At 61.0% G+C, this 49591-nt stretch carries 45 protein-coding genes and 1 pseudogene; 28 read left to right on the top strand and 18 right to left on the bottom strand.

What is annotated here, in order from left to right:
• The first annotated feature begins 85 nt into the window (after positions 1-85).
• From CEC48_RS23690 to CEC48_RS23680, 3 genes are read left to right on the top strand one after another with little or no spacing between them, the layout of a single operon-like run.
• Positions 86-874 (top strand): ABC transporter ATP-binding protein, encoded by a 789-nt coding sequence (locus CEC48_RS23690; RefSeq protein WP_088425958.1) that lies wholly within the window; start codon positions 86-88, stop codon positions 872-874.
• Positions 871-1818, top strand: coding sequence for an ABC transporter substrate-binding protein (locus CEC48_RS23685; protein ID WP_088425957.1), 948 nt, complete (start codon positions 871-873; stop codon positions 1816-1818). Before CEC48_RS23690 ends, CEC48_RS23685 begins: the two co-directional genes overlap by 4 nt.
• Positions 1815-2825: an iron ABC transporter permease gene (locus CEC48_RS23680; protein WP_088425956.1), complete on the top strand. Its 1011-nt coding sequence runs from the start codon at positions 1815-1817 to the stop codon at positions 2823-2825. The genes CEC48_RS23685 and CEC48_RS23680 overlap by 4 nt, the downstream gene beginning before the upstream one ends.
• Before the next feature lie 12 nt (positions 2826-2837).
• Here the strand turns inward: CEC48_RS23680 and CEC48_RS23675 are convergent, their stop codons facing one another.
• On the bottom strand, positions 2838-7421 hold the full coding sequence (locus CEC48_RS23675; protein WP_088425955.1) for a DUF4329 domain-containing protein: 4584 nt from the start codon (positions 7419-7421) through the stop codon (positions 2838-2840).
• 270 nt (positions 7422-7691) lie between these two features.
• Here CEC48_RS23675 and urtA point away from each other — a divergent pair, with 270 nt between their 5' ends.
• The 12 genes from urtA to CEC48_RS23615 all read left to right on the top strand — a co-directional run bounded on the left by urtA (position 7692) and on the right by CEC48_RS23615 (position 19207).
• On the top strand, positions 7692-8957 hold the full coding sequence (gene urtA, locus CEC48_RS23670) for an urea ABC transporter substrate-binding protein (protein WP_088425954.1): 1266 nt from the start codon (positions 7692-7694) through the stop codon (positions 8955-8957).
• Positions 8958-9091: 134 nt separating this feature from the next.
• A complete protein-coding gene (urtB, locus tag CEC48_RS23665; RefSeq protein ID WP_088425953.1) occupies positions 9092-10594 on the top strand; it encodes an urea ABC transporter permease subunit UrtB in 1503 nt (500 codons plus the stop codon).
• A complete protein-coding gene (urtC, locus tag CEC48_RS23660) occupies positions 10594-11673 on the top strand; it encodes an urea ABC transporter permease subunit UrtC (RefSeq protein ID WP_088425952.1) in 1080 nt (359 codons plus the stop codon). Before urtB ends, urtC begins: the two co-directional genes overlap by 1 nt.
• Positions 11670-12530 carry an urea ABC transporter ATP-binding protein UrtD gene (gene urtD, locus CEC48_RS23655; protein ID WP_088425951.1) on the top strand — a complete coding sequence of 287 codons (861 nt, stop codon included), beginning with the start codon at positions 11670-11672 and terminating at the stop codon, positions 12528-12530. Before urtC ends, urtD begins: the two co-directional genes overlap by 4 nt.
• 128 nt (positions 12531-12658) lie before the next feature.
• Positions 12659-13357: an urea ABC transporter ATP-binding subunit UrtE gene (gene urtE, locus CEC48_RS23650; protein ID WP_088425950.1), complete on the top strand. Its 699-nt coding sequence runs from the start codon at positions 12659-12661 to the stop codon at positions 13355-13357.
• A gap of 30 nt (positions 13358-13387) precedes the next feature.
• On the top strand, positions 13388-14227 hold the full coding sequence (locus CEC48_RS23645) for an urease accessory protein UreD (protein ID WP_088425949.1): 840 nt from the start codon (positions 13388-13390) through the stop codon (positions 14225-14227).
• 175 nt (positions 14228-14402) lie between these two features.
• The gene (ureA, locus tag CEC48_RS23640) at positions 14403-14705 is read left to right on the top strand and encodes an urease subunit gamma (RefSeq protein WP_003217383.1); all 303 of its coding nucleotides are present in this window, start codon (positions 14403-14405) and stop codon (positions 14703-14705) included.
• Between the two features lie 9 nt (positions 14706-14714).
• Positions 14715-15236: a GNAT family N-acetyltransferase gene (locus CEC48_RS23635; RefSeq protein ID WP_088425948.1), complete on the top strand. Its 522-nt coding sequence runs from the start codon at positions 14715-14717 to the stop codon at positions 15234-15236.
• 5 nt (positions 15237-15241) lie between these two features.
• Positions 15242-15775 carry a GNAT family N-acetyltransferase gene (locus tag CEC48_RS23630; RefSeq protein ID WP_088425947.1) on the top strand — a complete coding sequence of 178 codons (534 nt, stop codon included), beginning with the start codon at positions 15242-15244 and terminating at the stop codon, positions 15773-15775.
• A complete protein-coding gene (locus CEC48_RS23625; RefSeq protein ID WP_088425946.1) occupies positions 15772-16080 on the top strand; it encodes an urease subunit beta in 309 nt (102 codons plus the stop codon). The genes CEC48_RS23630 and CEC48_RS23625 overlap by 4 nt, the downstream gene beginning before the upstream one ends.
• A 163-nt stretch (positions 16081-16243) precedes the next feature.
• Positions 16244-17944, top strand: coding sequence for an urease subunit alpha (gene ureC / locus CEC48_RS23620; RefSeq protein WP_088425945.1), 1701 nt, complete (start codon positions 16244-16246; stop codon positions 17942-17944).
• Between the two features lie 99 nt (positions 17945-18043).
• Entirely contained in the window at positions 18044-19207 is a 1164-nt protein-coding gene (locus CEC48_RS23615) for a sensor histidine kinase (RefSeq protein ID WP_088425944.1), read from the top strand.
• Here CEC48_RS23615 and CEC48_RS23610 read toward each other — a convergent pair.
• Both CEC48_RS23610 and CEC48_RS23605 read right to left on the bottom strand, forming a co-directional pair.
• Complete coding sequence (locus tag CEC48_RS23610; protein ID WP_088425943.1) at positions 19170-19478, bottom strand: chaperone modulator CbpM; 309 nt, start codon at positions 19476-19478, stop codon at positions 19170-19172. The genes CEC48_RS23615 and CEC48_RS23610 overlap by 38 nt on opposite strands.
• 2 nt (positions 19479-19480) lie before the next feature.
• Positions 19481-20428: a DnaJ C-terminal domain-containing protein gene (locus CEC48_RS23605; protein ID WP_088425942.1), complete on the bottom strand. Its 948-nt coding sequence runs from the start codon at positions 20426-20428 to the stop codon at positions 19481-19483.
• Between the two features lie 288 nt (positions 20429-20716).
• Between CEC48_RS23605 and CEC48_RS23600 the strand changes: the two genes are divergently transcribed.
• The gene (locus tag CEC48_RS23600) at positions 20717-21985 is read left to right on the top strand and encodes an Hsp70 family protein (RefSeq protein ID WP_088425941.1); all 1269 of its coding nucleotides are present in this window, start codon (positions 20717-20719) and stop codon (positions 21983-21985) included.
• Positions 21986-22030: 45 nt separating this feature from the next.
• On the opposite strand, the gene CEC48_RS23595 is transcribed toward CEC48_RS23600, so the two are convergent.
• From CEC48_RS23595 to CEC48_RS23580, 4 genes are all read right to left on the bottom strand, one after another.
• On the bottom strand, positions 22031-22366 hold the full coding sequence (locus tag CEC48_RS23595; RefSeq protein WP_088425940.1) for a co-chaperone YbbN: 336 nt from the start codon (positions 22364-22366) through the stop codon (positions 22031-22033).
• 175 nt (positions 22367-22541) lie between these two features.
• Entirely contained in the window at positions 22542-23555 is a 1014-nt protein-coding gene (locus CEC48_RS23590; protein WP_088425939.1) for an AI-2E family transporter, read from the bottom strand.
• A 190-nt stretch (positions 23556-23745) separates the two neighbouring features.
• The gene (locus CEC48_RS23585; RefSeq protein ID WP_088425938.1) at positions 23746-24060 is read right to left on the bottom strand and encodes a PsiF family protein; all 315 of its coding nucleotides are present in this window, start codon (positions 24058-24060) and stop codon (positions 23746-23748) included.
• Between the two features lie 71 nt (positions 24061-24131).
• Entirely contained in the window at positions 24132-24920 is a 789-nt protein-coding gene (locus CEC48_RS23580) for a helix-turn-helix transcriptional regulator (RefSeq protein ID WP_088425937.1), read from the bottom strand.
• Between the two features lie 98 nt (positions 24921-25018).
• On the opposite strand from CEC48_RS23580, the gene CEC48_RS23575 reads away from it, so the two are divergent.
• Positions 25019-25921, top strand: a complete 903-nt coding sequence (locus CEC48_RS23575; RefSeq protein WP_088425936.1) for a DMT family transporter — start codon at positions 25019-25021, stop codon at positions 25919-25921.
• Between the two features lie 99 nt (positions 25922-26020).
• Positions 26021-26551, top strand: a complete 531-nt coding sequence (locus CEC48_RS23570; protein WP_010173935.1) for a bacterioferritin — start codon at positions 26021-26023, stop codon at positions 26549-26551.
• A 138-nt stretch (positions 26552-26689) separates the two neighbouring features.
• On the opposite strand, the gene CEC48_RS23565 is transcribed toward CEC48_RS23570, so the two are convergent.
• Positions 26690-28759: an AsmA family protein gene (locus CEC48_RS23565; protein ID WP_088425935.1), complete on the bottom strand. Its 2070-nt coding sequence runs from the start codon at positions 28757-28759 to the stop codon at positions 26690-26692.
• A gap of 368 nt (positions 28760-29127) precedes the next feature.
• On the opposite strand from CEC48_RS23565, the gene CEC48_RS23560 reads away from it, so the two are divergent.
• Together CEC48_RS23560 and CEC48_RS23555 are read left to right on the top strand one after the other, a co-directional pair.
• Positions 29128-29496, top strand: coding sequence for a hypothetical protein (locus CEC48_RS23560; protein WP_088425934.1), 369 nt, complete (start codon positions 29128-29130; stop codon positions 29494-29496).
• A gap of 151 nt (positions 29497-29647) precedes the next feature.
• On the top strand, positions 29648-30280 hold the full coding sequence (locus tag CEC48_RS23555; protein ID WP_088425933.1) for a TetR family transcriptional regulator: 633 nt from the start codon (positions 29648-29650) through the stop codon (positions 30278-30280).
• A gap of 1 nt (position 30281) precedes the next feature.
• On the opposite strand, the gene CEC48_RS23550 is transcribed toward CEC48_RS23555, so the two are convergent.
• Positions 30282-30770, bottom strand: coding sequence for a C40 family peptidase (locus CEC48_RS23550; RefSeq protein ID WP_088425932.1), 489 nt, complete (start codon positions 30768-30770; stop codon positions 30282-30284).
• Positions 30771-31107: 337 nt separating this feature from the next.
• On the opposite strand from CEC48_RS23550, the gene ureE reads away from it, so the two are divergent.
• The 5 genes and pseudogenes from ureE to CEC48_RS23525 all read left to right on the top strand — a co-directional run bounded on the left by ureE (position 31108) and on the right by CEC48_RS23525 (position 34725).
• Positions 31108-31608 (top strand): urease accessory protein UreE, encoded by a 501-nt coding sequence (gene ureE, locus CEC48_RS23545; RefSeq protein ID WP_088425931.1) that lies wholly within the window; start codon positions 31108-31110, stop codon positions 31606-31608.
• Positions 31605-32279, top strand: coding sequence for an urease accessory protein UreF (locus CEC48_RS23540; protein WP_088425930.1), 675 nt, complete (start codon positions 31605-31607; stop codon positions 32277-32279). Before ureE ends, CEC48_RS23540 begins: the two co-directional genes overlap by 4 nt.
• A gap of 38 nt (positions 32280-32317) precedes the next feature.
• Complete coding sequence (ureG, locus tag CEC48_RS23535) at positions 32318-32932, top strand: urease accessory protein UreG (protein ID WP_088425929.1); 615 nt, start codon at positions 32318-32320, stop codon at positions 32930-32932.
• 24 nt (positions 32933-32956) lie between these two features.
• Positions 32957-33523, top strand: a pseudogene (locus CEC48_RS23530) (HupE/UreJ family protein); the annotation flags it as partial.
• 80 nt (positions 33524-33603) lie between these two features.
• Positions 33604-34725, top strand: coding sequence for an AGE family epimerase/isomerase (locus CEC48_RS23525; RefSeq protein WP_088425928.1), 1122 nt, complete (start codon positions 33604-33606; stop codon positions 34723-34725).
• 110 nt (positions 34726-34835) lie between these two features.
• On the opposite strand, the gene CEC48_RS23520 is transcribed toward CEC48_RS23525, so the two are convergent.
• The 9 genes from CEC48_RS23520 to CEC48_RS23480 all read right to left on the bottom strand — a co-directional run bounded on the left by CEC48_RS23520 (position 34836) and on the right by CEC48_RS23480 (position 45912).
• The gene (locus CEC48_RS23520) at positions 34836-35741 is read right to left on the bottom strand and encodes a cation diffusion facilitator family transporter (protein ID WP_088425927.1); all 906 of its coding nucleotides are present in this window, start codon (positions 35739-35741) and stop codon (positions 34836-34838) included.
• A gap of 224 nt (positions 35742-35965) precedes the next feature.
• Positions 35966-36733, bottom strand: coding sequence for an SDR family oxidoreductase (locus CEC48_RS23515; RefSeq protein ID WP_088425926.1), 768 nt, complete (start codon positions 36731-36733; stop codon positions 35966-35968).
• 789 nt (positions 36734-37522) lie between these two features.
• A complete protein-coding gene (locus CEC48_RS23510) occupies positions 37523-38239 on the bottom strand; it encodes an ABC transporter ATP-binding protein (RefSeq protein WP_003217439.1) in 717 nt (238 codons plus the stop codon).
• On the bottom strand, positions 38236-39111 hold the full coding sequence (locus tag CEC48_RS23505; protein ID WP_003217442.1) for an ABC transporter ATP-binding protein: 876 nt from the start codon (positions 39109-39111) through the stop codon (positions 38236-38238). The genes CEC48_RS23510 and CEC48_RS23505 overlap by 4 nt, the downstream gene beginning before the upstream one ends.
• Positions 39108-40385 carry a high-affinity branched-chain amino acid ABC transporter permease LivM gene (livM, locus tag CEC48_RS23500; RefSeq protein ID WP_088425925.1) on the bottom strand — a complete coding sequence of 426 codons (1278 nt, stop codon included), beginning with the start codon at positions 40383-40385 and terminating at the stop codon, positions 39108-39110. Before livM ends, CEC48_RS23505 begins: the two co-directional genes overlap by 4 nt.
• A gap of 2 nt (positions 40386-40387) precedes the next feature.
• Positions 40388-41302, bottom strand: a complete 915-nt coding sequence (locus tag CEC48_RS23495) for a branched-chain amino acid ABC transporter permease LivH (protein WP_088425924.1) — start codon at positions 41300-41302, stop codon at positions 40388-40390.
• A gap of 154 nt (positions 41303-41456) precedes the next feature.
• On the bottom strand, positions 41457-42593 hold the full coding sequence (locus CEC48_RS23490) for a branched-chain amino acid ABC transporter substrate-binding protein (protein WP_088425923.1): 1137 nt from the start codon (positions 42591-42593) through the stop codon (positions 41457-41459).
• A gap of 376 nt (positions 42594-42969) precedes the next feature.
• On the bottom strand, positions 42970-44253 hold the full coding sequence (locus tag CEC48_RS23485; RefSeq protein ID WP_088425922.1) for an FAD-binding oxidoreductase: 1284 nt from the start codon (positions 44251-44253) through the stop codon (positions 42970-42972).
• A gap of 168 nt (positions 44254-44421) precedes the next feature.
• Complete coding sequence (locus tag CEC48_RS23480) at positions 44422-45912, bottom strand: aldehyde dehydrogenase family protein (protein ID WP_088425921.1); 1491 nt, start codon at positions 45910-45912, stop codon at positions 44422-44424.
• Between the two features lie 154 nt (positions 45913-46066).
• Between CEC48_RS23480 and CEC48_RS23475 the strand changes: the two genes are divergently transcribed.
• The 3 genes from CEC48_RS23475 to nadE all read left to right on the top strand — a co-directional run bounded on the left by CEC48_RS23475 (position 46067) and on the right by nadE (position 49235).
• Positions 46067-46963: a LysR family transcriptional regulator gene (locus CEC48_RS23475; RefSeq protein WP_088425920.1), complete on the top strand. Its 897-nt coding sequence runs from the start codon at positions 46067-46069 to the stop codon at positions 46961-46963.
• A 226-nt stretch (positions 46964-47189) separates the two neighbouring features.
• On the top strand, positions 47190-48404 hold the full coding sequence (pncB, locus tag CEC48_RS23470; protein ID WP_076018037.1) for a nicotinate phosphoribosyltransferase: 1215 nt from the start codon (positions 47190-47192) through the stop codon (positions 48402-48404).
• A gap of 3 nt (positions 48405-48407) precedes the next feature.
• Positions 48408-49235, top strand: a complete 828-nt coding sequence (nadE, locus tag CEC48_RS23465) for an ammonia-dependent NAD(+) synthetase (RefSeq protein ID WP_088425919.1) — start codon at positions 48408-48410, stop codon at positions 49233-49235.
• Positions 49236-49591: the final 356 nt, after the last annotated feature.

Genomic DNA, 49591 nt, shown 5'->3' with positions numbered 1-49591 from the left:
ATCGATTACAGATGTATTAACTGGCACACCGCATTCGCGAGCAAGCCCGCTCCCACTTTGTCCTGTGTTGGACCCGAGAGTATTGATGACCTCACTCAACCTCACCGACCTCGCCTGGAGCCCACCAGGCCACGAGCACTGTCATCACCAGTTCCAACTGCGTGACGCCAGCCTGCGCGTGGACGCCGGTGAGTTTGTCGGGCTGATCGGCCCCAACGGCAGCGGCAAGACCAGCCTGCTGCGGTGCGCCTATCGGTTCAGCAAACCGGCTGAAGGTGAGGTGCTGCTGGAACACCAGAACGTCTGGAAGCAATCCTCAAAGTGGTGCGCGCAACGTATCGCCGTGGTGCTCCAGGAGTTTCCCGACGCCTTCGGCCTGCGGGTGGATGAAGTGGTCGCCATGGGCCGCACACCCCACAAAGGCCTGTTCGACAGCGACACGCTGGAAGACCAGAACCTGATCCAGCAAGCCCTCGAATCAGTCGGCCTGCTGGGCTTTGAAGACCACGCCTTCGCCACCCTCTCGGGCGGTGAAAAGCAGCGCGTGATCCTCGCCCGCGCCCTGGCCCAGCAACCGCAGTTGCTGATCCTCGACGAACCGACCAACCACCTCGACCCGCATTACCAGCTGCAATTGCTGCAACTGGTCAAGCGCCTGAACATCGGCACCCTCGCCAGCATTCACGACCTGAACCTGGCCGCCGCGTTCTGCGATCGCCTGTACGTGATCAACCACGGACGCATCGTCGCAAATGGCACGCCCCATGAAGTGCTGACCGCCGAGCTGCTGCGCGAGGTGTTCGGCGTTGAGGCGTTGATCGACACTCACCCCTTGTCCGGCTACCCCCGAATTACCTGGATAACCCAACCATGATCCTGCGTTCCCTGCTGTCTTTCGCGTTGCTGCTCGGCACTTCCCAAGCGTTCGCCGAAACGACTCATTACCCGCTGAAAATCCAGAGCTGCAACCGCGAAGTGACCTTCGCCGAGGCACCGAAACACGCGGTCAGCCACGACATCAACATGACCCAGATGATGCTCGCCCTGGGCCTCAAGTCGCACATGGCCGGCTACAGCGGTGTGACTGGCTGGAAGTCGGTGACGCCTGAAATGGCGAAGATCCTCGATGGCCTGCCGGAACTGGCGAGCAAATACCCGTCGGTGGAAACCCTGCTCAACGCCAACGTCGACTTCTTCTTCGCCGGCTGGGACTACGGCATGCGCGTGGGTGGCGACCTCACGCCGCAAACCCTGCAACCCTTGGGCATCAACGTCTACGAGCTGACCGAGTCCTGCGCCTTCGTGATGAAGCGCCCGGCCGCGACCCTGGAAGACACCTATAACGACCTGCGCAACCTGGGCAAGATCTTCGACGTGCAGGACCGCGCCAACGCGCTGATTGCGCAGATGCAGGCCCAGGTCGCCGAAGTGCAGAAAACCCTGCCGGCCGAAAAGCCTCGGGTATTCCTCTACGACAGCGGTGAAGACCGCGCCATGACCTCCGGCCGCCTGGGCATGCCGCAAGCGCTGATCGATGCCGCCGGTGGGCGCAACATCCTCGATGACGTGGACGCCAGCTGGACCCGGGTCAACTGGGAAACCGTGGTGGAGCGCAACCCGCAAGTCATCGTGATTGTCGACTACAGCGAGATCACCGCCGATCAAAAAGAGCAGTTTCTGCTCAACAACCCGGCGCTGCAATCGGTGGACGCGATCAAGAACCAGCGTTTTATCGTGATTCCCTACGTGCAAGCCACGCCGGGTATCGACAACGTGCTGGCGGTTGAAACCCTGGCCAAGGGGTTCCACGGCGAATGATCACCCGTCGCTACGCCCTGCTGCTGAGTGCCCTTGGCGCGTTGTTGCTGATCTCGTGCGTGGTCTCGCTGGGGTTCGGCTCGGCGCGGGTGCCGGTGGATGTGGTGTGGCGAATTTTGCTGCACAAAGCGTTCGGCATCGGCGAGGTGGACTGGAGCGCAGGCCAGGAACATATCGTGTGGCTGATCCGCGTACCGCGCATGTTGCTGGGGGCATTGGTGGGTGCCGGGCTGGCATTGATCGGTGCGGTGTTGCAGGCGGTCACACGCAACCCGCTGGCCGACCCGCACCTGCTGGGCGTGACCTCCGGCGCCACCCTCGGCGCGGTGATCGTGGTGCTGCACGTGGGTGAAGTGATCGGCCTGCTGACCTTGCCGATCGCTGCGTTCATCGGTGCATTGTTGAGCATGATCGTGGTACTGGCGGTGGCCAGTCGCAACGGTCGTCTTGAGAGTGATCGGCTGTTGTTATGCGGTGTGGCGGTGTCGTTTGTGATGATGGCCGTGGCCAATTTGCTGCTGTTCATGGGCGATCACCGCGCGGCCTCGGCGGTGATGTTCTGGATGCTCGGCGGTCTTGGATTGGCGCGCTGGGAGTTGTTGGCGATTCCCACGGCCACGGTGTTGCTGGGGCTGATCTTGCTGCTGGGCATGGCCCGCCCGCTGAACGCCCTGATGGCCGGCGAACAGACCGCCGTGACCCTGGGTTTGAACGCACGCAATGTGCGGCTCAAGGTGTTCCTGATCGCCTCGTTGATGACCGGCGTGCTGGTGTCCATCAGCGGCTCCATCGGCTTTGTGGGGCTGATGGTGCCGCACATTGCGCGGCGTCTTGTCGGCGCCGAACACCGGCGTTTGCTGCCGGTGTGCGTGCTGTTGGGCAGTGTGTTCCTGGTGTGGGTCGATGTGGCGGCACGTACCCTGATCGCCCCCGAGGACTTGCCCATCGGCGTGGCCACGGCGGCGATTGGCGGGCTGTTTTTTATCGGGCTGATGCGCAAGCGTTAGCCCGGTCCCGGGTCAGAGTTCGTCCTTGTCTCGGCCAAAGCGCACCGCATCTTCATCCGGCTCCGCCATTACTTCGCTGATTTGCCACTCCTCGCCCAGCGCTCCGCGATAGGTCCAGAACGTGTCGGTGTCGAGCACGGATAACTGGCCGAACCGTCTCAATTGGCTCACCAGCAGGCTGGGAGTCATCGGCAAGCTAGGTTGGAGCACCGCCGTTTCCTGGGTGGTGAAACTGGGAGCGTACTTGAGCAGCGCGCCGCCCCGGCAAGACAGATAGCAACTTTGCCCCGCCGGTAAATTGCTTTGCAGTACCCCCACGTAACGTTGCAGATCCTGAGCCATGACAAAGTTCTTAAGCAGATTCTTGTCCATTGCCACCTGGCTTGAGGTCGACGGAATCACCTTGTAGAACGCTTGCACCGCAACGATGGTGTAGCTGTAGAGCGAATGTGCACGAGGAAGATCGAACCCTTTGTGACCGAGCCAGAACAACAACGCCAGGCTGCTCTGGCTGCCAATCCCCCAGTCCGCGTCCTCCACCGGGTCTATCGCGACATAGCCGGGAGTTCCAGGTGGCATCAGTACCGCGCCCAGATACTCTTTGTCCGTAAAGGGCGCCACCTGCTTTTGCCCGGACCGCGCCGCATCATCGGCATGGCCGAACAACGGGCTGCAAAACGAATGAAGGTAGGGATCGTTGTCAAAACTGTGGGGCCTTGCCTGAGATTGCCATTGCAGGTTGATGCGTCCGGTCCTGCTCCAGACTCGGCTCGCGACCCGCACATCCAGCCCTCCCTTGGCCGCCAGGGTGCGCACATAGTCGGCGACCCTCATGGTGCCTTCAAGCAGTTGCGCCTGCACGCTCCGCACCTCATTCATCAAGGCATACAACCCATTGGTAGCCGTATACCGGTACCTGAGCAACGCGCCGTCGGCACACATCAGGTACAGCGGCAAGACACGCCCGCTGACCGACGTATTGGCGAAACTCAGTGCATTGGCAATGTCCCCCGGCCCGAAGAAGCTGTAGACCATGTCATCACCAGGCTCGGCAATTGCCTGGTCGCTGGCACACAAGTACAGGCCTTCCAGCGTATAGCCCTGAGGCAAATGACCGCCGATAAACACTTGCTCAAGTTTCGCGTAATTCTCCCGCACCAGCGGCATCGTGGTCATGTAGAGCGGTTTGTTGAGTACCTTGAGCACATAACCAAACGCCCGTTGAGCACCCGCCTTGTACGAGCGGTGAACATGCCGTACGGCATCGATGGCCCGCGTAAATATAGGGCTGTAGGGTGGGTCTGCAAGTGTCGCGCGAACCAATAAGGCTTCTACGCGGTAGGCATTGGGGATGAACTCTGCGCCGATCTGTCGGGCTGGCCCCCATAAGTCATTGCCCTCGACCACTCGCAGCACACCCGCCTGCGCGATTTTGGTCACAAAGTCGCCCGGCAACAAAGTCCCTGCGGATATTTGCTGCTCAACCTGATTGTCTGCGTAGTCACCCCTGACCAGATTGCGCGCCGCCAACGTGTTCTTCAGCGCCGCCTCCCTGCCAGTGCCCGACAATTGATAGCTGAGGATCGAGCCATGAGCACCGAAGACATATTCACGCTTGATGTGAGCCTCCCGGTGCAGCAGGTTCGACAGCACCGCACTGGGAATCATGCTTTGGTAGAGGGCTTTTTGTGTGGCCGACAGCAGCACCGCAATCTCCACTGGCACCCGCGTGGAATAACGTGCGACAAGCGTGCTGCCTTCCGGATACAGGCCCAGTGAAACGATCTGGTCCGGGTAGATCCAGTCCAGGGTGAAGCCGCGTGGTGGCACCGCCAACGGTTCTGTCGCCGCGAACAGCCCATTGGCAAACCTGAGAATCACCCCGCCATACTGACGCTGACGCCCCTCTCCCACCAGCGCTGCAGCATGACGCGCAGCATCGTCGGCACTGGCGAAGGCCGGGCTCAATCGGCGTCGCGTGATGTGCTCGTATCCAGACCAGGTGTCACTGACCGCCCCCAATTTGTCCCACCGCTGGCTGGAGCGCACCACCGCAAGCTGCCCACGCCTGATCCACGACCGGACAAAGTCCAGCGGCGCTTGTTTCCCGGTCGCCAATTGCGCCTCTGTCTCTCCCAGCTCGAGTTCCACCGCCCCGCCGTGCCCGATCTCGATGGGGGACGGTACGTACCGCAACAGCGCGCCCTCAAGGTTGGAAAAGTAAACCGGCAGGTTGCTGCCATTGCTGTATTGCCTGCCCCTGCGGGCTGAGTCGTAGAGCACCCGATACATAATGGCTGGCGTCACAAAGTTCGTCGTCAGCCAGGCACTCGCTATGCCGAGCCCCGTGGGCTTCCACTGCTGTGAACGAAACAGCGCGTGCAACACAAAACCGTCGGGGAACCGGTAGCCGCCCCGTTCTGCGGCAAACAGGCTGTTGAGCTTGAAGAGTTCATTACTGCCGTCGACACAGACCACCTCGGACGCGATGTACTGCTCGCTGTGCTGATGCTTGAGCACAAACGCAAAACAGTCCTGCGTCGCCAGGTTGCGGCCGTGTACTCGGGTGTGAAGGTTACGCGCGGCCTTGTCAGCACTGTTGAACACCGCCCCATATGTCGTGTACTCGGGCCGGCCGAGCCCCGGCACCGGCTTGGAATAAGCGGTCCAGCCACTGCGGATGACCGCTCGTGTTCCCCACAGCGGATTGCCGTCTACCACCCGCAGCTCCCCGCTCTCGGCCAACAGCCGGACCCACTGAGTGGGCGTGCCCGTCGCGCTGTCAAAAACCGGCACCGTCGAGGTGGCCGTCGGTGAGTACGCCAGCAGGCAGTCCTGTGCACCCGACAAATACGCGACCTGCTGTGCCTGGATGATCGACTGTATTTGCGGCGGCGAAAACATCTGCAGATTGATCATTGCGTCGTCGCGCGCCCAGCGACGCCTCTCGACCCAGGCAGGGTCGACCATCGACAGGGCCGGGTGGGAGCCGTATCGCCCGTGCACCTCATAGAGCTCCGGAGGAAACAGCGGCCCCTGGTTGCCGGCCAGGAAAAAAAACTGACCGTCAAAAGGATTTGCTGTGCCTTCCAGGGGCAGCGTGATGGCAAAACGGCCGTCTGTGGCCTTGAGTACATAGCCGCCGTAGTAGAGGTCCCGTCGATTGCCGATTTGTTCATGGGCATGCAATGCCGCATCGTTGGCCGAGAGAAATGAATCGCTCAGCTTCGCGTATGACGCCGTCAACAACGCAGAGCGTTTATCCACCCGACCAAGGTCGCGCCACATTTGGCCAGGCTGCACCACCGATACGTCGGTGGCAGCAATCAGCTTGCGCAGATAATCACGCGGCCTCAGGGTGCCCGCCTTTAGAGCCTCTTGCATGCCATTGTCGTCGAGTACACCGTCACGGCTCTGGTTGACCAAGCCGCCAGCAGTACTCACCTGTGGCACCTTGATCTTCAGCAGCGCGCCATCCAGCACCTGCGCATACAGGTGCAGCCCCCGGCGGTTGTCCTGCACTGTTTGAGTGGCCCTCGCCTGGGTGATGGCGGCCAGCACCTCAGCCGGGGTAACGAAATTGGAATACAGCCAGGGTTCATGGGCACTGGCATCGGCTGCCGAGGCAACGCAACGGTAGTAGATCCCCTCGAGATCATAGTTGGGGGGCAAGTCCCACTCGTATTCAGCCCTCTGCGCAAAAATCCCGTTCGGCGAGAACAATGGATGGCCTTCCACCGTTGGGAAAGTCGCCACGTAGCTCTCGTGACCTGCAAGCTTGAGCACAAAACCGAACGTGCGCTGGTGCGGCATAGGCGTGGCCTCGACTTGCGCTGCGTTCACAGCTTCTTCAGCGCGCGTGAAGATCGACGTGCACAGCGGCGGCAGCGTTACCTTCGTTGAGGTGAAGGGTTCGAACACCACCCAGTCAGCCGGTACTTTGCCTCTGTCGCCGCCCCACAATTGAGTGGGCACGATCAGGCTCAGTTCGCCCAGGGTGGAGATTTTTTTTACAAATTCGCTGAACGGCCCGTACACCCCGACACGATTATTCACGGGCTTTCCGGCCTTGATCCACAGGGCAAAACTGCGCTCCGGCGCGGAACCGCTGGGGGCGTAGCGAATCAGCGAGCCGTCGGGACCCGAGAGATAAGCCGCTGGAAAAAAATCCCGATCATCGACATCGTTAGTAAAGTCCGACCCTGAGAAAAACCCCAGGAAGGCTTTCACCATCCTTGCATCGAAGGTGAGGTTCCTCTTCTGAATAAGCGAATGCTGCGCGGGATGCGAATGGTAGCTGGCCACACACGTGTAGCCCTTGGGCTGCTGGTAATAGCCTTCGGCGCTGAGCCCCAGGACCTTGAGCAGATCGAACTGCATGTCATCGCCAGGCAACGGCTCGGTGGCAAAGTACTTGTTCATCGCGCCGCGCAGGATTACCCCGCCGTACTCACGGTCGCGGCGCGCACCGATTTGTTGGTGCGCCCAGTAAGCGGCGTCCTCTTCCTGTAAAAACGCCGGGCTCAATGGTGGCAGTCGCGTGGCGCCCCTGTTTGAACCGGCAGCACGCTGAACGCGCGATAGTCTGATAGCCATGAAAACTCCTTGTAGCGGCAGGTAAGCCTTTTCGATTGGCTTGCATTCTCGCCACGTCCGCTCGGGCTGAAGCGGTAGGTAATTAGCGCTTGGCACCGTTAGGGTGCGCCGCCGTGCACGACCGCCGCCCCAGGCCTCGACTTGGTGCGCCGCCCTACAAAGTGGCGCTGAAAAACCCGCAGGAACAGGCGCTCTCGCCCCCCCGGCACAGCCTTTGCAAAAGCCTGTGAAACGTCCTCATAACAACATCGGGTTCCTGGAGATCGCACCATGAAGCGTCGCAGCTTGATCAAGGCTTTCACACTGTCGGCATCCATCGCCGCCATGGGCATGACCTGGACCGTACAGGCCGCCGAGACCATCAAGGTCGGCATCCTGCACTCGCTGTCCGGGACCATGGCCATCTCTGAGACGTCGCTCAAAGACATGGCGTTGATGACCATCGATGAGATCAACGCCAAAGGTGGTGTGAATGGCAAGATGCTCGAACCGGTAGTGGTCGACCCCGCGTCGAACTGGCCGCTGTTCGCTGAAAAAGGCCGGCAGTTGCTGACCCAGGACAAGGTCGCCGTGGTGTTCGGTTGCTGGACCTCGGTGTCGCGTAAATCGGTGCTGCCGGTGTTCGAAGAACTCAACGGCTTGCTGTTCTACCCGGTGCAATACGAAGGCGAAGAGATGTCGCCGAACGTGTTCTATACCGGTGCGGCGCCGAACCAGCAGGCGATCCCGGCGGTGGAATACCTGATGAGCGAAGAAGGCGGCGGCGCCAAGCGCTTCTTCCTGTTGGGTACCGACTACGTGTACCCGCGCACCACCAACAAGATTTTGCGTTCGTTCCTGCACTCCAAAGGCGTAGCGGATAAAGACATCGAAGAGGTCTACACCCCGTTCGGTCATGCCGATTACCAAACCATCGTGGCCAACATCAAAAAGTTCTCGGCCGGTGGCAAGACCGCGGTGATCTCCACCGTGAATGGCGACTCCAACGTGCCGTTCTATAAAGAGCTGGCCAACCAGGGCCTGAAAGCCACCGACGTTCCGGTAGTCGCGTTCTCCGTGGGTGAAGAAGAACTGCGCGGCATCGACACCAAGCCGCTGGTGGGTAACCTCGCCGCCTGGAACTACTTCCAGTCGGTGGAGAACCCGGTGAACAAGAAATTCGTGGCCGACTGGAAAGCCTATGCCAAGGCCCACAACCTGCCAGGCGCGGATAAAGCCGTGACCAACGACCCGATGGAAGCCACCTACGTGGGCATCCATATGTGGGCGCAGGCGGTAGAGAAAGCCAAGTCCACCGACGTCGACAAAGTACGTGAAGCCATGGCCGGGCAGACCTTTGCCGCGCCGTCCGGTTTCACCCTGACCATGGATAAAACCAACCACCACCTGCACAAGCCGGTGATGATCGGTGAGATCCAGGCCGACGGGCAGTTCTCGGTGGTGTGGCAAACCCAGGAGCCGATCCGTGCGCAGCCGTGGAGCCCGTATATCCCGGGGAATGACAAGAAGCCGGATTACGCCGTCAAGAGCAACTAAGACCGACTCGGTCTAAATGTGGGAGCGGGCTTGCTCGCGAAAGCGGTGTGTCAGTCGACGCATCAGAAGCTGATCCACCGCTTTCGCGAGCAAGCCCGCTCCCACATTGTCCGTGCATGATCAGGACATTTTGTATGCCCACTGCCATATACCGCTTCATCCTCGCCGCCTTGCTGTTGCTGCCCTTCGCCGCACACGCCAGCGACGCCGAAGACTTCCTCGCCGCCAACCCGATGCAACAAGCCAAGCTGCTCCAGGACTGGGCCGCCCAGCCTGACCCGGCCCGCATCGAGCTGGTGGACGCGCTGCAACAAGGCCAGATCAGCGTCAACGGTGAAGCCAAAACCGTACGCCTGAACAACCGCCTGCGCGGCCTGATCGACAACGTGCAAGCCAGCCAGGAACTGCTCGCCGCCGACCCCAAGGTGCGCCTGGCGGCCGCGCAAACCCTGCAAAAAAGCGCACAACCCGCGCAGCTGAAATTCCTCGACCAACAACTCGCCAGCGAAACCAATGACGATGTACACGTCGCCTTAAGCCTCGCCCTGGCCAACCTGCAACTGGTAGACACCGACCCGGCCGTGCGCCTGGCCGCCGTACGTTTGCTCGGTGGCACCGGCGACCCGCTGGCCCGCACACGCCTTGAGGCCTTGCTTGCCCCCGGCGTCGAAGCCGACGCTACGGTGCACACCGCTGCCGAAACCAGCCTGGCCCAGGTCAAGCGCAAGCTGATGGTCGGCGAGATTCTCGGCCAGGCCTTCAGCGGCATGTCCCTGGGCTCGATCTTGCTACTGGCCGCGCTCGGTTTGGCGATCACTTTCGGCTTGCTCGGCGTGATCAACATGGCCCACGGCGAGATGCTGATGCTCGGTGCCTACTCCACGTATGTGGTGCAGTTGATGATGCAGCGCTACGTGCCCCAGGCCATCGAGTTCTACCCGTTGATCGCGCTGCCGGTGGCTTTTTTTGTCACCGCCGCCATCGGCATGGCCCTGGAGCGCACGGTGATTCGTCACCTCTATGGCCGCCCGCTGGAAACCCTGCTCGCCACCTGGGGCATCAGCCTGATGCTGATCCAACTGGTGCGCCTGGTGTTCGGTGCGCAGAACGTTGAAGTGGCCAACCCCGAATGGCTCTCCGGCGGGATTCAGGTGTTGCCCAACCTGGTGCTGCCGTACAACCGCATCGTGATCATCGCCTTCGCGCTGTTCGTAGTGGTGCTGACCTGGCTGCTGCTGAACAAGACGCGCCTGGGCCTCAACGTGCGGGCCGTGACCCAGAACCGCAACATGGCCGCCTGCTGCGGCGTGCCCACCGGGCGCGTGGACATGCTCGCCTTTGGCCTCGGTTCCGGCATCGCGGGCCTCGGCGGCGTTGCCTTGAGCCAGATCGGCAACGTCGGCCCCGACCTCGGCCAGAGCTACATCATCGACTCGTTCCTGGTGGTGGTGCTCGGCGGCGTCGGCCAACTGGCCGGTAGCGTCATGGCCGCCTTCGGCTTAGGCATCGCCAACAAGATTCTCGAACCGCAGATCGGTGCCGTACTCGGCAAGATCCTGATCCTCGCGCTGATCATTCTGTTTATCCAGAAACGCCCGCAAGGACTCTTCGCACTGAAAGGACGGGGGATCGACTGATGAACCAGCCATTGATGCTCACGGCCGCGCAAAAGGCCGGCCCCAAGGTCACCGTCGCGGTGGGTGCAGTGATCCTGATCCTGCTACTGGCGCTGCCATTGTTCTCCCTGCTGTCACCGGAAAACCCGCTGCACGTATCCGCCTACACCCTGACGCTGGTGGGCAAGATCCTGTGCTACGCCATCGTCGCCCTGGCCCTGGATTTGGTGTGGGGCTACGCCGGCATGTTGTCCCTCGGCCACGGCCTGTTCTTTGCGCTGGGCGGTTACGCGATGGGCATGTACTTGATGCGCCAGGCCTCCGGCGATGAGTTGCCGGCGTTCATGACCTTTTTGTCGTGGACCGAATTGCCGTGGTACTGGACCGGCACCAGCCACTTCCTCTGGGCCATGTGCCTGGTGGTATTGGCGCCGGGTTTGTTGGCGCTGGTGTTCGGGTTCTTCGCCTTCCGTTCGCGGATCAAGGGCGTGTATTTCTCGATCATGACCCAAGCCCTGACGTTTGCCGGGATGCTGCTGTTCTTCCGCAACGAGACCGGGTTTGGCGGCAATAACGGCTTTACCAATTTCCGTAGCATCCTCGGGTTTGGCATCACCGAACCGGGCACGCGGGCGGTGCTGTTTGTGGCCACCGTGGTGTTGCTGGTGGCGAGTTTGTACATCGGCTGGCGCTTGGCGCAGAGCAAGTTCGGCCGAGTGCTGACGGCGCTGCGGGACGCGGAAAACCGCCTGATGTTCTGCGGCTATGACCCGCGTGGGTTCAAGCTGTTTGTGTGGGTGTTGAGTGCGGTGTTGTGCGGCCTGGCGGGGGCGTTGTACGTGCCGCAAGTGGGCATCATCAACCCCAGCGAAATGTCGCCGACCAACTCTATCGAGGCCGCTGTGTGGGTGGCCCTCGGCGGGCGCGGCACGTTGATTGGCCCGTTGCTGGGTGCCGGCGTGGTCAACGGTATGAAGAGCTGGTTTACCGTGGCTTTCCCTGAGTATTGGCTGTTCTTCCTGGGTGCCCTGTTCATCATCGTCACGCTGTATTTGCCCAAGGGCGTGATCGGCCTGCTGAAGAAAAGGGGCGACCAATGAGAATCACAGCGACGGCGCAATTCATGCTCGAACCCATTCTAGAACCCAATAAAGACCAGGGCAGCGCCCGCGACGCCATCGGCCTCGGCCAGGCGGCGGGCAAAGGCCTGAACACCCGCCACGGCACCATCCTGACCCTGGAAGACATCAGCGTCAGCTTCGACGGTTTCAAGGCGTTGAACGACCTGAACCTGTACATCGGCGTCGGCGAATTGCGCTGCATCATCGGCCCCAACGGCGCGGGTAAAACCACGCTGATGGACGTGATCACCGGCAAGACCCGGCCCAGCCACGGCAAGGCCTGGTTTGGCGAAACCCTGGACCTGACCAGCATGAGCGAAGTGCAGATCGCCCAGGCCGGCATCGGTCGCAAGTTCCAGAAGCCCACGGTGTTTGAAGCCCTGAGCGTGTTCGAAAATCTCGAGCTGGCGCAGAAGACCGACAAGTCGGTGTGGGCCAGCCTGCGGGCGCGCTTGAGCGGTGAGCAGAAAGACCGCATCAGTGAAGTGCTCGACACCATCCGCCTGACCGCCTCGGTCAACCGCCCCGCCGGCTTGCTGTCCCACGGCCAGAAGCAGTTCCTGGAAATCGGCATGCTGCTGATGCAAGACCCGCAACTGTTGCTGCTGGACGAACCGGTGGCGGGCATGACCGACGCCGAAACCGAATTCACCGCCGAACTGTTCAAGCGCCTGGCAGGCAAGCACTCGCTGATGGTGGTGGAACACGACATGGGCTTTGTCGGCGCGATTGCCGACCACGTGACGGTGTTGCACCAGGGCAGCGTGCTGGCCGAAGGGTCGCTTGCGCAGGTGCAGGAAAATGAGCGGGTGATCGAGGTTTACCTCGGTCGCTGACTCCGATCGTTCCTACGCTCCGCGTGGGAATGCATCCGGTGACGCTCTGCGTCACAGAGCGGACGCGGAGCGTCCATTGCGGCATTCCCACGCAGAGCGTGGGAACGATCATTGAGGGGAATTTGAACATGCTGCAAGTCGACAAGCTGCACCAGTACTACGGCGGTAGCCACATCCTGCGCGGGCTTTCCTTTGAGGTAAAAGTCGGCGAAGTCACTTGCCTGCTGGGCCGCAACGGCGTGGGCAAGACCACGTTGCTCAAGTGCCTGATGGGTTTGCTGCCCGCCAAAGAAGGCGCGGTGAACTGGGAAGGGCGCGCCATTACCGGCTTCAAGCCGCACCAGCGCGTACACGCCGGGATCGCCTACGTGCCCCAGGGCCGGGAGATTTTTGGCCGGCTGACGGTGGAAGAAAACCTGCTGATGGGCCTGTCGCGTTTCCCAGGCGCCGAGGCCAAGGAAGTACCGGCCTTCATCTATGAACTGTTCCCGGTGTTGCTGCAAATGAAGCAACGCCGTGGCGGCGATTTGTCCGGCGGCCAGCAACAGCAGCTGGCTATCGGAAGGGCGCTGGCCAGCCGCCCGCGCCTGTTGATTCTTGATGAACCCACCGAAGGCATCCAGCCGTCGGTGATCAAGGAGATCGGCGCGGTGATCAAGAAGCTCGCGGCACGCGGTGACATGGCAATTCTGCTGGTGGAGCAGTTCTACGATTTTGCCGCCGAACTGGCCGACCAATACCTGGTGATGTCCCGGGGCGAAATCGTCCAGCAGGGGCGTGGAGAAAATATGGAAAGCGAGGGTGTGCGCGGGCTCGTTACGATCTAATCTGTAGCGTCCTATCGATAAGCACTGACCATGACTCTACCTGCCCCCACCGCGCTGTTCACCCCCAGCTGGCACGCCGAGCTGGAGCTCGGCTACGCGCGTTTCGGCGACACCACGCGCCCGGTGATGCGCCGCCACCTCGGCCCGCTGCGGGTGCAAAAGCACCTGTACGCCGAAGGCCCCGAGGTGTGCCAGCACATCATCGTGCACCCGCCGGGCGGGATTGCCGGCGGTGATCGCCTCGACATCACCGCCCACGTCGCCGAAGGTGCCTGGGCGCAATTGACCAGCCCGGGCGCGGCCAAGTGGTACCGCGCCGGCGGCCCGGCCTATCAAAAGCTGGAGCTGACGGTTGAGGCCGGCGCCACCCTGGAATGGCTGCCGCAAGAGACCATCGTGTTCAGCGCCGCGCAAGCCGAACTCACCACCCACATTGACCTGCAAGGCGATGCCCGGCTGTTTTACTGGGACGTGGTCGCCCTCGGACGCCCTGCCAGCGGCGAGCGTTTCGACCGCGGGCACTTCCAGTCGCACCTGGATATCCGCCGCGACGGCCAGTTGATTTGGCATGAACGCCAGCGCATTGTGGGCGACGACGGTTTGCTCGACTCGCCCATCGGGCTGGATGGGCAACCGGTGTTCGCAACCTTGCTGGTGACCGGCGACATCGACAGTGAATTACTCGAACAATGCCGCTCCCTGCCCCACACGGTACGCGGCGACCTGACCCAATTGCCCGGCCTGCTGGTCGCTCGCTGCCTGGCCAGTGAAGCGCTGTTGGCGCGAGCCTGGCTGATCGCCCTGTGGCGCCTGCTGCGCCCGGCCGTGCTGGGCCGCGAGGCTGTATCACCGAGAATCTGGAGCACATGAAGATCAAACGTTGACCCTGTTCCCTGTGGGAGCCGGGCTTGCCCGCGATGGCATCACCTCGGTACATCAGACATACCGAGTCGCCAGCATCGCAGGCAAGCCAGCTCCCACATAAAGCAGCTTTCACATTGGATCTTCAGTGTTTTTATGAATATTGTTTGAAGGACTTTGAACGATGGACCTGACCCCACGGGAAAAAGACAAACTGCTGATCTTCACCGCAGGCCTGGTGGCCGAGCGGCGGTTGGCGCGCGGTGTGAAGCTCAACTACCCGGAAACCATCGCCTACATCTCCGCTGCGCTGATGGAAGGCGCCCGCGATGGCCGCACCGTCGCCGAGCTGATGCACTTCGGCACCACCCTGCTCACCCGCGAACAGGTGATGGAAGGCATTCCGGAAATGATCCCGGACATCCAGGTGGAAGCGACCTTCCCCGACGGCACCAAGCTGGTCACCGTCCACCAACCCATCGCCTGAGGCCCGGCCATGTCCTTTTTGATTCGTGATGCAGTGCACGCCGATTTGCCGGCGATCCGCGATATCTACAACGACGCCGTGCTGAACACCACGGCGATCTGGAACGAGCAACAAGTGGACCTGGGCAACCGCCAGGCCTGGTTCAGCGCCCGTCAGGCACAGTTTTACCCGATTCTGGTGGCCGTCGAAAATGAGCAGGTCATCGGCTACGCCTCGTTCGGTGACTGGCGCCCCTTTGAAGGTTATCGCTACACCATCGAGCACTCGGTGTACGTGCGCAACGACCAGCGCGGCAAAGGCCTCGGCCCACAGCTGATGCAGGTACTGATCGAGCGGGCGAAAAGCTGCAACAAACACGTGATGGTCGCCGCCATTGAGCGCGGCAACCAGGCCTCGATCCGTCTGCATGAACGCCTGGGGTTCGTCACCACCGGGCAGATGCCGCAGGTGGGCACCAAGTTCGGCCGCTGGCTGGACCTGACCTTCATGCAACTGACACTCAACCCTGGCGCCGCGCCGCCCAAGGAGTGACACCAATGAACGCCGCCCAACTGCGTCGAGTCAATGCCGAGAGTTTTGCCCATTACCGCCAGGGTTTGGTTGAGCTGTTGCTGGACGCCGTGAAGCACGGCGCCTCGGTGGGGTTCATGGCCGACTTCGACGAAGCCCAGGCCCGCAGCTACCTGAGCGGCGTGCAAGCGAGTGTCGAAGACGCCAGCCTGCTGCTATGGGTGGTGGTGCGCGATGAACAAGTGGTGGCCAGCGTGCAATTGGCGCTGTGCCAGAAAGCCAACGGCCTGAACCGTGCCGAAGTGCAAAAGCTGCTGGTGCACAGTGAGGCACGGCGCCGGGGTCTCGGCCAGCAACTGATGAACGCCCTGGAACTGAGTGCCCGCCAGTACAAACGCGGGCTGTTGTACCTGGACACCGAAGCCGGCTCCGACGCCGAAGCCTTCTACCAGTCGTTGCGCTATACCAAGATCGGTGAATTGCCCAACTACTGCCAAAGCCCGGACGGGCGTTACACCCCGACCGCCATCTACTTCAAGACCCTGGGACAACCTGCATGATTCCTGGCGAATTTCAGATCCAGCCTGGCGACATCGAACTCAACGTGGGCCGGCGCACCGCCACCCTGAGCGTGGCCAACAGCGGCGATCGGCCGATTCAGGTCGGCTCCCACTACCACTTTTTCGAAACCAACGACGCGTTGACGTTCGACCGTGCGGCCAGCCGCGGCATGCGCCTGAACATCCCGGCGGGCACGGCTGTGCGCTTTGAGCCGGGCCAGAGTCGCGAAGTGGAACTGGTGGAATTGAGCGGCAAGCGCCGGGTGTTCGGCTTTGCCGCACGCATCATGGGCGACCTCGACTGACCTGTGGCGAGGGAGCTTGCTCCCGCTCGGGCACGCAGCGGCCGCAAAAGAGCTGACTCAATCTTTCTGACTCACCCCGGTGCCTGGCTTTTGGGGCTGCTGCGCAGCCCAGCGGGAGCAAGCTCCCTCGCCACATACCGGGAACGATCAAGGAACTAAGCACATGAAGATTTCCAGACAAGCCTACGCCGACATGTACGGCCCCACCGTCGGTGACAAGGTCCGCCTCGCCGACACCGAGCTGTTCGTCGAAGTCGAACAGGACTTCACCGTCTACGGCGAAGAAGTGAAATTCGGCGGCGGCAAGGTGATCCGCGATGGCCAGGGCCAAAGCCAATTGCTGGCCGCCGAGGTAGTCGACACCTTGATCACCAACGCGCTGATCATCGACCACTGGGGCATCGTCAAGGCCGACGTGGGCCTCAAAGACGGTCGCATCTTCGCCATCGGCAAGGCCGGCAACCCGGACATCCAGCCAGGCGTGACCATCTGCGTCGGGGCCAGCACCGAAGTGATCGCCGGTGAAGGCATGATCCTCACCGCCGGCGGCATCGACACCCACATCCACTTCATTTGCCCACAGCAAATCGAAGAAGCGCTGACCAGCGGCGTCACCACCATGATCGGCGGAGGCACCGGCCCGGCCACCGGCACCAACGCCACCACCTGCACCTCCGGCCCGTGGCACCTGGCGCGCATGCTGCAGGCGTCCGACGCGTTCCCGATGAACATCGGCTTTACCGGCAAGGGCAACGCCAGCCTGCCGGAGCCGTTGATCGAACAGGTCAAGGCCGGCGCCATCGGCTTGAAGCTGCACGAAGACTGGGGCACCACACCTGCGAGCATCGACAACTGCCTGAGCGTCGCCGACGAGTACGACGTGCAGGTGGCGATCCACAGCGACACCCTCAACGAATCCGGCTTTGTCGAAACCACCCTCGCCGCCTTCAAGGGCCGCACCATCCACACCTACCACACCGAAGGTGCCGGTGGCGGTCACGCGCCCGACATCATCAAGGCCTGCGGCTTCCCCAACGTGCTGCCCAGCTCCACCAACCCGACCCGGCCGTTCACCCGCAACACCATTGACGAACACCTGGACATGTTGATGGTCTGCCATCACCTGGACCCAAGCATTGCCGAAGACGTGGCCTTCGCCGAAAGCCGCATCCGCCGCGAGACAATTGCCGCCGAAGACATCCTGCACGACCTGGGCGCGTTCTCGATGATCAGCTCCGACAGCCAGGCCATGGGCCGGGTGGGCGAAGTGATCACGCGCACCTGGCAAACCGCCGACAAGATGAAAAAGCAGCGCGGGCAGCTACCGGGTGACGGCGAAGGCAACGACAACTTCCGCGCCAAGCGCTACATCGCCAAGTACACCATCAACCCGGCGATCACCCATGGCATCAGCCATGAAGTGGGCTCCATCGAAGTGGGCAAGTGGGCCGACCTGGTGCTGTGGCGCCCGGCGTTCTTCGGCATCAAACCAACGCTGATCCTCAAGGGCGGCGCGATTGCCTCAAGCCTGATGGGCGACGCCAACGCCTCGATCCCGACCCCGCAGCCGGTGCACTACCGCCCGATGTTCGCCAGCTTCGGCAGCTCGCTGCACGCCACCAGCCTGACCTTTATCAGCCAGGCGGCGTTGGCGGCAGGCTTGCCCGAGCAGTTGGGTTTGAAAAAGAAGATTGCAGTGGTCAAGGGCTGCCGCGAGGTGCAGAAAACCGACCTGATCCACAACGACTACCTGCCGGATATCGAAGTCGACCCTCAGACCTATCAGGTCAAGGCCGACGGCGTGCTGCTGTGGTGTGAGCCGGCGGACGTGTTGCCGATGGCCCAGCGGTATTTCCTGTTCTGACCGTTCATCGGCAGTACTAGGCCGCGCCAGTGAAGCAATGCGGGTGTGGCGCTAAGATGCGCCACGCTCCTTCATTGTCCTTCAAGTGGAACACCGCCCATGCGCCTCTCCGAATTCATCGTGCAGCATGCTGATCAGATCGTCGATGAATGGGAGCAATTCGCCGAAACCCTGACCCCAGCCGCTGACACCCTCAATCGCACTCAACTGCGCGACCATGCCCGCTCGATCCTGCTGGCCGCCGCGCGGGACATGACCACCCACCAGAACGCCAGCGAGCAAGCCGCCAAGGCCAAGGGCGAAGGCCCCGAGAAAACCCCGAGCCTGGACCAGGCCGCCGCCAGTCATGGCGAGCTGCGCCATACCGTGGGGTTTGACCTGGTACAGATGACGTCCGAGTTCCGCCATCTGCGCGCCTGCGTGATTCGCCTATGGGTCAACAGCCTGCAAACACCAGACATGGCTTACTTCCAGGACATGATCCGCTTCAACGAAGCCATCGACGAAGCCCTGGCCGAATCCACGGCGGCGTATGCCGAACAGGTCAATCGTTCGCGGGATATTTTCCTCGCGATCCTCGGCCACGACCTGCGCGCGCCGTTGCAAGCGGTGAACATGTCGACCGAGATGCTGCTGCGTAAAACCACCCTCGACAGCACCGGCTTGAGCCTGGTGGGCAATATCAGGAATGGCGCGCGGCACATGGGCGCGATGGTCAGTGATCTGCTGGAATTTGTGCGCAGCCGCCTGGGCAGCAGCCTGCCTATCGAGCCGGTGGCGATGGACCTGGCCGAAGCGGCGCAAGCCGCCATCGATGAAGCCTGCGCCGGCCAGCCGGATTGCCACCCGAGCCTGCGGGTGCATGGCGATACCGCCGGCCAATGGGACCGTGGGCGTATCAATCAGTTGCTGCAGAACCTGATCGGCAATGCCTTGCAGCATGGCCTCAATAGCCAAGCAGTAACCCTTACCCTGACGGGCTCGAGCAATGAAGTGGTGCTGAGCATGCACAACTTCGGGCCGCCCATCCCCGAAGCGGCGATCGGCACGGTCTTCGACCCACTGGTACGCAGCGCGAACGAAGAACTGGGCAGTGCGTCCACCAGCCTCGGTTTGGGGTTGTTTATCGTCAAGGAAGTGGTAGAGGCCCATCGCGGCACGGTTGCCGTGACCTCCACGCAGGCCGAGGGCACCACGTTTACCGTGGTGCTGCCACGGCGGGTGCCTACGGGTTCTGCACCAACCGACCCAGGCGCTGCTTGAGCATCTGGTTCTCGGCCCGCAGTTGCTGGACTTCTTCGAGCAGGTCCAGCGCCAGGGCGACGCCTTCCCATTCCAGTTCCAGGTCCTTTTGCAGCGCCGATGCACGCTTGGCCAGGGCCAGCTCGTAATCAGTGAAACGCCAGGACTCGGGACTCGTCCCCACCGGTTCAACAATGCCGTGCTCGACGATTTCGATCACGTAGGCCACCGAGAGGTCGGTGGCCTCACAGAATTCTGCCATGTTCACTTGAACCAAACGGGGATTGCTCATCGTTAGCTACTCCATGATTCTCTTGGATCGAAGGCGGCTTTTTGTGCCAGTTCCTGCCACAACGCCTTGACCTCGTCGTCGGTGTTTTTCGGCATCACTGCCTTGAGCTGCACAAACAGGTAACCGCGCTGCCCGGCCTTGTTCAGCAAGCCGTGGCCCTTGGCGCGCATGCGCTGGCCGTTCTGGCTGCCGGCCGGCACCTTGAGGTTGATCTTGCCGGTGAGGGTCGGCACCGCCACTTCAGTACCCAGCGCCAGCTCCCACGGGGCCAGCGGCAGGGTGATGATCAGGTCTTCGCCTTCCACATCGAATTTGGGGTGTGGCGCGAACTTGATGATCAAGTACAGATCACCTGCCGCGCCGCCGCCAACCCCCGGCGCGCCCTGGCCCTTGAGGCGGATACGCTCGCCGTCGGCCACACCGGCCGGGATCTTCACGTTCAGGCTCTTGGTGGTGTTGCTGACGTGCTGGCCGGCGGCGTTGTATTGCGGCACCTGGAAGGTGACGGCTTTGGACTCGTTGGACAGGGTCTCTTCAAGGAAGACCGGCAGCTCCATTTCCACATCTTGCCCTCGACGCCCGGCACTACGGCCCTGGGCACCACCAAAACCATTGCCGCGCGCACCGAAGATCGAGCTGAAGAAGTCGGAGAAGTCGCCAGTGTCCTGGCCACCGCCACCGTAGCCGCCACGGCTCTGCCAGCCTGGCGGGCCCTGGAAGGGTTGGCCGTGCTGGCCGTATTTGCGCAAATCGTCGTATTCGGCGCGCTTGTCGGCGCTTTTCAGCGCTTCATAGGCTTCGGACGCGTCCTTGAATTTCTCTTCGGCGTCCTTTTCCTTGCTCACATCCGGGTGATATTTGCGCGCCAGCTTGCGATAGGCGGCCTTGATCGTCTTGTCGTCGGCAGTCGGCTCGACGCCGAGAATCTTGTAATAGTCTTTGAAGTCCATCGGGAGAATCACCGTCCGTTATCGATATCGCACTGCCAGCGTCACAGCATGCGCCTGTTTGCGGCGTCTGGATTGATCGAACTCAATCTTGTGACCCGGGGGTGCGTCAGAAGTTTATCGGCGCTGCGGGCAGAATCTTGCAGCCACCAACCGTATGGGGAGGATTTGGGGGCAAAGACCGGGCTTTCAAGGTAACAAGTCCGTTGTATTTAGCGGATAGTCGGCCTACGCATCTGCACGTGGGTGGCATACACTGCGCGGCCGTTTTTCAACCGGAACCCGATTGACATGAAAAACCCTTCCCCAGCCCGTGCCTGCGGTATCGACTTCGGCACGTCCAACTCCACCGTCGGCTGGATTCGTCCCGGCATGGAAACGCTTATCGCGCTGGAGGACGACAAGATCACCCTGCCGTCGGTGGTGTTCTTCAACTTCGAAGAGCGTCGCCCGGTGTACGGTCGCCTGGCACTGCACGAGTACCTGGAAAACTACGAAGGCCGGCTGATGCGCTCGCTCAAGAGCCTGCTGGGTTCCAAGCTGATCAAGCACGACACCAGCGTACTGGGCACGGCCATGCCGTTCACCGACCTGCTGGCACTGTTTATCGGCCAACTCAAGAGCCGTGCCGAGGCTACCGCCGGGCGTGAGTTCGAGGAAGTGGTGCTAGGCCGCCCGGTGTTCTTCGTGGATGACGACCCGATGGCCGACCAGGAAGCGGAAAACACCCTGGTGGACGTGGCCCGCAAGATCGGCTTCAAGGACATTTCGTTCCAGTACGAACCGATTGCAGCGGCCTTCGACTACGAGTCCACCATCGAGAAAGAAGAGCTGGTGCTGATCGTCGACATCGGCGGTGGTACCTCCGACTTCTCGCTGGTGCGCCTGTCGCCCGAGCGCCGCCAGATCGACAACCGCCACGATGACATCCTCGCCACCGGCGGCGTGCACATCGGCGGTACCGACTTCGACAAGCAACTCTCGCTGGCCGGCATGATGCCGCTGTTCGGCTACGGCAGCCGCATGAAGAGCGGCGCCTACATGCCCACCAGCCACCACATGAACCTGGCGACCTGGCACACCATCAACTCGGTGTACTCGCAAAAATCCAAGCTGGCGCTGGGCAGCATGCGCTACGACATCGAGGACACCGGCGGCATCGACCGCCTGTTCAACCTGATCGAACAGCGCGCCGGGCACTGGCTGGCCATGGAAGTGGAAGAAACCAAGATCCAGCTGACGCAGCAGGACAGCCGCCATGTGCTGCTGGACCGGGTTGAGCCGGGGCTGAGCGTGGAATTGAGCCGGGCGTTGTTCGAGTCGGCCATCGACGGCTTGCTGGAGCGCGTTCGCAACAGCGTGACCCAGTTGCTCAACGATGCCTCGGTAGACGTGGCCCAGGTGGACACGGTGTTCTTTACCGGGGGTTCCAGCGGGATTCCGGCACTGCGCCACAGTATTTCGGCGATGCTGCCGAATGCGCAGCATGTGGAAGGCAATATCTTTGGCAGTATTGGCAGTGGTCTGGCGATTGAGGCCAGCAAGCGGTACGGCTACTAAGTGAAAGAATCGCCCTGTGCCCGGCACAAGGCGATTTATCGCCACTTATGCCTTGGCCAGTTCATCAACCCAGGCCTTGAAGACATCTGAATAGTTGTAAAACCCGACGATTGTCCGCTCCAGTTTCCCATTTTTGAAGAACAGGGTCGTCGGCGCAGACTGGACATCGTAAGCCGGATTCTTCTCAATCGGGCCGCTCTTGTCCAAGGCCTTATTCACCACCTTGATCTTCGAACCCTGGTCTTCGGCTGCCGTCTCCAGGCTACTGGTCATGTTTTTTGAGCTTTTCTTGCTCTCATCGCTGAACAACACAATCACGGGCACAGAGGACTTTAAGACAACCGCCTCAAAAGTGCTGGCATCTACGGATTGCAAAGTCATGGCATCGCTCCTGATGAAAAAATTCACTACGAAGTGGTTTCTTCGATACAGCAGCTAATCAACAACAGCACGCACCGTCTACTGTCAGAACCGACAGGTATAGACGAGCTTTCCAGGCTTCAAAGCGCTGCGCAGCCCAGCGGGAGCAAGCTCCCTCGCCACAAAAAGCGGATCGCTACACCATCCCCGCCAGCTTCAACTCACTCTTCAAGTACGCATAATAAATTGGCCCTGCCACCACGCCCGGCAGGCCGAAGGCGGCTTCGAACACCAGCATCGCCAACAACAATTCCCACGACTTGGCACTGATCTGCCCGCCGACGATGCGCGCGTTGAGGAAGTACTCAACCTTGTGGATCACGATCAGGTAGCCCAACGCCGCCACCGCGACCCAGATCGACAGCGACAGCGCCACGATGGTGATCAGGGTGTTGGACATCAGGTTGCCGATCACCGGCAACAGGCCCAGCAGGAACGTCAGCACGATCAACGTCTTGGTCAGCGGCAGGTGGATCCCGCACAGCGGCAGCACCACGGCGAGGAAGATCGCGGTGAACGCGGTATTCAGCGCGGCGATCTTGATCTGGGCGAAGACGATGTTGCGAAAGGCCTGGACCAGCAGGTGCAGGCGATCAAACAGTGCGGCCGCCAGGGGTTTGCGCTTGGTGAGGTCCGGCACGCGTTGCAGGGCGATGATCGCGCCCAGCACCATGCCGATCAGCAAGGTCACGAACATGTGCGCGGCGTCTTTGCCCACCAGTTGCAGTTCGCTAAGGTGTTTGCTGAACCATTCGCCGATGGCCACGCGGAACTCGGCGGCGCTGGCCGGCAGGTAGGCGTCGAGGAACGGCGGCAGCTGGCCGCGCGCGCGGTCGACCACGCCCATGAATTTATCGAGGGAAGCCCCCGGGTTTTCCGCTTCGTGCAGCAGGAAGCTGATGGCCCCGGCAAAAATCAGGGTAAGGATGCTGACGATCAACGTCCCCAGCAACGCCACGGCCAACCAGCGCGCACGCCGGCCTTCGATCAACCGCTGCAACTGCGGGGTGAGCATGTTGACCAGCTCATACACCAGCAGCCCGGCCAGCAGGCTCGGCAGCAATTTCAACGGCAAAACCAGCAGCAGCCCGCCAAAAATAAGCACGCAACTGACCAACAACAACACGTGACGCTGAGAAAACGTTGGCATACAGCCTCAAAACGAACGGCGTTAAAGGATGCTGTGACTTGTAGGAGCGAGCTTGCTCGCGAAAAACGCAAGGAAGCCACGTTTATTCAGGATGAACGCGTTTTCGTTAACGTTCTTCGCGAGCAAGCTCGCTCCTACCGACAACAGAGGGCTGTGTGCGAGTGTCGCAGCCTTCTATGGCACCCGGCTATTATTTCTTCAGGCAGGTGCTCATAAAGGTTTTACGCGCATCGCCGGTCAGCGCCTGGGTTTTCGCCGTAGCATTGCAGTCTTTCATCTTCTGCCGCTGTGGCGTGAGGGTCTTGGCGTCGTTGGCGGCCGGGGCGGCCTTGAGGCAGGTGCTCATGAATGCCTTGCGATCATCACCGGTTTTGCCATTGGTCTTGGCTTCGGCGTTGCAAGTGGTCATTTTTTGTTGCTGAGCCGTCTGTGCAGCAGTCGCGGCAAAGCCTTGGGAACACAACAGCAAGCCCATCATCAACAGCGGAATACGCAGCATCTTCATGGAGTTTTCTCCCTGTTACCGTGCCGAGGGGCACGGCCTCCCCAGCAGTGTAGTCAAACCCTGTTACACGTTCACCTGCTGCGAATATTAGTCCGACGGTACTGCTCCGGGGTGCAACCGGCCTGTCGCTGAAACATCGCGATAAACGCCGAGGCGGTGCTGTAACCGAGGTCGAAGGCCACTTCCTGGACGCTGCGCGGGCTGTCCAACGCTTCGATGGCCGCCAGGAACCGCAAGCGTTGGCGCCACTCGCCGAAACTCATCCCCAGCTCGCGAGCGAATTGCCGGGCCAGGGTGCGCTCGCTGACATGTACCAGCTCCGCCCACTGGGCCAGCGCGCGGTTATCGCCGGGGTCTGCCTGCATGCCCTCCAGTACGCTGAGTAACCCAGGATGGCTGGCATACGGCAGGAAACAATCATGCACCGGCGCCTGCCTGAGCTGGTCGACCAGCACCTGGGCCAGGCGCACATCGGCTTCATTCTCGGGAATGTTGACGTCACGCTCAGCGAAATCACTGAGGATCGCCTTGAGGATATCGCTGATGGTCAGGGTGCACGGCTGCGACGGCAATTGCTCGCACAGCGTGGGCGCCAGGTACACCGAGCGGTAGACAACCGCCTGGGCATTGTAGGAACTGTGCTGGGTATTCGGCGGTATCCACACCGCGTATTGCGGCGGCGACATGAAGCGGCTGCCCGCCACTTCAAAGCGCATCACGCCACGGGCCGAGTAGTCCAAAGAACCCCAGGCATGCTGATGCGCGCTGGCATGGGTGTCGGCCTCGAACTCCGAATAACGGAAGTACACCGGGGACGGCAACTGGTCGAAATCGGGAAGGTTGATGTACTTCTTGAGCATATTTGTCTGGATACAAAGGTCGGATGGCTGGATCGAAGTATAGGCTTCGATCCAGACAAAGGATAATCACCCCTCATAGACGCAACGGGTTCCTTTCGATGCAATACGCTTATCCGTTACTGGCCATTTTTATCTGGGCCGGCAATACCGTGGTCAACAAGCTGGCGGTGGGGACGATTTTCCCTGCCGAGATCGGCTTTTATCGCTGGCTGCTGGCCGGCTTGCTGTTTACCCCATTCATGCTCAAGCCAGTGATCGCTAACTGGCCGCTGATTCGCCCGAACCTGGGCAAGATCTTCATCCTCGGCGTGCTGGGCATGGCGGTGTATCAGAGCCTGGCGTATTACGCCGCGACCCTGACCTCGGCCACCAACATGGGCATCATCCTCTCGCTGATGCCGCTGATGGCCCTCACCGCCGCAATCATCAGCCTTGGCCAGCGCCTGACCTTCGGCGCCCTGACCGGTGCGGTGCTGTCGTTCGCCGGCGTAGTGGTGGTGGTTTCCGCCGGCAGCCTCGGCGCGTTGCTGCAACATGGGCTGAACCTGGGTGACGGGATGATGCTGGTGGCCACCCTCGCCTACGCGGTCTACAGCACCTTGCTGAAAAAATGGCAGCTGCGGTTGCCGCCGCTGGTGTTGCTGTATTTGCAGGTATTGGTGGCGGTGGTTGTGCTGTTTCCGCTGTTCCTGCTCTCCGACAAGGCGGGCCTTGGCTGGTCGAACATTCCGCTGGTGTTATACGCCTGCCTGTTGGCCTCGATGCTGGCGCCGTTGGCGTGGATGCATTCGGTGAAGACCCTGGGCCCAAGCCGAACCACGCTGTTTTTCAACCTGCTGCCGTTGATCACCGCTTTGATTGCGGCGGTGGTGTTGAAGGAACAGCTGGCGATGTATCACTTGGTGGGCGGCTTGCTGACCTTGGGGGGCGTGATTTTGTCAGAGCGCTGGACGACACCGGTTCGCAGCGAGGTCAGCCCACGACCGCGACATCTTCAGTAAAATCCGATAAAACTTTTCGGGTTGCCTGGGACTCACAACCAGTGAGCGATCACGCCGGCAGAGCGTGGCGCAAAACCGGATTAGTACCAGGAGAATGAGATGACTGACTCACATTTGTCTGACGTAGCCACCCTGCGTGAGCGCGCCCGCAAGAACGTCGAAAACGGTGCAGTGACCGAAGGCTATGACGCAGACCGCCAGGAAATCCTGCGTCTGCTCAACGAATCGCTGGCCACCGAACTGGTGTGCGTGCTGCGCTACAAACGCCACTATTTCATGGCCAACGGCGTCAAGGCACACGTCGCCGCCGAGGAGTTCCTCGAGCACGCCACCCAGGAAGCCGAACACGCCGACAAGCTGGCTGAGCGCATCGTGCAGTTGGGCGGCGAGCCGGAATTCAACCCCGACCTGCTGTCGAAAAATTCCCACGCGCAGTACGTGGCCGGTAATACGCTGAAGGAAATGGTCTACGAAGACCTGGTCGCCGAGCGCATCGCGGTGGACAGCTATCGCGAGATCATCCAGTACATCGGCGACAAAGACCCGACCACGCGCCGGATCTTCGAAGACATCCTGGCCCAGGAAGAAGAACACGCCGATGACATGGCGGATATTCTGCAAGACCTGTAACTGACACAACTAACACCGCAAACCCCATGTGGGAGCGGGCTTGCTCGCGAAGACGGTGGATCAGTCGGCACATTCTTGACTGATCTAGCGCCTTCGCGAGCAAGCCCGCTCGCACATTTTGGTTCGCGGTTTTGTCAGCTAGCCCTTCACTGTTTTAGGGGCCTTGCCTTCCTTCATCTGTTGCAGCAACGGCGCACACTGATTCGGCTCATCGCCGCTCGGTGCCACCAGCGCCAGCAAGCCTGCCGCCGGCCCGGCAATCAAGCCCAGTGCAACCATGCCTGCACCACGCAACATCAACGGCACCGCCTTCACGCCAGCATTGGGCTTGATAAACGGCCCATTGACGTACAACGGCGAACGCAGGGAAAACAGGCGGAAGCCTTTGGACTCGGGCGTGATGGTCAGGTCCAACTGCTCGCTCGCCATGTTCGCCGTGCCATCGATGTAGATGATCGCGTTCTCGGTATCGAACACAAACAGGCGAGTCGTCGCCAGGCCGGACTTGATGCCGAAGTCGGCTGCCGCGCAGTTGATCTTCACTTCCTTGTCGCCAAACAGGCGCCCGACCACGTAGTTGCCTACGTTAAGCCCGGCGATTTCCATCAGGCTGCGGCTGATGGCGCCGTCGTTGATCAACATCTTCAGATCGCCATTCGAGGTGCCCAATAGCGCCGCCACGGAATTGCCACGCCCGGAAATGTCCGCGTCACCGTTGAGCTCACCAAAGCTGGTTTTCATCGGTTCGAAGGTAGGGAACAGCTGTTTGAGCTTGAAGTTGCGGGCGGTGAGTTTCGCCTGGCCCTCCATGGGTGTGGTGCGCCCGTTGAGGCGAATCTGCGCGTCGAGCTTGCCACCGGCCACGCCGAAGCGCAGGGGCTCCAGGCTCAACTGGCCGTCGTTCAGCACCAGGTGCGTGTAGAGGTCGGTGAACGGCAAGTCGGCACTGTGCACGATGCGCTTACCGGTGAATTCAACGTCGGCGTCCATGTCGCGCCAGCGCTCGGTGCGGAACTCCTCCACCGGCAGCACTTTGGTTGCCGGCTGCTTGCTTTCGCCGCCACGGGCTTTTTGCTTGGCATTGGAGTCTGCGCCAATCAACGGTGCCAGGTCGGTCATCAACAGTTGGTTGGAGACCAATGCACCGGTGAGTTTGGGCCGTGGCTGGCTCGCGACGTAGCCGAGGTTGCCGTGGATATCGCTGTTGCCGATCTTGCCGTTGAAGTTCTCGTACTGGAACGACGCGCCGTTGGCCTCATGCAGCTTGGCGGTCAGGTGGCCGTCGGTGGAGTAGGCGGGCGAATCCGGCAGGGTCACGCCGGTGAGCGGGTACAGGTTGCCCAGGCTGCTGCCGGAGAGTTTGAGGCGCAGGTCGAGCGCGCCGAGGTTCATCGGGTCGGTCAGGGTGCCGGCCAGCGCGATGCTGGTGTCGCCGATCCGGGCCTGGGCTTGCAGCGGGAACGGCTTGGCCGCGTCCTGCAGCGCCAGCAGGCCACCGATCTTGCCGGTGCCATCGAGTTTCTGACCGTGGTACTGGCCTTTGACCTTTAGGCCAAACGCGTAATCCTGCGGCGCGGAGCCTTTTTCCAGGGCCTTCTTGGCGTCGGCATCACCGACGATCTCGCCGAAGGGGATCGGCTTGCCGAGCATGTCGATCACCACGTCGAGTTGGGTCTTGAGGGTTTGATCGTCGAGGGTCACGTGGCCTTTGTCGAAGCCGATGGCGCCGATGTCCACCACCCAGCTGGACGGTTCGGCATTCGGATCTTTAGGGTCAAATTTGAAGGTCCAGTTGGCGCGGCCATCGGCCAGGCGCTGCAACTGCGCACTCGGTTCGGTGAGGTCGATACGCGGGATCACCACGCGCTGGGCCAGTAACGCCAACGGTGAGATACGCAATTCCACACGCTTGAGGGTGACCATCTGCGGGGTTTTCGACCAGTCGGGGTTGCCCAGGGTCAGGTCTTCGGCAATCACATGCGGCCACGGAACCCAGGCGCGCCAGCCGCCTTCATCGGGTTCGCGCTGCCACACCACCGCCAGGTTGCCGTTGATGGCAAACGGTCGGTGCAGCTCTTCGGAGACCTTGGCATTGAGCGGCGGCTTGATCCGGTTCCAGTCAAAGAACACCAGGACCAACACCACAATGGCGATTAACAAAACGAAGCTGGCGCAGCTCCAGGCGAGAATTTTACGAGTGCGCGTCATTGCACAGGACTCCAGGTTACGACTGAGCGGGCGCGTTACGGCGCACGTTTTGACTACAGCTTATATGGCTACGACTGACAAACGGCACGGGGGTTTAACCCCAACGATGAATTACCCGTAAAAACCATCTTTCCTGACCAACCAGACAGCTTCAATCATCGACGACGCACCGTTGTTACCCACGATCGTGTCGAAAATACCCACCACGGTGCAAAAGCGCGGGCTTGAGACCTGCGAGATAGAGCCTTCGCAGGGAACAATCAATTCTGTTGATTATTACCATTGTGTTTATGAACTTTTATATCGACTTATCAAGAGTAGCATTAGTCCTGTACCCACTTTATCGCCCTCCCAAGGAGCAACCCATCATGAAACGCCAATTACTCGCAAGCTTTGTACTTTCCGTCCTGGCCACCAGCGCATTTGCCCTGCCAGCTGCTGAACAGGCCACCCCACAAGTGAAAGCCGATGCTTCCCATGTCAGCCAAACCCTGGCTCGCAGCGGTGCTTCGGACAAGAACAACACCGACTACAACGGCAGCATCACTGAAAACGGTTCGGACAACGCCAACAAACGCGCTTACACCGAAGGCGTTGTAGAAAACGGCCGCAATCGCCTGGAACAGAAAGGTCTGGTTGAAGGCGGTGCTGAGCAAGCCAACGAACGCGCCTACGCAGGTTCCGTAGCTGAAGGCGGCGCTGACCGTCTGGAAGAACTGCATCAAGCACAGAGCTAAGCCCGTGCTGGCCCTGGAAAAAAGCCCGATCACCCGATCGGGCTTTGACTTTGTGTGAACCGCAACGCCCTTCACCCTTTTGAAGTTCGACGCTGGCAAAGCTGATTTGCTAGAGTGCGTCGCTGTCCTTGTCCACAAAGCCCGCCTGCCAATGCTGCCCCGTGCCGAACAGAAGCAACAGACCCGACTCGCCCTGATGGACGCAGCCCGCCATCTGATGGAGTGTGGCCGTGGGTTCGGCAGCCTGAGCCTGCGTGAAGTGGCCAAGACCGCCGGCATCGTGCCCACCGGTTTCTACCGTCATTTTGCCGATATGGATCAGTTGGGCCTGGTATTGGTCAGTGAAGTCGGCCAGACCTTTCGCGCGACAATTCGCCTGGTACGCCACAATGAATTCGTGATGGGCGGCATCATCGATGCCTCAGTGCGGATTTTCCTCGATGTGGTCGCCGCCAACCGTTCGCAATTCCTGTTCCTGGCCCGTGAGCAATACGGTGGCAGCCTCGCGGTTCGCCAAGCCATCGGTGCCCTGCGTGAAGACATCACCAGCGACCTTGCCGCCGACCTGACCCTGATGCCCAAGCTCCAGCACCTGGATGCCGACGGTTTGCAGGTGATGGCCGACCTGATCGTCAAGAGCGTGTTCGCCACCCTGCCCGATATCATCGACCCGCCCGCCCAAGCGCTGCCTGCGCACCTCACGCCTCAAGCCAAAATCACCCAGCAACTGCGCTTTATCTTTATCGGTCTCAAGCACTGGCAAGGCCTGGGCAGCACCGAATAACTCAGCGCACGGCGTGAAAACGCTTGGCGGTGGTGTAGTTCTTCGTCCAGTAACTGTTGGCCAGTGAATCGATGCGCACGCTTTTGCCCGTGCGTGGCGAGTGAATGAACTTGCCCTCGCCTATATAAAGGCCGACGTGGCTGACCTGGCCGCGCCCATTACCCCTGAAAAATACCGCATCACCCGGTTGCAACGCATCGCGCTTGACCGTGGCTGCCGTTGAGCGGTGCATCGCCACGGTGGTGCGGGGCAGGTGAATATTGGCTTCGGTCTTGAACAGGTACACCAGGAAGCTGCTGCAATCGAACCCCTGTTTCACCGAGGTGCCGCCCATTTTGTAAGGCGTGCCCAACAGCGCGTGGGCACGATCGATCACGTTGTCGATCGACGGCGAAGTATCGAATGAGACCGGGCGCTGGAAATTGGCCGAGGCGGATGAAATCGCCATCGACAGGCTGACAATCAATAAACAGAAAAATGACTTGTACATGGTGGAAACCGCTGAGGATTAAATACGGAGCGGAATCCTAATGAAACGGCGCGTAACACAACGCACGACGAATCCTGCAAGTGCGTAGGAAAAGTCTTAAGCGACCAAAACTCACAAAAGATGAAAGAAATTTCATGCGCGGCGCGGTGGAATTCAACGCCGAGCGCCCGAATCCGGTGCTATAAATCCACTGACGCACCAAAATGGAACATTTTGGAATAATTTCCTGCGCCATCAGGTGGCACATGCTGCCTGCCTAAAGGGAATTTCCACTCCTCGCGTGGTTGGCAAGACCCTTGCTCTAGCTTGCTTATCGCTCATAGCTGGAAGCTTTCTGATGCTGGTGATCCACCGCCGAATCGCCCCCGAACCCGTCTGGGCCGCCGAGTTGCTGCTGAACTTCGAAGCTCGCAGCAAAAGCCGCCTGCGCTGTTTCAGTGCTGACGGAGAAGACGTCGGCCTGTTTCTGGAGCGCGGCCAGCCACCGCTGCACGATGGCGAATTCCTACAGGCCGAAGACGGACGCGTCGTACGCGTGTGCGCCCGCCCTGAACAACTGCTGCACGTCACCTGCAGCAATGCCTTTGAACTGACCCGCGCCGCCTATCACTTGGGCAACCGTCACGTGGCCCTGCAAGTGGGTGACGGCTGGCTGCGCCTGCTCGATGACTACGTGCTCAAGGCCATGCTCGACCAGTTGGGCGCCACCACCGAAACCATCGAAGCGCCGTTCCAGCCGGAACACGGCGCCTATGGCGGCGGCCATCATCATTCCCGCCATGGCGACGAAGACTTCAACTACCCGCCCAAGCTGCACCAGTTCGGCGTACGTCTATGAACCCAGCCTGGGCGCTGTTGCGTCTGGCCAGTCCGCAATTGCCGATTGGTGGCTATAGCTATTCCCAGGGCTTGGAGATGGCCGTGGAGCAAGCCCGCGTGACCGACCCGGCGAGTGCCGGGCGCTGGATCAGCGATCAATTGTTGCTCAACCTGGCGCGCTTCGAGGCGCCGCTGTTGCTCGCGCACTGCAAGGCCGCCGCGGAACAAGACTGGCCGCGCCTCGCGCAGTTGTGTGAAGAACACCGCGCCAGCCGCGAAACCCGCGAGCTGTACCAGGAAAGCCGGCAGATGGGTTATTCCCTGCACCAACTGCTGAACGGCTTGCCGGAGCTGGATGAAACGGCGCGGGAGTTTCTTGCGCAGCGATCCGAACCGCACCTGGCCCTGGGCTGGGCGCTGGCCGCCCGCGCCTGGCAGATCAGCCCCGAGGATGCCCTGGCCGCCTGGCTGTGGAGCTGGCTGGAAAACCAACTGGCCGTGCTGATGAAAACCCTACCCCTGGGCCAGCAAGCCGCCCAGCGCCTGACCAGTGAACTGCTGCCACTGCTGCAACAAGCCCAGCAGAGCGCCAGCCAACTTGACCCCAATCACTACGGCAGCGCCGCCTTTGGCCTGTCCCTGGCGTGCATGGCCCATGAGCGCCAGTACAGCCGCCTGTTCCGTTCATAGGGCCTCATACGTTGGCGCCCCTTATTTTGGAGAATCACATGAACACACAACCCCTGCGCGTCGGCATCGGCGGCCCGGTCGGTTCCGGCAAGACCGCCCTGACCCTGGCCCTGTGCCTGGCCCTGCGCGATCGCTACAACCTGGCGGTGGTCACCAACGATATCTACACCCGCGAAGACGCCGACTTCCTGGTGCGCAACCAGGCCCTGGCGCCCGAGCGCATCATCGGCGTGGAAACCGGCGGCTGCCCGCACACCGCGATTCGCGAAGATGCCTCGATCAACCTCGAAGCCGTGGACCAACTGAACCGGCGCTTTCCCGGCCTGGACCTGATCCTGGTGGAGTCCGGCGGCGACAACCTGTCGGCGACCTTCAGCCCGGAGCTGTCGGACCTGACCATCTACGTGATTGATGTGTCGGCCGGCGACAAGCTGCCGCGCAAAGGCGGACCCGGGATCTGCAAGTCCGACCTGCTGGTGATCAACAAGATCGACCTCGCGCCGATGGTGGGTGCGTCCCTGGAGCTGATGAACAGCGACACCCAGCGCATGCGCGGCGGCAAACCTTTCGTCTTCAGCAACCAGAAAACCGGCGTCGGCCTGGAAGAAATCGTCGCCTTCATCGAACGCCAGGGCCTGCTGACCGCAGCCTGATCAACCCCAACAAGGAGCCTGTCCATGCGCCTCAATACACTTTTCGCTGCCGCAGCATTGCTGCTTACACCCGCCCTCGCCTTCGCCCACCCCGGCCATGGCGACAACGGCCTGGTGGCCGGTATCAGTCACCCATTGAGTGGCATCGACCATTTGCTGGCAATGGTCGCCGTGGGCCTGTGGGCCGCTCAACAGAAAGGCGCGGCACGCTGGGCGCTGCCTTGCACCTTTGTCGGCACCATGTTGATCGGCGGGATGTTGGGCTTTGAAGGGCTTGAACTGCCGGCGCTGGAAAGCGGGATTGCCGCATCGGTGCTGGCGCTGGGCCTGGCGGTGGCGCTGGCGGTACGGCCGCCATTGTTCGTGGCGGTGGCGGCGACTGCGCTGTTTGCGCTGTTCCATGGTGTGGCTCATGGTTTGGAGCTGCCGGACATGTCCAGCCCTTGGGCGTATGCGGCTGGGTTTGTCGGTGCGACGGCGGTTCTGCATGCGGCAGGTTATGCCGTGGTGCGCTTCCTGCCGGCGGCTGCAGCGCCGTTGGTGCGGGTTGCCGGTGCCGCTTCGGCGGCGACTGGGGTTTGCTTGCTCGCGAAGGCGGTCTCAAAGCCAACATCTATCCCAAGCCTGATACCATGTCGCGCAATCACCCCCTGCCGTGACGACGCCAGCCGATGCCCATCGCTCCAAGCTCCGCCCTCAAGCCTCAATTGACCGCTGTGTTGACGCATTTCAACGACCTGATCGTGCCGCTCTGGCAAGGCCCGGGCTGGAATGCCGACCTGGCGTTGCCTTATGAAGCCCTGGACGCCGACCATCGGCCATTGCCCCCGCAACGCTACCGCGCCATGGCCTGCGCACGGCAGTTGTACCTGTTCGCCAGCCTGATCGGCGAGCCCGGTGCAGCCTTTGCCGAAGAGCGCGCGGCGGCGCTGTTCCGTTCACTGCAGCGGCACTTCCACGACGCCGAGCACGGCGGCTGGTTCTACAGCATCGACGCCCACGGCAAGCCGCTGGATAAACGCAAAGACCTCTACACCCACGCCTTCATCATCTTCGCCTGCGCCCACTATTGGGCCAAGGTGCGTGAATCGCTGGTGGAGTCGGTGCTCGATGCCGCCCTGGAAGTGGTCGCCGAACGCTTCGCCACCGGCGACGGCCTGTACGAAGCGGTGCTGGAACGTAATTGGTCGTCGCTCAAGTCCGGCCCCCTGCAAAACCCGTTGATGCACCTCGCCGAAGGCTTCCTCGCCACGCTCGCCGTGCGTGAAGACGCCATCACCCAAGACGCGTTGCTGGACCTGGCGAACGCCATGCAGAAGCGCTTCATCGACCGCCAACACGGCGTGATGATGGAGAAACCGCTGGGCGCTGTGGATAACTGGTTTGAGCCGGGGCACCAGTTCGAATGGTTTTTCCTGCTGGAGTCTTCAGACTTGCTGCGCGGCACGCCATTGCACACATCGCTGAACAAAGCGTTCGCCTATGCCGAGCAAAAGGGTGTGGATAACCTGACCGGCGCAGTCAGCGGCATGCTGGCCCTGGACGGCACCGTACGCGACGGCACCCAACGTATCTGGGCCCAGGCCGAGTACCTGCGGGCGCTGACCTTGCGGCCCAACAGCAACGCGGTGCTGCAACGCCAATTGCTGGCGCTGCAACAGCGCTTCCTGCACGACAAAGGCTGGAACGAATGCCTGGATGCCAAGGGGCAAGTGAGCCGACGGGACATGCCGTCGACCACGCCTTACCACTTGGCCACGTGCTACCGGGGGTTGGTCGAGTATCTCGGCTGACTTTCAGGACCTCTTCGCGAGCAAGCCCGCTCCCACAACTGACCGAGTTTCACCTTTGGAATGGGGTCGAATGTGGGTGCGGGCGTGCTCGCGAAGGCCTCACCACGGTGTCAGGCAATCCATTTGCGATCCCCGGTAAAACTGATCGTCAGCCAGCGCGCCGCGTCCGGCTTGCCCAGTCCTGTGGATATTTCTTCGCGCAGCGCGTCCAGGGTGGCGACGTTAGCCACCGGGAAATCTGCCGGCAGCACCACATGAATCTCGATAAACCGCGCCCGCCCGTGCTTCTGCACGTAGGACACGTAGTCGTCGAAACCATGTTTGGCCTGGGCCGCATCCATCACTTCGCGCACCTTGCCGTCCAGTTGGTCCGGCACAATCCCCAGCACGTCGCGTAGCGCCGGGCGCAGGATCTTGAAGGCCGGCGCCAGCATGCTCAACGCCAGCAGGATCAGGATCAACGGGTCGACATACACCGCCCATTGCCCATAGCCCTGGGACTTGAGCAACAAGGCGGCCAGGAAGCTCACCAGCAGCCCCACCGACAGCATCGCGTCCACCAGCCAGCTGATGTTGTCGAACTGGATCAGCGACGACTTGAGCGTGCGATTGCGGTAACGCACGTAGAAGAAATAGGCGAATTCGACGACGGTGAACACCGCCGCGTAGATAATCACCAAACCCAACTCGATATCGCGCCCGCCATTGATAATGCCGAACACACCGTTGAGAAACGCATAGATGGCGATCAACAGCAGGAAACTGCCTTCGATCAACAGCACCATGGGCTCCAGGTGCCAATAGCCGAACTGGAAACGTTCGTTGCTTTTCTTGGCGATCAGCTTGGCCGTGATCAGCATCAACACCTTGATGGCGGTGGCGATCAGCGAGAAAAAGCCGTCGAATAAAATCGATTGGGCGCCCGACACCACACCCGTGACAATCCCGGCGATCGCTACAGCGAACATCAGAATCGTCGATTGTTTGAGCAGCGACTGCTCACCTCGGTTACTCACATATCCTCCTGTCAAAACCTTTGAACCGCACAACGCGGCGGGGTTTTCAGGGGTGGAGTGTACCTTATGTCCTGTTTTGGCCGATTTGCCGCATTTTCCAGGCTGACAAAAAACCTGTGGCGAGGGAGCTTGCTCCCGCAGGGGCGCGGAGCGGCCCTGGCTTTTTTGGGGCCGCTTCGCAGCCCGGCGGGAGCAAGCTCCCTCGCCACAAAAGCTTGCCGTACTTAGCCCTTGGCACCCCGCTCAATCGCAAACCCGGCCCAGGTCTGGCTCACCGGCATCAGTTCCAGGCGATTGATGTTCACGTGCGCCGGGGTGTTCAGTACCCAGAAGATTGTGTCCGCGATGTCCTGCGGCTGGATCGGCTCGGCACCGGCATAAGTCGCGTCATAACGCGCCTGGTCACCGGCAAAGCGCACCAGCGAGAACTCGCTTTCGCACAAGCCCGGCTCGATGTTGGTCACGCGCACGCCGGTGCCTTGCAGGTCGCAACGCAGGTTCAGCGAGAACTGTTTGACGAAGGCCTTGGTGCCGCCATACACGTGGCTGCCCGGGTACGGGTAGCTGCCGGCGATGGAGCCGAGGTTGATGATGCCGGCGCCACGGCCGTGGGCGATCAGGCGCGGCAACAGCAGGCTGGTGGTGGTCAGCAGGCCCTTGATGTTGGTGTCGACCATGGTTTCCCAATCGTCGAGGCTGCACTTGGGCGCAGGGTCGGTGCCCACCGCCAGGCCGGCATTGTTGATCAGCCCGCGCAGCGTGGCGAAGGACGGCGGCAGGTTGGCGATCGCCTCTTCCATGGCCTTGCGGTCACGTACGTCCACCACCAGGCCGTGCACTTCGGTCTGCTTGGAAAGCTCGGCGCACAGGGCGTTCAGACGCTCTGCGCGGCGACCGGTGAGCACCAGTTTCCAGCCGGCCTGGGCAAAAAGCCGGGCACAGGCTTCGCCAAAACCCGAGGTCGCGCCAGTAATAAACAGCGTATTGGACATGGTGTTCTCCTTGCAGGGCTACGAGGTAAAAAATCAGCCAGCAGAATGCCCGGCTGCCGGGCTGGCGGCAACTGATACGCGCTGTGGACAGAGGTGAAGGCTGTTCATACTGTACAAAATTCAACCAACCACGCGCAGCCCATGGAAACCGTGGCGTGCAGCCATGTGCGCGCACCTTATCCACAGCCCCGTCCACAGTCTTTGGGGGCAAGTGCAAAAGCTGGAAGCCGCGGTATACAAGGCTTTCAGCACGATTCAAAAAGTTTTTTGCTTGACCTTGGCCAAGCCGTATGTAGCCCGGTTCAAAACGGTGCAACCAGGACGATGGCTCCAGGCCAGTCATTCCGGCCTCTGCGGCACTCTTTCCAGAGTTTAGTCACAGACTTATCCACAGGCCGGAGTGACATATTCCGGTCATATACCTGTGTCTTTAAACAGGTTGACAAAACCCTCGGGGGGTCGCGAAAAAGTCACTGATCAATAAACAACCACCGCGCTACAAGCCACGAAAACAAAGGCCTCCAGCCAGCTACTCCCACGTTACCCACAGCCGGTTCCACAGTGGTTGGGGACAAGTCAAAACTGTGACAAAACAGGGATTTGCGGCGGCTATATGTCGCGCTTTGGCAGGTGCCTGGATTTGTTGTCCACAATTTCAGGAAAGCCTGCAGGCGACGCAAAAAAATGTGGGAGCGGGCTTGCTCGCGAAGGCGCAGTGTCAGTCTATACATGTGACTGATACACCGCCTTCGCGAGCAAGCCCGCTCCCACATTGGACCTGCGAACGACTTAATGCCCGCCGAGGTAGGCGTTACGCACCTCCTCATTCACCAGCAGCTCCTTGCCGGTGCCTGTGAGGCGAATCTCGCCGTTGACCATCACGTATGCCCGGTCCGACAAGCGCAACGCATGGTTGGCGTTCTGCTCCACCAGGAAGATGGTCATGCCGGTAGACGCCAGCTCCCGCAGCGTGGAAAAGATCTGCTTCACCACAATCGGGGCCAACCCCAGGCTCGGCTCGTCCAGCAGCAACAGCTTGGGCCGGCTCATCAGCGCGCGGGCGATGGCGAGCATCTGTTGCTCACCACCGGACATGGTCATCGCCCGCTGGTTACGCCGTTCCTTGAGCCGTGGGAACAGCTCAAACATGCGCTGCATGTCTTCGGTGGCGAACTTGTCGCCAATCGGGATGGTGCCCATCAGCAGGTTTTCCTCGACAGTCATGTCGGGGAACACCCGCCGCCCTTCCGGCGACTGCGCAATGCCGTTGGAGGCGATGTAGTGCGACGACTTGTGGGTAATGTCGACACCGCGGTAGATGATCTGCCCGGACTCGGCCCGTGGCTGGCCAAAGATCGACATCAGCAGCGTGGATTTACCCGCGCCGTTGGAGCCGATCAGGCTGACGGTTTCGCCTTCATTGATGTGCAGCGAGACTTTCTTCAGGGCCTGGATCGGGCCGTAGAACACGTCCAGGTCTTTCAGTTCGAGGATTGGCTCACTCATACCAGCTCCTCTTCATCAGCGCCCAGGTAAGCCGCGATCACCTTAGGATCGTTGCGGATCGCTTCCGGGCCGCCTTCAGCAATCACGTTGCCGTGGTCCAGCACCACGATGTGGTCGGAAATACTCATCACCATGCCCATGTCGTGTTCGATCAGCACCACCGTCAGGTCGTGTTCGTCGCGCAGCAGGCGAATCATCGCGCTGAGGGCTTCGGTTTCCTGCGGGTTGAGGCCGGCGGCCGGCTCATCCAGGCAGATGATCTGCGGCCGGGTGCACATGGCGCGGGCGATTTCCAGGCGGCGTTGTTGGCCGTAGGACAGCTCGCCGGCCAGGCGGTTGGCGCAGTCCACCAGGTCCACCACTTCCAGCCAGTAGAACGCATGGTCGAGGGCGTCGCTTTCGGCCTTGCGGTAACCCTTAGTGTTGAGGATGCCCGCCAGCATGTTGCGGTTGACCCACATGTGCTGGGCCACCAGCAGGTTCTCCACCACCGACATTTCCTTGAACAGGCGAATGTTCTGGAAAGTACGCGCCAGGCCTGCACGGTTCACCAGGTGGGTGCCGCCGAACATTTTGTAGAACACCCGGCTGACGAAGCTTTTCGGTGACACAAAGTCGGTGGCCTTGAAGCGCTCGCCGAGCAACTGGATCACGTTGGTCTGCTTGCCGCGCACATTGAGTTCGATCTTGCCGCCACTGGCCTTGTAGAAACCGGTGAGGCAGTTGAACACCGTGGTCTTGCCGGCGCCGTTGGGGCCGATCAGGGCGAAGATCGAGTTGCGTTTGACCTTAAGGCTTACATCGCTCAAGGCCTTGATGCCACCGAAGTGCATCATCAGGTGTTCCACAGAGAGGACGACTTCCTTGCTCATGGCGCTACCCCCTTGCGTGGCGTCACACCAGTACGGCTGATGCGAATCAGGCCTCGTGGTCGCCAGATCATCATCACCACCATCAACACGCCGAACAGCAGCACGCGGTATTCCGAGAAGCTGCGCAGCAGTTCCGGCGCAACGGTCAATACGAACGCGGCAATCACCACGCCGACGGTCGAGCCCATGCCGCCCAACACCACGATGGCGAGGATCAGCGCCGACTCGAAGAAGGTGAACGACGACGGGTTGACGAAGCCCTGGTAGCTGGCGAAAAACACCCCGGCCAAACCGGCAGTGGAAGCGCCAATGGTGAACGCCGAGAGCTTCACCAGCACGTGGTTGAGGCCCATGGAACGGCAGGCGATTTCATCTTCGCGCAAGGCTTCCCAGGCGCGGCCAACCGGCATGCGGGTCAGGCGGTGCTTGATGTACAGCACCAGCAGCACCACCAGGAACAGCACGATGTAGATAAACAGGAATTTGAAGTTGGGGTTGTAGTCGATGCCGAAGAACTCGTGGAACGGCACCCCGCCATCCTTCGCCTTGCGCACAAACTCCAGGCCGAAAAACGTCGGTGACGGCACCGGCATGCCGTTCGGGCCACCGGTAAACGACAGCCAGTTGTTCAGCACCAGGCGGATGATTTCACCGAAGCCCAGGGTCACGATCGCCAGGTAATCCCCATGCATTCGCAGCACCGGGAACCCGAGTATGCACCCCGCCAACGCCGCACAAATCGCCGCCAGTGGCAGCACCGACCAGAAGCCCAAACCGAGGTATTGATAACCCAGCGCCAGTCCGTAGGCACCGATGGCGTAGAACGCCACGTAACCCAGGTCGAGCAGCCCGGCCAGGCCCACCACAATGTTCAGGCCCAGGCCCAGCAACACGTAGATCAACCCGAGGATCACCACGGTCAGCAGGTATTTGTTGGCGAAGAACGGGAACACGATGGCAATCACGATCAACGCCGGGATGATCCAGCGCAGGCGCGATTTGTAGTCCGGCTTGAGTACATGCACACCGGAGCCGGTGCTTTCAAAACCCTGCAGAATCCGCAGGCCCTTGGGCGTTTGCAGGAACAGGCTCATGGCGAACCGGCCGACCATCACAATGGCCACCAGGATGCCGACGCGCGCCGGTTGCAGGTTGAAGCTGTAGCCGTCGAGGACCACGCCGACGATCGGACCGAACACGATCAGCGAAATCAGCCCGGCGAGTACCGCATCGACGACACTTTTCTTGATATCGATAGAGTAGGCAGCAGACATAGTTATACCTTCGCCACGAGTGGGCGACCGAGCAGGCCCTGGGGACGGAAAATCAGGATCACCACCAGCAGGGAGAAACTGAACACGTCTTTGTAGTCAGAGTTGATCAACCCCGAGAACAGCGACTCGGAAATACCCAGGATGATCCCGCCCAGCATGGCCCCAGGCAGGGAACCGATGCCGCCGAGTACCGCTGCGGTAAATGCCTTGATGCCGATGATGAAGCCGGCATAGAAGTCGAACGTGCCGTAGTTCAGGGTGATCAGCACACCGGCCAACGCGGCCATGGCTGCACCAATCACGAATACGTAGGAGATGACCCGGTCGGTGTTGATGCCGAGGATCGACGCCATCTTGCGGTCTTGCTGGGTCGCGCGGCACATGCGGCCGAGCTTGGTGTATTTGATGATGTAGGTCAGCAGGCCCATACCGACAAACGCGGCCACCAGGATAAATACCTTGGTGTAGGTCAACTGCACGAAGCCGGTGCCGATGTCGACTCTCCAGGCGCCGGCCAGCAGCGTCGGGATGCCTTGTTGCTTGGCGCCTTGGGCGATCTGCGCGTAGTTCTGCAGGATCAGCGAGATACCGATGGCGCTGATCAGCGGTGCCAGTCGGGTGGAGTTGCGCAGCGGTTTGTAGGCGACACGCTCGATGACCCAGCCGTAAACGCCCGTGACGACGACGGTGAAGACCAGGGTGCCAAGAATGAGCAGCGGGAAGGATTCGATGCCGAAGTAAGCCAGCAGTGCCAGACTGATCGCCGCGAGGTAAGCGGAAATCATATAAACCTCGCCGTGGGCGAAGTTGATCATGCCAATGATGCCATAGACCATTGTGTAGCCGATGGCGATCAAGCCATAGACCGACCCGAGGGTCAGCCCATTGACCAGTTGCTGCAGGAATATACCATCCATAACGCAATCTCACGCAGTGAGAGCCTGCACGAATGCGGGCTGCGCGACAGCGGGCTGAGGGCCCTGCGCAACCTGCGAACGTGTGGCTCTTCGAGGAAAAACAGGTAGGTCGCCGGCAGGCGCGGTGAAGCGCCTGCCGGGTCAGTCACTCACATTACTTCTGCTTTTCCAGCTGGTGATACTTGCCGTCCTTGTCCCACTGGTAAACCACGTAGTCGGAGACTTTCAGGTCGCCCTTGGCGTCCCAGGTCTTCTCGCCCATGACGGTTTTGACCGGGTGGGCTTTCAGCCATTTGGCTGCGTCTTCACCCTTGTTGGTCTTGGCGCCATTGAAGCCGGCGGCCAGGGCCTGGAGCGAAGCATAGGCATACAGGGTGTAGCCTTCAGGCTCGGTGCCACTTTTACGGAACTCTTCCACCACGGCCTTGCTGTCTGGCAGCAAGCGCGGGTCGGCGCCGAAGGTCATGTACACGCCATCCACGTACTGTTTGCCACCGGCGGTAGTCACCAGTTCGTCAGTCACGATGCCGTCATCGGACATGAACTTGACGTCTTTGAGGCCCGCTTCACGAATTTGGCGAACCAGTGGGCCGGCTTCCGGGTGCAGGCCGCCGAAGTACACGACGTCAGCACCGGTGGAGCGGATCTTGGTGACCAGGGCACTGAAATCTTTCTCGCCACGGGTCAGGCCTTCTTCCAGCACCGGCTTCACGCCGCGTTTGGTCAACTGCGCCGCAGTGGCGTCAGCCAGGCCTTTGCCGTAGGTATCCTTGTCGTTGATGACAGCAACTTTCTTGCCCTTGAGCACGTCGACGATGTAGTCGCCGGCCACGATGCCTTGCTGGTCGTCACGGCCGCACATACGGAACATGGCGCTCATGCCACGCTCGGTCACTTGCGGGTTGGTGGAGCCTGGGGTGATCGCGATCACGCCAGCGTCGTTATAGACCTCGGAGGCCGGAATGGTGTTCGAGGAGCAGAAGTGCCCGACCACGCCGATCACTTTGTCCTGGTCAACCAGACGGTTGGCCACAGCCACGGCCTGCTTGGGTTCGCAGGCATCGTCGCCGGCAACCAGCACGACTTTCTCGCCATTGATGCCGCCGGCCTTGTTGATGACGTCGGCTGCCGCCTGGGCACCTGTCATGTACTGCTTGCCAAATGCCGCGTTGGCACCGGTCATCGGCCCCGCTACGCCAATCTTCACATCAGCTTGAGCAAACGCAGAAACACCCAACGCCGCAGTAACGGCGAGGGCCAGGAAACCTTTCTTGTAAAACGTCTGGGACATGAGTGGTGCTCCGAGGTTTTTGTTGAATTGGCACTGCAGCTTCACTTCAAAAACTTTCAGGGAAAGCCCAGAGCAAGCGTCGTGCCATTACGTTTTTATTATTCAAAAAGACACGGTGTCATTGTTATTACAGGTTTTTGGGCGCCTTTTGATTGGACGTGCAACCGTCTAGCTCAGCCGGGTGCAACCATTGGATCCATAAAGTGCAACCCGACCGATCAAGCGCTGCAACCCGGCCATTAAAGGGCCACTCTTGAACCTGTAACAGCGTGCGTAACGGAAGTGCACATTTACAGTGCGTTACTGCTACGACTCGCACCAATACAGATTAGTAGCCGGCTAAGAAAATGCAGGCTTCTGAGCGGTATTTCGTTGATCAGATCACGATCCGCAGGCATTGGCCCGCGTGATACAGCGAAAATCCCGCCTCATATAAACAGCTGCGCAGGCCCACACCGGCCAGCGGCTGCATCGGTGCAAAGGGGATCGGCAATGCCTGTGGATTCTGGTGACACAGGTAATCGGCAAAGGCTTTGCCCACGACACTGCCAGTCGTCACCCCGCGCCCGTTGTAACCAGTGACCGCCACCAGCCCGGGCGCCGGCTCGAACAGGCGCATCAGGTGGTCCGGGGTGAAGGCGATGCATCCGGTCCAGGTGCACTCCCACTGCACGGGCTTGAGGTACGGGAAGTAGTGCTGCTGCACCCGATCGGCCCAGGCCTTGAGGAACCACGCCGGTTTCTGGTTGCCGTTGCCCAGGCTGCCGAGCAACAACCGGCCTTCGGCGTCGCGTCGGATGCTGCTGAGTACTTGGCGGGTGTCCCAGGAGCCTTGGCCGCCGGGCAGGATCTGTTGCGCGGCGTCGTCGGTCAGCGGGGCCGATGCCACCTGGTAGTAATAACCGGGGAAAAAGTTGCGGCGCAGTTCGGTCCACTCGCCTTCGGTATAGGCGTTGGAGGCGATCACCACTTGTTCGGCCTGCACCGAGCCCTGGGCAGTTTGCACAGACCAGTGCTGGCCCTGGCGTTCCAGTTGGGTGACCGGGGAATGATCAAACACTTGCCCACCGAGCCCGACGGCGGCGTTGGCCAAACCACTGGTGTAGGCCATCGGGTTCAAGGTGCCGGCACGCCGGTCCAGCAAGGCGGCAGCAATCTTTTTGGTGCCGGTGGCTTGTTCGCATGCCGCCCCGGTCAACAACTCCACCGGTGCACCGCGACGCTTCCACTGTTCTTCACGACTGCGCAAGTCCGCCTCGCCACGGGCGTTGTGTGCCATGTGCAAAGTGCCCTCGCGGCGCAGTTGGCAATCGATGTTGTATTTGTCGATCAGGCTGAACACCAGGGACGGTGCTGCGCCAAGCATGCGGTTGAGCTGGCTGCCCACCGCTTCGCCGAAACCGGCTTCGATCTCGTCCGGGGGAATCCACATCCCGGCGTTGACCAGGCCCACGTTACGCCCCGAACCACCGTGGCCGGTGCGATGGGCTTCGAGTACGGCGACGCTTTTACCTTGTTCCAGCAAGTGAATGGCCGCCGACAAACCGGTGATACCGGCGCCGATCACGCACACATCCACTTTGACCTCGCCCTTGAGCGCGGCACGATCCGGCCGGCCAGGGGTGAGTTGTTCCCACAAACACGCTTCGCGTAATGCCATTGCCAGACTCCGATGAGACCTAACAAACCACTTTCCGAATTGTAAAAACAGTCCAATGTGGGAGCGGGCTTGCTCGCGAATGCGGTGGATCAGCTAAGTATTCGTTGACTGACACACCGCTTTCGCGAGCAAGCCCGCTCCCACATTGACCTCACTTCGAGCAGAGACTCAGTCGAAGGTGATGCCTTGGGCCAGCGGCAATTCCAGCGAGTAGTTCACGGTATTGGTCTGGCGACGCATGTAGCCGCGCCATGCATCCGAACCCGACTCACGCCCGCCACCGGTCTCTTTCTCACCGCCAAACGCGCCGCCAATCTCCGCGCCGCTCGGGCCGATGTTGACGTTGGCGATCCCGCAGTCACTGCCCACCGCCGACATGAACTGCTCGGCTTCACGCACGTCAGTGGTAAAGATGCACGAAGACAGACCCTGTGGCACCGCATTGTTCAGGCGCAGCGCTTCGGCGAAATCGGTATAGCCCACCACATACAGAATCGGGGCGAAGGTCTCGGTGCACACCACATCACTCTGCTCCGGCATTTCCACGATCGCCGGCGATACGTAGTAAGCGTTGGGGAACTTGTCTTCCAACTGACGCTTGCCGCCAAACACCCGGCCGCCTTCGCTCAAGGCTTGTTCCAGGGCGTCCTGCATGTTTTCGAAGCTGTGCTTGTCGATCAGCGGGCCGATCAGGTTGCCTTCCAGTGGATGGCCGATGCGTACTTTGGAATACGCGGCCTTGAGGCGGGTGACGATTTCTTCTTTCACCGACTCATGGGCGATCAACCGGCGCAGGCTGGTGCAGCGCTGGCCAGCAGTACCGACCGCACTGAACAGGATGGCGCGCACGGCCATGTCCAGGTCAGCGCTTGGGCCGAGGATCATTGCGTTGTTGCCGCCCAGTTCGAGAATGCTGCGGGCAAAACGCGCGGCGACTTTCGGCGCCACTTCGCGGCCCATGCGGGTGCTGCCGGTGGCGCTGATCAGCGCCACGCGCGGGTCATCCACCAGCGCGGCGCCGGCATCGCGACCACCGATGATCACTTGGCTGAGGTACGGCGGCGCATCGCTGAAGTTGCTCAACACACGCTCGAACAACGCCTGGCAGGCCAGGGCGGTGAGCGGAGTCTTTTCCGACGGTTTCCAGATCACCGCGTTGCCGCACACTAGCGCCAGCGCGGTGTTCCACGCCCACACAGCGACCGGAAAGTTAAAGGCGCTGATCACGCCGACCACGCCCAGCGGGTGCCAGGTTTCACGCATGTGGTGGCCCGGGCGCTCGGAGGCGATGGTCAAGCCGTACAACTGGCGCGACAGGCCGACAGCGAAGTCGCAGATGTCGATCATTTCCTGCACTTCACCCAAGCCTTCCTGGGTGATCTTGCCGGCTTCCCACGACACCAGCTCACCGAGGTCGGCCTTGTACTCGCGCAACACGTCGCCGAACTGACGCACCAGTTCACCACGACGAGGTGCCGGCACTTTGCGCCAGGCGTCGAATGCATGCTCGGCGCGACTGACCTGCTGCTCCACCTCGGCGGCGCCTTCCCAGTGCACGCTGGCAATCCGGCTGCCATCAATGGGCGAATGCACGGGTTGTTTACCCGACTGGTACAACGCCGGGTTTACCCCGAGACGATCAAGCAATGCGGCAACCATGGGTCACTCCTTCAATCTACAAACAGAAATGTGCGCCGCCAGCTCACACGGCGATCCAGACCTTATTTGTAGCTGGCCCAAGACTTGCCAACAAACGACGATTAGGCGAGATATCATTCCGTTTATTCATGCTAAGAACAAAAAGAGGCGTGCCGTGCTCAATAAAAGACATTTGCCCTCGATCACCGCCTTGCAGTGCTTCGAAGCGGTCACCCGCCACCTGAGTTTTACCCGCGCCGCCGAGGAGCTGAACCTCACCCAGAGCGCCGTCAGCAAACAGGTCGCGCAGTTGGAAGAGTTGCTGCAGCACCTGCTGTTTCGCCGGGTGCGTCGCCGCTTGCAGATGACCCCGGCGGGCGATTTGTACCTGGTGGAAGTACGGAAAATCCTCACGCAGGTAGAGATGTCCACCCACTACCTGCGTTCCTACGGCGGCGAGACCGAGGTGCTGCGGGTGTCCACGCCCTACACCTTCGGCGCCCGCTGGCTGGTGCCGCGCCTCAAGGGCTGGCGGCTGCGCCATCCGCAGATCCACCTGGACCTGTGCAACGAACAGGAGCCGGACGAGCTGCTGCAAGGCAAGGCCGACCTGGCCTTCTATTTCGGCCAGGGCTCACGGCCCGGCACCGAAAGCCTGAAACTGTTCAGCGAAGAACTGGTGCCCGTGTGCTCGCCTGACAGCCTGCCCGCCCAGTCGTTTACCGACCCTACGCAACTGAGCGAACTGGTGCTGCTGCAAAACGCCTCGCGCCCCCAGGGCTGGCACGACTGGTTCGCCGCCCAGGGTTATCACACCGAGCACAGCTACCACGGGCCGCGCTTCGAGACCTTCTACATGTGCATCCGCGCCGCACAGGTCGGCTGCGGCGTGGCACTGTTGCCGAGGTTTCTGGTGGAAGAGGAATTGGCTGAAGGTAAGTTGGTGATCCCTTGGCAGCATGCGATGCCGAGTCAGGATGCGTATTACCTGGCGTACCCGGAGCACTCGGCGGAAGTGCCCAAGGTGCGCGACTTTGTGAAGTGGATGATGGAGCAAGTGGGGCCTGTTTGAGCGGCATCGCCTGCTATACCGCCTTCGCGAGCAAGCCCGCTCCCACATTTGAAATGCATTCCAAATGTGGGAGCGGGCTTGCTCGCGAAGGCGCCAGTGGCCACTACAACAATGCCAAGCTGAAAAAACACTGGCAAAACAACACAGGTCTATGCGCCACTAGCGCCATTCCTTAATTGTGCGTAAAGGTCGGCGCCCATCGCCGACCCGTCTGGAGATTCCCGTTATGAGCGAGAGTGTGTTTGCCGATCGCATCGTGCAGAACCTGCTCGACACCGACTTCTACAAGCTGACCATGATGCAGGCGGTGCTGCACAACTACCCGAACGTGGAAGTTGAATGGGAGTTTCGTTGCCGTAACAGTGAAGACCTGCGCCCGTACCTGGCGGAGATCCGCTACCAGATCGAGCGCCTGGCCGAACTGAGCCTGAGCCCCGACCAACTGGGCTTCCTGGAACGCATCAGCTTCATGAAGCCGGACTTTCTGCGCTTCCTCGGACTGTTTCGCTTCAACCTGCGCTACGTCCAGACCGGCATTGAAAACGGCGAGCTGTTTATCCGCCTGCGCGGGCCGTGGCTGCATGTGATCCTGTTTGAAGTGCCGATGCTGGCCATCGTCAGCGAGGTGCGTAACCGCTATCGCTACCAGACCGTGATCCTCGAACAGGCCCGCGAGCAGCTGTATCGCAAGTTCGACTGGCTGACCGCCAACGCCAGCGTCGAAGAATTGTCCGAATTGCAGGTGGCCGATTTCGGCACGCGCAGGCGCTTCTCCTACCGCGTGCAGGAAGAAGTGGTGAGCGTGCTCAAGCACGACTTCCCCGGGCGGTTTGTCGGCACCAGCAACGTGCACCTGGCCCGCGAGTTTGATATGAAGCCGCTGGGCACCATGGCCCACGAATGGATCATGGCCCACCAGCAACTCGGGCCGCGCTTGATCGACAGCCAGATCGCCGCCCTCGACTGCTGGGTGCGTGAATACCGTGGACTGCTGGGCATCGCCCTGACCGATTGCATCACCACCGACGCGTTCCTGGGCGATTTCGACTTGTACTTCGCCAAGCTGTTCGACGGCCTGCGCCACGACTCCGGTGACCCGGTGCAATGGGCCGAAAAGGCCATCGCCCACTATCACAAGCTGGGGATCGAGCCGATGAGCAAGACCCTGGTGTTCTCCGACAGCCTGTCGCTGCCCAAGGCGCTGGAGATTTTCCGGGCGCTGCGTGGTCGGATCAATGTGAGCTTCGGCATCGGCACCAACCTGACCTGTGATATTCCAGGTGTGGAACCGATGAGCATCGTGCTTAAAATGACCGCCTGTAATGGCCAGCCTGTCGCGAAGATCTCTGATGAAGCGGGCAAGACCCATTGCACCGATCCGAACTTCGTCGCCTATTTGCGCCACGTTTTCAAAGTACCTGCCCTACCCAGCAAGGAGTGAATCATGCAAGCCGTACAGCGCGAGATTGCTGAACAGCTCAAGGTCCAGCCGCCGTTTAAAGACCAGGCCGCCCTAGAGGCGGAGGTCGCCCGGCGCGTTACCTTTATCCAGGACTGCCTGCTCAATTCAGGCCTCAAGACGTTGGTGCTGGGCATCAGCGGCGGCGTCGACTCCCTGACCGCCGGCCTGCTGGCCCAGCGCGCGATGCTGGAGCTGCGTGCCGCCAAGGGGGATGAGGCCTACCGTTTTATCGCAGTGCGCCTGCCCTACGAAACCCAGTTCGACGAGCACGACGCCCAGGCGTCCGTGGACTTTATCGAGCCCGACGAGCGCCACACGGTGAACATCGGCCCGGCGGTAAAATCCCTGGCCAATGAAGTGGCGGCGTTTGAAGGCAAGGCGGCGGTCTCCCGGGACTTCGTGCTGGGCAACACCAAGGCGCGTATGCGCATGGTGGCGCAGTACACCATCGCCGGCGCGGCCGGTGGCCTGGTGATCGGTACCGACCATGCGGCGGAAGCGGTGATGGGCTTTTTCACCAAGTTTGGTGATGGCGCCTGCGACCTGGCACCGTTGAGCGGGCTGGTGAAAAACCAGGTGCGCGCGATTGCCCGGCACTTTGGTGCACCGGAATCGCTGGTGGAGAAAATCCCGACTGCCGACCTGGAAGACCTGTCGCCGGGCAAGCCGGACGAAGCCTCCCACGGCGTGACCTATGCCGAGATCGATGCGTTCCTGCACGGCGAACCGGTTCGCGAGGAAGCGTTCCGGATCATTTGCGAGACCTACCGCAAGACCGAGCACAAGCGGGTGATGCCGTTTGCGCCCTGAGGTAACTCAGCAGCTCATTGTGGCAAAAGGGCTTGCTGTGGCGAGGGAGCTTGCAGTGGCGAGGGAGCTTGCTCCCGCTGGGGCGCGAAGCGGCCCCTGAAGCCTGCTTACCGCTTTTTCTGATTCTACGCGGTGACCTTATGGGGGCTGCTCCGCAGCCCAGCGGGAGCAAGCTCCCTCGCCACAAAAGCAGCTTGCCTACAGCTCAAAAAAAAGCGCCCCGACGGGCTAATGCCGATCAGTTAAGCCCTCTTGCTTGACCTTTGGCCGCAAGAAATCAAAATCCGATGCCTGTATTGGCATCGGATTTTTTTATGCGTCTCGCTCGGGCACTGGAACTGACTCACAACATCGCC

The sequence above is a fragment of the Pseudomonas sp. K2I15 genome, from assembly GCF_002204795.1.
Taxonomy (GTDB): domain Bacteria; phylum Pseudomonadota; class Gammaproteobacteria; order Pseudomonadales; family Pseudomonadaceae; genus Aquipseudomonas.
The sequence above is the reverse complement of the archived record's forward strand: the minus strand, read 5'-3'. Positions and strand labels throughout refer to the sequence as shown.

Bases quoted from the DNA above. Each gene is read 5' to 3' on its own strand.
- CEC48_RS23690 (WP_088425958.1), top strand. From the start codon at position 86: ATGACCTCACTCAACCTCACCGACCTCGCCTGGAGCCCACCAGGCCAC.
- CEC48_RS23685 (WP_088425957.1), top strand. From the start codon at position 871: ATGATCCTGCGTTCCCTGCTGTCTTTCGCGTTGCTGCTCGGCACTTCC.
- CEC48_RS23680 (WP_088425956.1), top strand. From the start codon at position 1,815: ATGATCACCCGTCGCTACGCCCTGCTGCTGAGTGCCCTTGGCGCGTTG.
- CEC48_RS23675 (WP_088425955.1), bottom strand. From the start codon at position 7,421: ATGGCTATCAGACTATCGCGCGTTCAGCGTGCTGCCGGTTCAAACAGG.
- urtA (WP_088425954.1), top strand. From the start codon at position 7,692: ATGAAGCGTCGCAGCTTGATCAAGGCTTTCACACTGTCGGCATCCATC.
- urtB (WP_088425953.1), top strand. From the start codon at position 9,092: ATGCCCACTGCCATATACCGCTTCATCCTCGCCGCCTTGCTGTTGCTG.
- urtC (WP_088425952.1), top strand. From the start codon at position 10,594: ATGAACCAGCCATTGATGCTCACGGCCGCGCAAAAGGCCGGCCCCAAG.
- urtD (WP_088425951.1), top strand. From the start codon at position 11,670: ATGAGAATCACAGCGACGGCGCAATTCATGCTCGAACCCATTCTAGAA.
- urtE (WP_088425950.1), top strand. From the start codon at position 12,659: ATGCTGCAAGTCGACAAGCTGCACCAGTACTACGGCGGTAGCCACATC.
- CEC48_RS23645 (WP_088425949.1), top strand. From the start codon at position 13,388: ATGACTCTACCTGCCCCCACCGCGCTGTTCACCCCCAGCTGGCACGCC.
- ureA (WP_003217383.1), top strand. From the start codon at position 14,403: ATGGACCTGACCCCACGGGAAAAAGACAAACTGCTGATCTTCACCGCA.
- CEC48_RS23635 (WP_088425948.1), top strand. From the start codon at position 14,715: ATGTCCTTTTTGATTCGTGATGCAGTGCACGCCGATTTGCCGGCGATC.
- CEC48_RS23630 (WP_088425947.1), top strand. From the start codon at position 15,242: ATGAACGCCGCCCAACTGCGTCGAGTCAATGCCGAGAGTTTTGCCCAT.
- CEC48_RS23625 (WP_088425946.1), top strand. From the start codon at position 15,772: ATGATTCCTGGCGAATTTCAGATCCAGCCTGGCGACATCGAACTCAAC.
- ureC (WP_088425945.1), top strand. From the start codon at position 16,244: ATGAAGATTTCCAGACAAGCCTACGCCGACATGTACGGCCCCACCGTC.
- CEC48_RS23615 (WP_088425944.1), top strand. From the start codon at position 18,044: ATGCGCCTCTCCGAATTCATCGTGCAGCATGCTGATCAGATCGTCGAT.
- CEC48_RS23610 (WP_088425943.1), bottom strand. From the start codon at position 19,478: ATGAGCAATCCCCGTTTGGTTCAAGTGAACATGGCAGAATTCTGTGAG.
- CEC48_RS23605 (WP_088425942.1), bottom strand. From the start codon at position 20,428: ATGGACTTCAAAGACTATTACAAGATTCTCGGCGTCGAGCCGACTGCC.
- CEC48_RS23600 (WP_088425941.1), top strand. From the start codon at position 20,717: ATGAAAAACCCTTCCCCAGCCCGTGCCTGCGGTATCGACTTCGGCACG.
- CEC48_RS23595 (WP_088425940.1), bottom strand. From the start codon at position 22,366: ATGACTTTGCAATCCGTAGATGCCAGCACTTTTGAGGCGGTTGTCTTA.
- CEC48_RS23590 (WP_088425939.1), bottom strand. From the start codon at position 23,555: ATGCCAACGTTTTCTCAGCGTCACGTGTTGTTGTTGGTCAGTTGCGTG.
- CEC48_RS23585 (WP_088425938.1), bottom strand. From the start codon at position 24,060: ATGAAGATGCTGCGTATTCCGCTGTTGATGATGGGCTTGCTGTTGTGT.
- CEC48_RS23580 (WP_088425937.1), bottom strand. From the start codon at position 24,920: ATGCTCAAGAAGTACATCAACCTTCCCGATTTCGACCAGTTGCCGTCC.
- CEC48_RS23575 (WP_088425936.1), top strand. From the start codon at position 25,019: ATGCAATACGCTTATCCGTTACTGGCCATTTTTATCTGGGCCGGCAAT.
- CEC48_RS23570 (WP_010173935.1), top strand. From the start codon at position 26,021: ATGACTGACTCACATTTGTCTGACGTAGCCACCCTGCGTGAGCGCGCC.
- CEC48_RS23565 (WP_088425935.1), bottom strand. From the start codon at position 28,759: ATGACGCGCACTCGTAAAATTCTCGCCTGGAGCTGCGCCAGCTTCGTT.
- CEC48_RS23560 (WP_088425934.1), top strand. From the start codon at position 29,128: ATGAAACGCCAATTACTCGCAAGCTTTGTACTTTCCGTCCTGGCCACC.
- CEC48_RS23555 (WP_088425933.1), top strand. From the start codon at position 29,648: ATGCTGCCCCGTGCCGAACAGAAGCAACAGACCCGACTCGCCCTGATG.
- CEC48_RS23550 (WP_088425932.1), bottom strand. From the start codon at position 30,770: ATGTACAAGTCATTTTTCTGTTTATTGATTGTCAGCCTGTCGATGGCG.
- ureE (WP_088425931.1), top strand. From the start codon at position 31,108: ATGCTGGTGATCCACCGCCGAATCGCCCCCGAACCCGTCTGGGCCGCC.
- CEC48_RS23540 (WP_088425930.1), top strand. From the start codon at position 31,605: ATGAACCCAGCCTGGGCGCTGTTGCGTCTGGCCAGTCCGCAATTGCCG.
- ureG (WP_088425929.1), top strand. From the start codon at position 32,318: ATGAACACACAACCCCTGCGCGTCGGCATCGGCGGCCCGGTCGGTTCC.
- CEC48_RS23525 (WP_088425928.1), top strand. From the start codon at position 33,604: ATGCCCATCGCTCCAAGCTCCGCCCTCAAGCCTCAATTGACCGCTGTG.
- CEC48_RS23515 (WP_088425926.1), bottom strand. From the start codon at position 36,733: ATGTCCAATACGCTGTTTATTACTGGCGCGACCTCGGGTTTTGGCGAA.
- CEC48_RS23510 (WP_003217439.1), bottom strand. From the start codon at position 38,239: ATGAGTGAGCCAATCCTCGAACTGAAAGACCTGGACGTGTTCTACGGC.
- CEC48_RS23505 (WP_003217442.1), bottom strand. From the start codon at position 39,111: ATGAGCAAGGAAGTCGTCCTCTCTGTGGAACACCTGATGATGCACTTC.
- livM (WP_088425925.1), bottom strand. From the start codon at position 40,385: ATGTCTGCTGCCTACTCTATCGATATCAAGAAAAGTGTCGTCGATGCG.
- CEC48_RS23495 (WP_088425924.1), bottom strand. From the start codon at position 41,302: ATGGATGGTATATTCCTGCAGCAACTGGTCAATGGGCTGACCCTCGGG.
- CEC48_RS23490 (WP_088425923.1), bottom strand. From the start codon at position 42,593: ATGTCCCAGACGTTTTACAAGAAAGGTTTCCTGGCCCTCGCCGTTACT.
- CEC48_RS23485 (WP_088425922.1), bottom strand. From the start codon at position 44,253: ATGGCATTACGCGAAGCGTGTTTGTGGGAACAACTCACCCCTGGCCGG.
- CEC48_RS23480 (WP_088425921.1), bottom strand. From the start codon at position 45,912: ATGGTTGCCGCATTGCTTGATCGTCTCGGGGTAAACCCGGCGTTGTAC.
- pncB (WP_076018037.1), top strand. From the start codon at position 47,190: ATGAGCGAGAGTGTGTTTGCCGATCGCATCGTGCAGAACCTGCTCGAC.
- nadE (WP_088425919.1), top strand. From the start codon at position 48,408: ATGCAAGCCGTACAGCGCGAGATTGCTGAACAGCTCAAGGTCCAGCCG.